We start from the raw sequence: 57,134 nt of genomic DNA on the forward strand, positions 1-57,134 counted from the left end.
TTGCTAAGCGCAGCAAATCAAGCAGCGGGTCAATCAGTCCCTCACTTTCACCTTCACTTGATTCCGAGAAAAAAATGTGACGGTATCAATGCGTGGCCCACATTCAATGGAGCAGCGCTCTCTTTAGAGGAAGCAGCGGCATTTTTGACCTTTGAAACAGATAGTAAGGGAGATTAAACAAAACTCAGTAGACTAAATCTTGCTTAAACGCGCTTCTTAAAATACTTGATAATACTTTACTTGTTCTGCTAGCTGATCAGCTGGTAGAGCACCATCCAGTACATAGTCGGCTGTTTCAGCAATGATCTGTTCGTGTAAAACAAATAGCTCCCTTGCATAGGAAAGATAAGTATCTGCCCAAGTCAAAATCGCTTCTTTTGATTCGTTCGTACAATCCCGTTTAATCTGACGAGCAAAAGCAATATCTAGTGGTGTTTTCAAATAAACCACCGTATTGATCAACTGACGCAAATCTTGGTGCTCATATCCGAAGGGAAAGTCCACAAAAATGATTGGTTGAATGCTCATCGCTCTCTTCAGATCTTTTAGTAGCAGACTGATGTCATATTGATTGATCGCTGCGCGGGCATCTTGTAAAAACAATCAAAAGATGGTGCTGAGGGCAATGCATCAATACTATAATCATCAAAGGAGATCACTATTCCATCTGCCAATCTACTCAATTCACGAACCAATGTCGTTTTGCCGGACGCTGTAACACCACTGACTACAATTACTTTCCCTCTCTTCATGAAGTCCCTCCTCTGTCGTACCTTCAGTATAACACGCTCAACCAATCCTTTTTCTTATCCTCCCCCTGCAAAAATTATGCTATGCTTGACAAGAATAAAGAAAGCAGGTGTCCTATGGAGATAACGGTATATATCGCAAGCGGGTTTAGTAAAAATCAAACAGGTGGCAACAAGGCTGGAGTCGTTTTGCTGGAACAGCCCCTTACACCACAACAAAAGTTAGCCATCGCAAAAGAGTTAGGCTTTTCAGAAACAGCTTTTTTATCGAAATCCCCGGAGGCCGATTTCCGATTTGACTATTTTACACCAAAAGAAGAAGTTGACTTATGCGGACATGCAACAATTGCTTCCTTTGCTCTATTGTCATATTTGAACAAACTTTCCAAGCCACAGTATCGCATCGACACCAACGCCGGACGTTTGTCGATCACCATCAAAGACGGTGTCATTTTCATGGAACAGAACAAACCGCTGTTTTCAGATGTCCTTTCATTAGAACAATTAGCTGACTGTTTCGATACCAATGCTATCAACGATCAAATTCCTATTCAAATCGTTTCTACTGGATTAAAGGATATCCTTGTTCCAATCAAAACAACGGCCCAGTTGCAGCATATTGTACCTGATTTTGAGGAAATAAAAAAAGTAAGTGCGCTGCAACAAGTAGTTGGCATGCACTTATATGCAATGGAAAAAGAACGAATCGTTTGCCGTAACTTTGCCCCATTGTTTGACATCAATGAAGAATCTGCCACAGGTACTTCCAATGCCGCTTTGGCTTGCTTCTTGCATCAAAAATGTTCCCTTGAAAAAGAAGTGTATCGCTTTGAACAAGGCAGCAATTTAGGTGAACCTTCTGAAATCTTTGTCAAACTAGCTACGTCCTCGCGAAAGGAAATCCAACGTGTTTATGTTGGGGGCAGAGGGCATTTTTGCGAGACAGTCACCATCGACACCGATACACTGGCATAATCACAACAATTTAGGCTGATCTTCCATCAGCCTTTTTTCCTCTTCACACAGCGTGTTCTTTTTCCATAGCAGCCCATCAGTATCTCGAATACTAGTTTTCTCATAAAAAAAAGAACCCAACTCGGGTTCTTTCCTTCACCTTGATTTTCTATGAAATACCGACAAGTTCTGCTAACAGCTCACTGACTTTAGGCAGTGGCTCGTTCTGTAAGGCTGCTACGATTTTTGAACCGATCACTACCCCACCGCACACTCGGGCAAAGCGCTGCACGTCTGCGTGGGTCGAGACCCCGAAACCAGCTAGTACAGGAATCGGACTTTTTTCCGAAATGGCTTGCAAATGCTGATCCAGCTGTTCGTTGTATTGGCGATCTTCTCCAGTGACACCGTTCACTGTCACAGCATAAACGAATCCTTCCGCTTCTTCGATCAGCGTCTGAATTCTGTCTGGGGGACTGGTCAAAGAGACCAGTGTGAGCAGCGCGAGATCCGCCGCATCAAACGTAGGCGTTACTAGCGATCGATGTTCAAAAGGCAAATCTGGAATAATCAACCCTTTCACATTTGTCGTTTTTAACTCATTTGCTAACTGTTCAATCCCATAATGAAAGAATGAATTGGCATACCCCATCAATACCAGTGGAACCTCAGAATGGATCGTTTGCAGCGCAGCAATGATCTTTTTTAAAGTGGTGCCATTGGCTAATGCCTGCATTCCAGCTGCTTGGATGACCGCTCCATCTGCGACTGGGTCTGAAAAGGGCACGCCGATTTCAATGGCGGCTGCGCCATGTGTCGTCAACAGTTCGATTTCTGCTGGCAGGCGTTCCAGTCCGTTGGCACCCGCCATGATATAAGGTACAAACAACGGCTTGCCTTGTTTTTGGCACTCCTTTAGTTTCATCGTCAATGTTTTGCTGGTCATTTCGCTTCCCCTTTCCGATCTTTGATTTGTTGAACATCTTTGTCCCCTCGCCCAGACAAACAGATCACTAAGCGTTCTTCTGCTGTCATCGTTGGCGCTAACTTTAAAGCATAGGCAACGGCATGAGCACTTTCCAAAGCGGGAATAATGCCTTCGATTTGAGACAAGAGATAAAAGGCGTCAACAGCTTCTTCATCAGTGACCGCGAAATACTCCGCACGCGCAATTTCCTTCAAATAAGAATGCTCGGGACCGACCCCTGGGTAATCCAAACCAGCTGAAATCGAATAGGGTTCAATCACTTGCCCATCATCGTCTTGCAGCAAATGCATTTTGGTACCATGTAAAATACCGATACTGCCTTTCGTCAAAGTCGCCGCATGCTCGGTAGTATCCACGCCTTTTCCAGCTGCTTCAACGCCAATCAAACGAACGGTTTGATCGTTGATGAAAGGGTAAAACATTCCCATCGCATTGCTGCCGCCGCCAACACAAGCAACGACTGTCGTTGGTAGTTGTCCTTCTTTTTCTAATAGTTGCCGCCGTGTCTCACTGCCAATCACACTTTGAAAATCTCGAACGATCTCTGGAAAAGGATGCGGACCGAGTACCGAACCCATCACGTAATGAGTGTCCTCGACGGTTGCGACCCAGTAGCGCAGCGCTTCATTGACAGCATCTTTCAATGTCTGATTGCCTGATGTGACTGAAACCACTTTTGCTCCCAACAATTCCATTCGAAAGACGTTTAGTGCTTGCCGCTGAACATCTACCGCGCCCATAAAAATCGTGCATTCCATACCGAACAACGCGGCCGCAGTTGCTGTGGCGACGCCATGCTGCCCAGCACCGGTCTCTGCTACCACTTTCTTTTTCCCCATCCGTTTTGCTAATAAGACTTGGCCAAGTGCATTATTGATTTTATGGGCACCCGTATGATTCAAATCTTCTCGCTTCAGATAAATTTTGGCACCGCCTAAGTGTTGTGACAAGCGCTGGGCATGATAAAGGGGGGTCTCTCTTCCTACATACTCTTGTAAATATTCCTGTAATTCAGCTTGAAAACTTGCGTCCGCTTGTGCTTCACGATAGACAGTTTCCAATTGCTTGACTGCATACATCAATGTCTCTGGCACAAACTGTCCGCCAAAAGAACCATAAAATCCTGCTTTTGTGGGATACTGAGTCATCTTTTTTTCTCCTTTACTAAATGAATAAATTGTTCGATTTTCCGACTGTCTTTCTTGCCCTGGGTTTCAACGCCTGAAGAAACATCGACAGCATAAGGCCAAAAAAGTTGGATCGCCTCTTCTACATTTTCCGCGTGCAACCCGCCAGCAATAAAAAATCGCTCAGACAACGGCAACGGTTCTCTCGCCGCTTTTTGCCAATCAAAGGACTGGCCGTTGCCGCCAGCATAAGGGTGATCTCTTACTGGAGCGTCCAATAAACCGAAATCTGCATCGCAGCTCAGGAAATCTTGCTCTAAAGTCTCTGCTTCTCCATCAAAGGCTTGGATCACTGCGATCTTTTGATGAGCAAAAACCCCCTTCTGAATGGCTGTTTGCAAAGATGGCAGAACCTTTCCATGGAGCTGAATCGCTGTCAATTGGGCGGTTTGAATTGCCGCTTGCACTTCTTCAACACTTGGAGAAACGAAAACCCCGACTTTTCCTACATTTTCGGGAACTTGCTCCGTTATCTTGCGGACTTGGGTCGGATCGATTCTCCGACGGCTTTCGGCAAAAACAAAGCCAAGGTAATCTGCTCCTGCATTGATGGCAGTTTCGACATGCAGGCGTTCGGTGAGTCCACAAATTTTCACTTTGGTCATCGACGGCTCACCTGCAAATCTGCCGCTGTTTCAACAATTCGATTGCTCCTCATCATCGTTTCTCCAACGAGGACTCCATGATAAAACGGTGCAAGCTGCAGCACATCTGCGGCCGTTCGAATACCAGATTCACTGATATAAACCGCCTCTGACGGCTGAGGTGCTAAAGCAACACTGACATCCAAGGAAACGTCAAAAGTTTTTAGGTCACGATTGTTGACGCCGATGATTTTGGCACCTAATGCTTGGGCTTGTTGAAATTCAGCCGCATTATGGGTCTCAACGAGTACTTCCAACCCTAGTGCTTCGGCTTCTTGATACAGCGCGACGAAACGGGCTGGCTCTAACGCAGCCACGATCAATAAAACGATACTGGCACCCGCATTCTTGGCGCGAATCAATTGTTTTTTGTCGATAATGAAGTCTTTGCATAGTATAGGCACCGAAACAGCCTTACTGACTGCTTCAAGATCTGCCAGCGAGCCTTTGAAAAATTGCTGGTCGGTCAAAACGGAAATCCCGCTGACACCCGCGGCTTCATAAGCTTGCGCTTGCGTAACTGGGTCGATCGCTTGATTAATGTCTCCTTTTGAAGGTGAAGCCCGCTTGATTTCAGCAATGAGGTGCATCTTTTGTGGTCGGTCCTTGACTTGCTGATAAAATGATGGGCGTTTCGCTACGACCTTTTCGGTTTCTTGTGGCATCGCGGCAACTTCTTCAACTTTTTTCTGGATGATCGTTTCTAAAAAATCCATGATTCTCCTCCTTACAGCTTTCGTAATTATTGACTATTTGACTGGCGGATCAACTCCTGCAGTTTGTCATAGGCGGCGCCCGAAGCGATACACGCCCGTGCCATCGCAAACCCTTCCGCTATCGTGGCGGCTTTGCCGTTAGCGTAAAAACCTAACCCTGCATTTAAGACCACCGTTTCTAGATAAACGGAGGGTTGATTTTTCAACACCGCAGTTAAGATCGCCGCATTTTGAGCGGCATCCCCGCCGACGATCGCCTCGATCGGCGCTGGCGTAAAGCCGTACGCTTGTGGATCCAAAGAAAAATTGGCTACCTCTCCTCCTTGATAAAAGCTGATCGCAGTTTCACCTGCCAAATTGGCTTCATCCATTCCGTTGCATCCATGGATCACCATTGCTCTTTGCCGACCAAGACTGCCTAACGCCTGAGCGGTGTCAGCCAAGCTCTCGCCTGCGTAAGTCCCAATCAGTTGCGTAGTCAACGGAACAGGATTGATCAAGGGGCCTAATAGATTAAAAATCGTTGGCGTTGCTAATTCTTGCCGTATCTTCATCACTGCTTTCATGCCGGGATGCAACGAGGGAGCGAAGAGAAACGCGATGCCGACAGTCGTTAATAGCTCAACGATTTTTTCTGGTGATGCTTGGATCGATACCCCCAAGCAGGCTAAGACATCGGCACTGCCTGAACGACTAGAGATACTGCGATTGCCGTGTTTTGCCATCGTGATTCCCCCAGCTGCTAACACGAAAGCAGACGTAGTGGAGACATTAAAACTATTGGAGTGGTCGCCGCCAGTACCGCAATTGTCCATGGCGTCTCCTCCTTCATAAGGAATGGTCACGGCATGCTCTAACATGATTTCCGCTAAAGCGGTCAATTCGGCGGCTGTGATGCCGTTGATCTTCATCGCAACTAACGCTGCCCCCAATTGACTTTCTGAAAACATCCCGCTTAAAATTCCTTGAGCAAAGTGGCGCATCTCCTGATAACTTAAATGACTGCCATTAAAAAGCTGCTGGGTGATTTGCTGCGGCTGCTGTATTTTGACTGCTTCCATAAATGTTCCTCCTTTTTCATTTGCTGCTTTTTGCTGATTTCTCTGAAATGAGTTCAAGAAACCGTTGGATAAAAAACGCCCCTTCGTTTGTCCCCATTGATTCAGGGTGGAATTGAAGGCCTACGATCGGCTTTTGTCGATGCTGGATCGCCATGATGATCCCTTTTGTTTCAGCCAATACCTCAAATTGTGCAGGAAGGGTCGCTGGCTCAATGACCAGCGAGTGATAGCGCATGACAGTCATGTCTCCTAGGTAGGTTTGGAATACGCCTTTTTTCTGATACGTAAGGCTCGATTGCTTGCCGTGCATAATGGCTGGTGCTTGGACCACTTTGGCACCAAACGCTTCTCCAATGGCTTGATGACCTAAGCAGATCCCTAAAAGCGGCTTGCTATTGTGATATGTTTTGATCAAAGGAATCATGAATCCTGCCTCTGCGGGACGTCCTGGTCCGGGGGAAAAAATGATGCCATCTGCTTCTTCAGCAACAAGGAAAAGGTCTGGATCATCATTTCGCAAGACGACTGTTTCTTCTGGACAGAGCTGGAGAAGATTGTAAGTAAACGAATCATAGTTATCGACGAGTAAGATCATTGGCTGACACCTCCAATAGTGCTTTGGCTTTGTGTAAGGTTTCGTGGTATTCAGATGAGGGATCAGAATCATAAACGACACCCGCCCCTGCCTGGACATAAGCGATCGCGTCTTTCAAAACCATTGTTCGAATCCCGATGGCAAAATCCGCTTGATCGTTTCGAGAAAAATACCCAACGGCTCCCGCATAGACCCCTCTTCGAACAGCTTCCCATTGATAGATGCGAGTCATGGCACGAATCTTTGGTGCCCCGCTGACCGTGCCTGCTGGCAGGGTTGCTTTCAAGGCATCCATTGCCGTCACACCTGTTCTGCGCTTGGCAGCCACCACCGAAACGATATGCATGACATAGCGGTATTTCTCGATCACCATGTATAAAGGAACATGAACCGTGCCATGTTCAGCGATTCGGCCCAAATCATTGCGCCCCAGATCGATCAGCATTTGGTGCTCTGCACGTTCTTTTTCATCTGCTAATAGTTCCGCCGCCAAAGCTTCGTCTTCTGCTTTGGTTGCCCCTCGTTTGCGGGTACCAGCGATTGGATTTGTGGTGATCGTTGTTCCTTGAACCCGAATCAAGCTTTCAGGTGAACTGCCGATCACTTTGAATCCGTGATCGAAATCAAGATAATAGAGGTAGGCAGACGGATTCGTCACTCGCAGTTTTCGGTAATAGTCAAAAGGATCTTGCGTAAATGCTGCTTGCAGACGTTGGGAAGGAACAACTTGAAACATATCCCCTGCCGTAATTCGGGCTTTTGCCTCACGAACGATCGTTTCATAGGCATGTTGAGTAACATTACTTATAAAATGCAGCTTTTCATTCGATAACCCACGGGTCTCAGCTGCGACCGGTGTCCTTAATTGCTGCTGCACCGCTTGGAGTACCTGCTCCATCTCGGCGGTCCCCCTTTGGCTGTAGCAATTTTCAAGGATGATGGTCAAGGTTTCCCTTTGATGGTCCAGAACGAGAAAGGTTTCAAAAAGCCAAAAGGCCATATCAGGCACCTGCAATTCATCTGCGGGCAGTTGTCCAATGTCTTCATAGCAAGCTGCGATATCATAGCCCGCATACCCGATCGCCCCACTTTGCAACGGCAGATTCGGTAAAGCGGTGGTTTCTTTTTTGACTACATACCGTTCCATTTCTTTTAAAGGGTCCTGACAGGGATACTTGTTGACCGTTTTTTCCAAAAGATCCTCCACTTGAAAAACACCATCCTTAAAGGTCAGTTTCTGAACAGGATCAAAGGTGAGGATCGAATAGCGTCCCGTATCTTCTTCTCTGGGAATACTTTCCAGTAAACATTTATGCGCCCCTTGAATCCGTAAAAACACTGAGACAGGTGTCAAACAATCGCTGTTGATTCGTTCCATTCGATACATAAGCTGCTCCTTTCTTTGTAAACAAAAAGCCCTCAAGCAAACATCATAAAAACGTCTGCTTGAGGGCGAATGACCGCGGTACCACCTCAATTGAAAGTTGCCTAAAAAAACAACTTCTTCTCTATCAACCGTCTAACAACGGTCTTCCTCTATAACGGGAGTTCCCGCATTTTCCTACTGCCAAAAAAAGGGTTCAAAAAATGATCGGCTAAGGCCATTTCCTTGATTTCTTGGTATCGGATTCTCATCACCGCCGACTTTCTGTAACCAAAAAAGACTCAAGTACTTCTCTTAGTTTGATTTTACGTTTATTTTTTTATTGGTTGAAGGGCAAGAAAAACAAAAAAGCCCTCATGCAAACAAACTCGTCTGCATGAGGGCGATTACTCACGGTGCCACCTCAATTGGTTCTCTAGATCGTCTATCAACGATCGTTCTCTGTAACGGGAGATCCCGAAAAAAGCCTACTGATTTCAGCCTTTCGACACAAAAGTCCATTTCTGAAGCGTCAATCTGCTGATTTACACCACCATCAGCTCTCTGCAAGACGAACGTCCTCATACTTCTCTTTTGTTTGGTCTTTACTAGTTATTGGTAGCTATATTACGTGGCTTTTGCTGATCTGTCAACAGAAAAAAGCGAATTTTCTATTTTTGTCTCCTTTTGACAATACAAGAAAACAACCTACAATGGGTTGCCTTAACCAAAATAAAAAGACATTCTTTAGGACAAAAATCTCCTTCACTTCTTTCAGCGTACTTAATTATAGCTGCTACTCTATTTAAATAATATTTGTTTTTTTATAACCCTTACGTGAAGATCAAAGAGTGAAAACTTTGCTATAATTTTGCCAAAAAATCGACATTTTCCCAAAATTTTCATAACATCATGAAAAAACAGAATTGTTATTTGAAATATTCTTCTATATGATTGAACCGAATGTAAGAAAGGGTGATTAAATGCACATAGACAAATTATATTTTTCCACCTTTATTTATAAAATGAGCTGCTTAGAATTTACTTACTCTCTCATTCAATCCAATGAGAAAAAAGTCGAATTATCCGAGGAAGAACAAGCCGAAATTGAATGGATCATCAATTCTGCGCTCCATCGAAAACTCTACGCCTCTCGCAAAAAGAGTCTTTTTTCCTCAAAAATAAAATTGTCGAAAGAAAGTTATTCTATGTATTTGCGAATGAAGAAATACGAACACATGATAGACCTCTAACCGTTAAAACACATAAAACAAACGCATTCCTTTAGACAGTTACTCAGAAGGTTGTCGATCCCATCTTTTTTAATAAAAAAAACATCATCCAGTGAATTGGAAATAGCAAAACTTGCCTTTTTCGTATAAAATCAAAAAGAACACGAAAGAGTTGTCTTTCATCAAAACAGTCAATGTGACTCTTTTGACCTTCAAGACTCGGAAAGGAAGTTTTTGTCATGGATGGGATGATGAAAAAAATCATTACGGAGAAGGATTTATTACGTCAGATCCTTCTCTTGGAACAACTGGCGAATCACAAAATGATCACTGCCAAGCAACTAGCAAAATTGATCGATACGACGGAGCGAACCGTTTTTTCCGATCTAACCTATATTCGCCAACAATTGCCTGATGGTTGGCAGATCGAAGCTACCAGTAGTGGCTTTGCTCTGACCCATGATGGGCCATTGTTGATGAGTCAGCTCTGGGAAACGTTTTTCCCTCAATCGATCGGTGTTTCTTTGATGAAAGCATTGCTTTTTTCCAGCGAACTCCGTACGCAAGATATTCTTAGCCAAACAGGGACATCCTATGAGACCTTGCGACGACATGTGACAAAATTAAACAAAAGTCTCACTGATTTTTCGTTGCGGATTCGGATCACCAATCGCATGATCCGCTTTGAAGGAAGTGAGATCAACATCCGTGTTTTTTTTCATCGCCTGTTACTGCCATACACCCATAACAATTACTTTTTTGAGGAATATACGATTCATGAGTCCCACTATTTTCATTTCTTGGATTGCATAGCAAAAGCCAAGCTGCAGATTGAAGTGGAACAAATCTACGGTACCTGCTGGTTTTTTATCAATACGATTCGCATCAAAGCCAATTGCCGTATCGATTCCTTTGAATTTCAGGGGGACGATCCCCTTTATAGCCTTTTCCAACAGCCATTAAGCCAGCTGTATCAAAAAGAAGGCGTTTATTTAGAACGCAGCGAACACTTCTTTAGCTTCTACTGCTTCTTAGAAAGTTGGAACTACAATAACGACTGGTCCGCAACGATCCAAGCAACCCTTGAATCCTACCAAACCATTTATCAGAAAACGACCCATTTTGTTGGAAAACTAGACCGCTTGTTGCAGTTGTCTTTAGCTAGTGATACACAACTGATTGAGAATCTACTGTTGCTTTTGATCAAATCGCAAGAGTCAGCCAAGCTCTCAGAATTGTTCGGGCTCGAATTTCACGAGATCCAACGGTTAAATCAACCCTATTCGCTACCGATCGAAGCGACGATCCATGACTTTTTAGAAGAGCAAACAGCCAGTCAATCGGAAATGAGTTTTCCATTATGGTCAACCACCACCTTACTGATCCAACAAACGATTTTACAAATCAATCCTATTCGCGCAAAAGGGTATTTTGTTTTCCAAGGTGAGCCTGCCTGGAAAGCTTATCTCCTGCAAGAATTGAATGACTTCCTCGGTGCCCGCATCCTTTTATCGGCGATCGAGCCTGGTCAACTAGAAGCGTTGGCGAAAATCGAGGTTGATTTTATTCTCTCAAATTTCCCTTTAGAGGAAGTATCTGTTCCAGTTTTTTACTTATCGATGGTACCAACGAAAAATGAGCTCAATCAAGTGACTGAGCTCATCCAAACCTATTATTTAAGCTATCGCTAGAATCATCAAGCTGCCGCTACTGCTTCACTGGAGCGGCTTTTTGCCGTCCTTGCAACTTATTCGTAATAAATTTCTCACCCTCAACGACTGCGAAAAGGAGTGCGCCGTTAGCAGCGATACTCAACTGCTGCATCAAGGTCAAAGAACCGATCTCTAAAAGCTGGTGTCCTAGAGGGGTTAGGAAAATCGCTGCCTGTAATACGATCAGCAGTGAAAGAGAAACGAATAGCGCTCGGTTGGCAAAAAGTTGGCGATTCAAGGCTGGCTTGACCAGCTCACGACAGTTCAACAAGTAGACCGCTTGGGCAAAGACGATACTTTGCAGTAGCATACTTTGCTGAAGGACCGTTCCCTCAAATTGAACCGCTAAGACGTAAGAAGGAATCATGATCAACAGCGAGACGTAGAAGATGCGGAACAAGCTGTACCAAGACAAGATGCCTTCTTTGATTGGCCGTGGTGGTCGATTCATGACATCCGCACTTGCCTTTTCAAAACCGAGTGCGTAAGAAAGCGTGATCGTTGTCACCATATTTACCCATAAAATTTGGACAGGTGTCAGTGGCAGTGGTCGGTTCAACAAGAGTGCCGCAATAACGATCAATCCTTGGGCAACCGCAGTTGGTAAGAAGAAGTTGATGGTTTTCTTCAAATTATCGTAGATTCGACGACCCACTCGGACGGCATTGGCGATCGTATGAAAATTATCGTCTGCCAAAACCATATCGGCTGCTTGCTTGGTTACTTCACTGCCTTTGATCCCCATAGCGATCCCAATATCGGCTTTTTTCAACGCTGGTGCATCGTTTACGCCATCACCGGTCATTCCGACGATCTCGTCATTCGCTTGCAAAGCACTAACGATCCGTAATTTATGCTCAGGGGTCGTTCGAGCAAAGATGTCTGTCTTTTGGACTGCTTGCTGCAATTCTTCCTCCGACAGCAGATCGATTTCTAACCCTTCCAACACGTGATTCGTGTGCTTCAAGCCAATTTGCTTGCCGATGGCTTGAGCAGTCTTGCCATGGTCTCCTGTGATCATTTTGACTTGGATGCCCGCTTGCAAGCACTCTTTTACCGCTTTGATGGCACTGTCTTTCGGAGGATCAATGATACCAGCGATCCCGACAAAGGTTAAATTGGTTAGCCCTTCGTGGGACAAGGACTCCTGTGCCGACAGCGTCAGATGCGCAAAGCCGATCAGCCGCTGCCCTTTCGCTGCTAATTTTGCACTTTCATCTAACCACCATTGCTTTTGATCTGAAGTCAGTTGGCTTTTCTCAAGCAACACTTCGGGCGCACCTTTGACAAAAACTACCGAGGCATTCGGCTCTTCTTGATTTTGATGGCGTGTTGCCATGTACTTGTAAGAGGAACTAAAAGGAATCTTATCGACTGTTTTACGCAATGTTTGCTGCGCTGATTCTGCGTATTGTAACAAGGCTTTTTCGGTTGGGTTCCCAACGAGATCCGCAGCCTTTTGTCCTTCGTCTTGCTTCAAGTCTTGACAATTTGCCATGATATCAAGCACCGTTGCTTTATCCACGTTTGACTCAACTAAAACATCGACGACCGTCATTTCATTTTTGGTCAAGGTTCCTGTTTTGTCTGAACAAATCACCGTCATGGCACCTAGTGTCTCCACTGATGGCATCGTTTTGATGATTGCTTGCTCCTCGGACATTTCCTTGACACCCATCGATAAAATCATGGTCAGCACGGCTGGCAAACCCTCAGGAATCATCGCTACCACTAAGGCGATACCTGATGAGAACAAGAGATCAAGATCAAAGCCGTAGCGGAAGGTAGTAAAGAAGATCAAGAAAATCACTAATCCGATAATGCCTTTAAAGATTTGGTGATTCAATTGCTTCATTTTTTTGATCAACGGGGTTTCTTGCGCTTTCACAGACTGAATTGCTTGATTGATCTGGCCGATTTGTGTATCGTCGCCTGTTTCAACGACGATCCCGCTGGCAGTTCCGCTTTCTACATGGGTACCAGAAAACGCCATGTTCCGCTGGTCACCAATTGTACTTTCTTGAGTAATAGGCTCGGTCATTTTTTGAACAGGCTCAGATTCGCCAGTTAAAATCGACTCTTCAATCACAAGATCATGGGTTTCGATCAAGCGCATATCTGCTGGTACAACATCTCCTGGTCCTAAAACGACTAAATCTCCATTTACTAAGGAAGAAACAGCGATTTTCTTCTTGCGGCCGTGAACATAAATCGTTGCTTCTTGCCCCATGAACTGCTTCAATCCATCCAGTGATTCTTGGGCTTTGCGCTCTTGCCAGTAGCCGACGAATCCATTGATGACGACGACCGCCATAATAATGCCGCTTTCGATATAATCACCAGAAATCCCTTTTAAGACGGCTGCGACGATCAAGACCAACATCAGTAAGTCGGTAAAGTGCTTGCCGACTTTCTTCCATGTGGGGATCTGCGCTGCCTCAGTAATTTTATTTTCACCTTGCTTTGCTAAACGCTGGTTGCGTTCTTCGGAGGAAAGGCCCTGCCGTGTTGTTTGCAACGTGTGTAATAGTTCTTCTGTTGTGTTTTTGTACCAATTCATATTTTTTTCCTCCTTGTTTATTTATTTGATCTGAACATAGTATAAGACATTGAAACCATAAAATTCTGGCGATAATTTCAGCGGAGCCTGAAAAAAATGAGTGCTTTTCTTAAAGGGGAAGAGCGGCTTGGTCACGTGGCTTCACACAACCAACTGAACACGTCCGTTGATTGTTTTTGCAGGTGGAATCAAGTAAACTAGGACACACCCAATCAATTTCTATCTGTCCCATCATCCAAAGGCAAGATAGACGAAAGGAGCCAAAGAAATGGCAATCTATACCGATACAAAAATCGCTCAAGGACCTTTTCTTTTCATTTCTGGTCAAACGACGTCGCAAGACGGAGCCACACCTGAGGACCCGCAAGAGCAAACAACCATCGTTTTGAAAAAGATCGAACAGCTTCTATCAGCCAATCAACTGTCCTGGTCATCAGTGGTCAAAATGACCGTCTTTTTAACAGATGCTGCCTACTTAGCTGCTGTCCGTACGGCGTTTAAAACTATTTTGGTAGAAAACAAACTAGCCATGAGTCTCGTGATCGTTGCCGGCTTGGTTGCCCCTGACTTTAAAGTAGAGATTGAAGCACAAGCTACCTTGGCTTAAGCACAGAGAAAAACACCAAAAAAACTTCGTACAAAAGGCAGTAGCCAATACGAAGTTTTTTGGTGTTATCTTCTTATTCAGTCCTATCTGAAGTGTCTGATTCAGTCTTTTTTTGCCACTGCTCCACAAAACCAGCGATGGCTTGAGCAGTCTGTTGAGTATTCACTAAGGTTCGCTTTTTCTCCATCGCTTCTGTCAACGAAATCGGACCTTGCTGGATACAAAAGACGGCAGATAGTAGTTGCGGCAGTTTTCCTAGATCGTCGCTTCGGGAGCCGCAGATGGCAACAACCGGTACCTGATGTTTGTGGGCGAGCAACGCGACGCCATAGGGTACTTTTCCCCCAGCGGTTTGCCCATCGATGCGTCCTTCACCCGTGATCAACAAATCTGCTTCTTTGATTTTTTCCTCAAATCCAATCAATGAAGCGATCGTCGCAAATCCTGGAACCAATTGACCACCTGCCAAACGAACAGCACCACCAAGCCCACCTGCCGCACCAGCACCAGGGACTTCCAGATCGATCCCCGCGGTCCGCTTGATGTGCTCAGCCAAACGCTTTGCCTGCTGATCCAACTGCTGGATCGTTTCTTGGGATGCCCCTTTTTGCGGACCAAAAACCTGCGCAAATCCCTGATTGCCAAAATAGGGATTCATTACATCGGCCAATGCAAATAGATCAATTTGTGCAAGCAGAGGGTTCAACTGGCTGAGCGCCAGAGATTCTGCTTGCAGCAAAGGATTGTTTTCCATCCGCTCGTTTCTTTGAATGGTTGCTCCTAGCGCAAGTAAAAAGCCTACGCCCCCATCAGAAGTGCCGCTACCGCCAAGGGTCAGGTAAATTTTTTTCACACCTTGCCTGCAAGCTGCTAAGACCATTTGGCCTAAACCAAAAGAAGAGCTATTGCGGGTGGTCTCGTCACTAGGTTCCACGAGTTGCAACCCAATCACTTCTGCAGATTCAATCAGGGCAATTTTTTCTTCCTTGATTTTGGTGATCAACATACGGGCTTGCAACTTACCGCCTAATGGAGCGGTCACTGAAACCGTTTCGTAATTGCCTCCCAGCGCAGCAATGACTGCTGCCATTGACCCTTCTCCCCCATCAGCGATTGGGATACTGCGTGTTTCCCACTGGTCTGAAAACCCGCTTAAGACCGCTTGATTTAGTTCTGCGGAAGTGGCACTTCCTTTGAAGGAATCGATCGCTGCTACAACTTTCATTTTTCTACCTCTCATTTACGATCATCTCTTTCCCAAAAGTTGGAATACTTCGCCTTATAATCAACTTGTAGTTAATTAAATCAACCAAAAATTAACTAGCAATCCATTGTAAGTCATCTCTTATCCTCTTATGATAGAAGTATACCAAACAAACCTATCGGAGGTGCACTATGGACTTACCAATTGGCGAGGAAATCGCTCGGAGAAGAAAACAACGAGGTATTACCCAGCAAGAATTAGCAGTGTTTATGAATGTGTCCAAAGCATCCGTTTCGAAATGGGAAACGGGCCAGTCTTATCCAGATATCACCTCGCTGCCCTTATTAGCAGCGTATTTTGATTGCAGCGTCGATGAATTATTGATTTTGGACTCGCAGCTATCTCCTAAAGAGATCCAGCGAATCTATCAATTACTAAAAGACGCCTTTCAAACAAAAACACCAAGCGAAGTCCTCGCGCTGGCACAAAGTTTTACCAAACGGTATTACTCTTGTTACCCGTTCTTGTTACAGATGGGCTCCTTTTACTTAAATCATTGGGATCTTTTGCCAGATGTCCCTGTAGCAGATAGCACAGAAGGGCACCCCTCTGAAGAAGCCTTGATGGAAGCGAAGAAAACTACCTATTTGAAAGAAGCAGAAATCCTTTATCAACGGATCATTGCGCATGGTGACAATGCGTTGGCACAACAAGCGCAACAAATCGAAGCCTATTGTCTGCTGATGAGAAACAAGCCCGATGAGGTCTTGGCGATCCTTGGCACGAAAACGCTCTCTTTCTTACCTAGCGAACCGTTGATTGCCGCCGCATTTCAGCAAAAAAATCAGTTGCAGCAAGCTGAGATTGTGACGCAAAGTGCGATTTATCAATACTTGATTCTTTTTATGAGCTTACTGACAAATTATTTGGCAATGCTCACACAAGACGAGGAGCAACTGGAAAAAACCTTTGCACGTGGGCTGGCACTCAGCGAGAGCTTCCAACTGGCCCAGCTGCATCCCCTTTCTTTACTGAACTTTTTATCTGCTGGAATGGTTTCTTTTGCCGCTTTAGGAAAAGAAAGCTTATTGCTACAAGCATTAACGCTGTATGTGAAAACATTAGCAGACACGCCTGAGGAAATCGTTTTGAAAGGAGACGATTATTTCAATAGCATCGATGAGTGGATCAGCGAATTAGAATTAGGTAGTCAGATCCCGCGGAACTCAGACAATGTCAAAAAACAATTTCTCGAAATCGCGCAGTTCACACCATTATTTGAACCTTATCTGAAGCAACCACTATTTGAAGAATTATTTCAGCAGCTGCAAAAACTGTCCGAACAAGAAAATGAGCCACAAAGGAGGGCTTCACATGAATAGTGTTTCACTAAATATATCAGAAAATATGTCTGATTATTTGCCCGTACTGATCCCCTTGATTGTTTTGCAATTGGTCCTGATCATCTTGGCGGTTCGCGATATTTTAAAACAAGAACAGTTTAAATTCGGCTCCCGTATTCTTTGGCTTTTCATCGCCTGTTTTGTTAGCCTGATCGGTCCTATCCTTTATTTTGCTTTCGGAAAAGAGGACCAACAATGAAGATGATCGAGATCAACCATTTATCCAAGCGTTTTGGGCGCAAACAAGTGCTGCAAGACCTAACCTTTTCGGTTCCAAAGGGCAGCGTTGTGGGGTTTTTCGGGGAAAATGGTGCTGGCAAAACAACGACCATGAAGGCGATTTTAGGATTGCTCCCCATTGATGAAGGCGAAATCACCGTTTGCGGCGAAGTGGTGCAATTCGGCTCAGCCAAGACCAATCGCTGGATCGGCTATTTACCAGATGTACCGCAGTTTTACTCGTTTATGACAGCTGTAGAATATTTGACTTTTTGCGGAAAGATCCAGCCCAATCAAGAACCTTTTCAGCCTCAGCGGGTGATGGAAGTTTTAGCGTTGGTAGGCCTGGAAGCTTCGAAACAAAAAATCGCTGGCTTTTCTCGCGGCATGAAGCAGCGTCTTGGATTAGCTCAAGCATTGATCAACCGACCAGCTATCTTGATTTGTGATGAGCCGACCTCTGCACTCGATCCTTTAGGTCGCAAGGCCTTTCTTGATGTATTGGCTAAAATCAAAGAAGAAACGACAGTTCTTTTTTCATCCCATATTCTCGCAGATGTCGAGCAACTGTCAGATTACATTGCGATTTTGCACAAAGGTCAGATCCAGGCGTTTGAAACGATGGATTCCTTAAAAAAACGTTATCGAAAAACCGCCTTTGGGATTGTCTTTACCAACGAAGGTGACCATTCGAAATTTGCCAATCTGTTAGCATCCCACGGCATTGCGGCAGAAAGAAAGAACAATCAATTACTGATCGACGAAACTGCCGACATGAATGTTGGAAAGCAGTTGCTGCGATTGCTCAATGAACAACAGATAGTACCTGAATCCTTTCAACGGATCGAACCGACTTTAGAGGCGATTTATTTGGAGGTGATCAAATGAAGGTGTTTCTTGTTTTCTTAAAGAAAGAATTTCTCGGTGGTCTTCGCAGCAAAAAACTACTGATTTGCTTGATCCTGTTTGCTCTGATTGGTATGCTTTCTCCCTTTACTGCCAAAATTATGCCAGATCTGATGGCCAGTATGATGCCGGAATCGATTGAAATCACGATTGCTGATCCGACATCGATCGATGCGTGCCTTCAGTTTTACAGCAACATCGGCACGATTGGTCTGCTTGTATTTGTGGTTCTTTTTACCGATACGCTCTCTGCCGAAATAGCCCAAGGGACCTTTATTCAGCTGATTACGAAAGGATTACCGAAAACGACGATCGTCTGTGCCAAAGCTGGCTATTTAACGATTCTGTGGTCTTTGAGCTACCTCCTAAGTGCCAGTGTCAGTGCTTTTTATACCTTGATCTATTTCGATGATTCTAGCGCTGCCCAAGTCCCTAGCGCATTGTTCAGCTATTGGCTGTTTGGTTTATTAGCGATCAGCATCCTGCTGCTAGGCTCCAGCTTTGCCAAAAGCATCTATCAAGGGCTGTTGTTTATAGGCGTCTGTTATCTGATCGGACTGTTAGGTAGTTTGTGGAGCCAATTAACAAATTGGAACCCTTATTCCCTTTCCAGCCAATTTCCTAACTACTTAGCCAACCAAATCAAACTAGGAGAACTGCTGCCAGCACTGTTGTTAACTTGCTTTTTGATCATCAGCTGCCTAGCGGGGGCTATTGCTGTTTTGGGAAAAAGAAACTATTAAAAAACCATCGGTGCAAATGTTGTACTGACCTCCTGAAGGCAGACGTTTCGTCTAACTCTTGGGGGTCACTACCTGTTGCACCGATGGTTTGCTTCTGCTAGTTTATTCTAGTTCTGCTGTTTCTTGAACGTTCACTGCTTTTTTTGCCTGTGTTTTTTGCTCGATCCGCATAAAGAAGCGCATGAAAAAGGCAATCAAATAGATAGAGAAAGCGGAAATGAGGGCTTCTTGCCAAGAAAAAATCAGGAGATTCAACAAGATGATGATCAGATTGGTTAAGAAGACACCACTAGATTTTCGAATGCCATAGTATTTTTCCAAAATCAGCGGCGGAATCGTGACCCCACCATTGGAAGCACCGATTTTGTAAAGTGAAAAAATACCGAAGCTAAAGAAGAAACTACCTAAAATCAAGGAAACGGAATAAAAACGCAAGAGCATGATCTCTGGTAAAAGCGCCAGAAGAACGGGAAATGCCAGACTGCCGATAACCGTATTGACAAAGACCTCTCGCTTTAAAAGCAAAAATGCCAACGCCAACATCAATAAATTAATCCCCCAGACAACGATATGACGATTGATCGACCAGCCGGTTTCGATCAGGTAGCCGATCGACCCGACACCAGCAGAAGCAATACTGTGAGGCAAAAGGAAAAAGTTTAATGCGATGCAGATCCACAGCACCCCAAGCAATAAAGCAAGATTTTTTTTGATAAGTGATTCCATCAACGTTCTCCTTTCAATCTGGCAACTAATTTTATGGATAAAAGCTTCTGTCTATTCTATCAAAAAAAGCTCAAAAGAAAGAACCATTTTTTTCATGAAAACATGAAAAAAATGATTCTGAACTTCAAGAAAGCATGTTGGTTTTCATCACAAATGCACAGGCTTTAGGCTGTATAGCAGTGATACATCGCAAGCATTTCTTCTGCGACTGCTTCTTGCCATCCCCCTGGCTGTAACAGGCATTCTTCCATTGATGGCAAATGAACAAAGCGAACAGCCAACTCTGAGCCTACAATCAATTGGTAGGACATCAAGCGATTTTTTTGCTGCAAGAGCAGCTGATGCTTTTCAGGGGCAAGAAAAGGCGCTGTTAAGTCTGCCAATTGCTTCAATGCCTCCGATGTACAAAGTCTTTCTTCGGGTGCGACACTGATCAATTGGTTGACCTCTGCTAATTTCATTGCCTCGATCACCCGCAGCGTTGCTCGAGGATCATGGATATCCGTCAAAAAAACCGACTGGCAGCCTTGCAATGCCCGAACGAGTCGTCCTAAATCGAGAAAGTCACCATCAATGATCGTCTCACGCGCAGCATCGATCTCATGCAAACGCTCCGTTGCACGGCGGGCATAGAGTACGAGTGGTCGATTGGTTCTTTCCAAAAGTTTTTGCCGTGATCGCTGACCGATCGTGCCAGCAGCACCTAAAATCGCAAGTCGTTTCATAAGCTCCCTTTCATTTTTGAAAAATTCAAGCCTCGTTCTTTGATTAGAAAAAATGGCTTGTCATAAAGTCTGGTTGACGAGATTGGCTTTGCGGTGGCGCAGTCGTTCTTCAGTCGGCAGAACATGCTCGTCATAATGTTCCAATTTGCATTCTAAACGTTCAACAGCTTCCGTCATATCTGAGATTTTCTCCCGCAAAACAGCAATTTGTTCGGCTAACAGCTGCTTGCGCTCAGGAACCGTCCCTCGACCTTCTTCAAATAAAGCCAGGTAATGACTCAGCCCATCAATCGATAGTCCAGCGTTGCGCATTTGTCTGGCAAAGATGATCCATTGTAAATCATCTTCATCGAATTCACGAACACCATTTTTGTTGCGTTTGACTGCCGGGATCAGCCCAATTTTTTCATAATAACGGATGGTATCAGCGGAAGCACCGCTCAATTCACTAACTTTTTTGATATTCATGACTTCACTCCCTTTGTTTCGCGTTTTTTCTTCCTCATTCGCGGTGTATTCTCTCTTTAATCAAGGAACCACTTTTGACTGTGTCTGATTATTCCGCTCCTACCACTGCATGAGGCAAGTATGGCTCTTCCAAATACGCTATCTCTTCGGCAGTCAGCTTTAGATCAAGGGCAGGTAATGCATCTAATAAATGGCTTTCTTTTGTTGCGCCGATAATTGGTGCGACCACTTGTTCTTTTTGTAATAACCAAGCCAAGGCGATTTGCGCCCGTTTGCTTTGGTGTTTGTCAGCGATCTGTGCAACCCGCGCCACGATCTCTCGGTCTTGTTCCATCGCTTTGTCGTACTTTTGATTGGCGGTTTTATCCGTTACGTACCGTTTGGTCTTTGCACCCCAATCTCTTGTTAACCGTCCAGCAGCCAATGGGCTATACGGCGTCACGGCAATTTTTTGATCGGCACACAAGGGCATCATTTCTCGCTCTTCTTCTCGATAAAGCAAGTTCAAGTGATTTTGCATCGAAACAAATTTGGTCCAGCCATTTTTTTCAGCGACTGCTTGTGCTTTGGCAAATTGCCAAGCGTACATCGCAGATGCGCCGATATAGCGTACTTTTCCAGAAACTACCAAATCATGTAATGCCTTCATGGTTTCTTCAATTGGCGTGTGGTAATCCCAACGATGGATGATATACAAATCAATGTAGTCCATTTGCAGGCGTTTTAAGCTTTGTTCGACTTGATAAAAAATCGCTTTTCGGGATAAGCCTCCACTGTTAGGTCGCTGTTTCATTTTAGAATATAGTTTTGTGGCAACCACGATCTCATCCCGGGGCGCAAAATCATTCAATGCTCGACCGACGATTTCTTCGCTCGCTCCATAAGAATAGACATTTGCCGTATCAAAAAAGTTGATGCCCAGATCCAAGGCTTTTTTGATGACTTCACGACTGTCGTCTTCTTCTAGCACCCACTCATGAAACCCACTGTTGGGATCGCCAAATCCCATTGTCCCTAAACACAAAGGTGACACATCAAGTCCTGTATTGCCAAATTTTACATAGTCCATTTTTACGTCCTCCTGTTTTTTTAAGTTACACTAAGCATACAGGTTGAAGTGCACTCTAAGTCAAGCGAATCTATAAACTTTTTTTTATTTTACTGTCAATTGACTCACAAGGACATGCTTTTTGTCGTGCGTTTCATTTCAAATCAGCTTTTGGTACACTAAAGATAAGTATTGATACGCTATCTAGCCGAGAAAAAGGAGCGAAAGATTTTGACTTGTATTTTTTGTACTGTCTCAAAACATGCGATCATTGAAAACGAACGCTTTTATGCGATCGCTGATAAGTACCCCGTCACCCCTGGACACTTGCTATTGATCCCCAAAGCGCATCGCAGGGATTATTTTGCTCTCACCCAAGAGGAATTACAAGACTTGCAGGCTTTGTTGCAGGAAGGCAAAGCCTATTTATTGGAAACCTATCGACCAGACGGCTTCAACATCGGCTTCAATTGCGGGGAGGCTGCTGGACAGACGGTCTTTCATTGCCATTGTCATTTGATCCCACGTTACCAAGGCGACGTGGAGCAGCCAAAAGGCGGCGTTCGAGGCGTGATTCCTAACAAGCAAGCCTACTAAACACAAAGAAGCCGTTTCTCCAGCAAAGGGAAACGGCTTCTTTGTGTTTGTTAAAATGAGGACGCTTAGGAATTGATCGCTGAATGATTCATCAATCGATTGATATGAACGCCTAGATAGACGATTTCATTGACAGGGATCTTCGTTTGGTATTCTTTATCGATATAGGCTTTGACTTTTGTCGCGATCTCCATAGCATTCGGATAAAGAGCCCACATTTGACGGTATAGTCCTTCATCATCTTCTTGCAGCAGACCATCCAAAAAGAATCGGTCAACGAAGAAACGCACGTGGGTGATAAAGCGATTGTAATGGATCGAATTGGTGTTGACGTCTTGCTGGATCGAGTAGCGCACCATATTGACGATCAACCCGATCAATTTGGCCTTTTTCAACCCATCTTGATTTTCCTCGGTGTTCGACTGGGCATTGATCAAATGAAACGCGATATTGGAGGCTTCTTCTTCTGGCAGCTCAATTTGATACTGCTCTTTCAACAAACGTAGTGCCTGTTCGGCGGCTCGAAATTCATCTGTATAGTAATTCTTGATTTCCCAATAGAGCCGATTCGTCACACTCAAGCCTTTTTGCTGACGTTCTACAGCAAAGTGCAAGTGATCCGATAAGGTGAGGTAAATCGTTGAATTTAGCGGATATGGCAGCATTTTTTGCGCCAGCTGGACGATTTCTTTGGTCATTTCAAAATAGTACAACGGAATCTCATCCACTAAATCGGCAAACTGACCTGATTTTTTTTCATCGATTGGCAGAAAAACTTGATCGATCTGGGTATCGGCTATGCTGTCGCCGACTTTTTTTCCATAGCCGATGCCTTTCCCAAGTGCAATCATTTCTTGGCCTTCCTTATCAACAAGTACGACACTTGAATTTAAGACTTTCTTGATGTAAATCATGCACTCTCGCTCCTCACTGTTTATTCTGCCAAACTTGCGCCATTGGTGGCGATCACTTGTTTGTACCAGTCGAAGGAATCTTTTTTCAAACGGTCATAACTGCCGTTTCCTTCATCATCGGCATCCACATAAATGAAGCCATAGCGTTTCGTCACTTGTGACGTCCCAGCACTGACCAGATCGATCGGTGCCCAAGAAGTATAACCAATCAAATCGACCCCTTCATCGATGGCTTCCTTCATTTGTTTGAAGTGTGCCTTGAAATAATCGACCCGATACGGATCATGCACTTGGCCGTCTTCAAGGACATCCACGGCGCCCATACCATTTTCAACGATCATTAATGGCACTTGATACCGATCATACAATGAAAGCAAGGAGATTTTCAAGCCTTTAGGATCGATCTGCCAGCCCCATTCAGTTGATGGCAGCTTGGGATTTTTTACCCCTAAAACCGTATTGCCCGGTGTCCGTTCGGCATTTGGATCACCTGATTCAGCCATAGACATATAATAACTAAAGGAAAGAAAATCAACAGTGTGATCTTTTAAGATTTGGCGGTCTTCTGGTGCCATTTCAATCTTGATGCCGCGTTTTTCCAGATCTTTTTCAATCATTCGCGGATAAGCCCCTTTGACTTGAACGTCCGCATAAAAATCATTTTCCAAGTTTTTCTTTAAGGTCAATTCAACATCCAATGGATCACAAGTCAATGGATATGTCATTAGCTTCGTTAACATACAGCCAACTTTATTGTTTGGGTTTTTCTCATGAGCGATTTTGGTCACTAATGAGCTGGCAACAAATTGGTGATGGAGCGCTTGATACACCTCTTGCTCTTCTTTGCCAGCTTCTGATTGTTCTGGAATGATGCCTGCTGTTGTAAAAGGATGACGATGGATACTGTCGATTTCGTTAAAGGTCAGCCAATATTCCACATACTCCCCAAATTCTTCGAAACAGACGGTTGCAAAGCGGACAAAGTCATCGATCACTTTGCGTTCCACCCAGCCATTGTACTTCAAGCTAAGGGCTAGCGGCATTTCATAGTGAGACAACGTTACGATCGGTTTGATCCCCAAGCGCTGCATTTCTTGAAAGACATTGCGGTAAAAAGCGATCCCTTCTTGATTGGGTGTCGTTTCTTCCCCGGTTGGGAACAAACGGGTCCACGCAATCGACAATCGCAACACTTTAAAGCCCATCTCCGCAAACAAAGCCAAATCTTCTGGATAGCGGTGATAGAAATCGATTCCTCGCCGTTTTGGATAGATGGTATCTGTTGGATCTGCCATCGCTTCTTTGACGGCTTCTACGGTCACGCTCATGTGCGCTGCATAATCTTTGTTATCGACATGAGGTTTGTAGGTCGCCACATCTGCCACCGACAAGGCTTTGCCACCAAGATTCCAACCTCCTTCTACTTGATTTGCGGCGATAGCGCCACCCCATAAGAAGTCCTTTGGAAAAGTTGTTTCAGTCATTTTTTCAATCCCCTTTTTACATTGTTTTTGTTGCATTGCTCATTTGTTTAGACGAGCGGTGCGATCGATAGGACACCATGGTCACTTTGCTCATCGGTTGATTCGATCGTTTTGACCGTAAAGTTTTCTTGATTGGTGACCACACAGATCACGATTGGATCAAAACCAGCTGCTTTGATGGCATCTAGATCAAATTGAATCAGCGGTTGCCCTTGTTTCACTTGATCCCCCGCTTTTACGTAAGGGGTAAAGTGTTTGCCTTCTAATTGGACGGTATCCAAGCCGATATGAAAGAGCAGTTCTGCACCATTACGGGTTTTTAACCCGATCGCATGGTTGGTTTCAAACAACATCGTGATCTCGCCATCTTCTGGTGCGATCAATTCGCCAGACGTCGGGATGGTCCCGAACCCTTCTCCGATCATACCGCTTGAAAAGACTTCATCGTTGACTTCAGATAAAGCTACCACTTGCCCATCTACTGGTTTGCTCAATACTTCGGCTTTGGGATCGGCAACAGTCGTCTTATTTTCTACCACTTTGTCTTTAAATAAGAAAAGGACAAGGACAAAAGAAACAGCAAAGGATACTCCTAACGTGACCAATGCCCACACAAGATTCATCGGGTTGGCTTCATCCACGAACATAGTGATACTTGCTAGACCAGGGCCAACTAATGCGAAGGCCTTGATGGCAAACAAACCAGCCACCGCTCCACCAACTAGGCTGGAAGCCATCACGCCGTAAAGCACTCGTTTATGCAGGATCGTCACCCCATACAAAGCAGGCTCGGTGATGCCAAAAAGGGCGGAGATGCCTGCAGAAACAGCGGTTGAACGAAGTTTTTGGTCTTTGGTCCGAACACTCACCGCAAAACAAGCACCAGCTTCTGCAATGTTATGTGCCAATGAGGCAGGCAAGTATAACAGCTCTGCCCCCATCTCACTCATGGACGAAACAGCATAGGGAATCATGGCTTTGTGCATACCAGTAACCACCATCAATGGTAAAACAGCTGCTAAAATCCCTGTTGCCACCCAACCTAAATGGGCATACAGCCAAATGATCGCTGCTGAAAAAATCGTTCCGACTTCAAAGCCTAATGGGCCTAAAATCAATAAAGCAACTGGAACCGTAATAACTAAGCTCATCATCGGAACAAAGAAGATACGGATCGGTTTTGGTGAGATTCGGGTAAATAGCTTTTCAATTTGAGCGTAAAATAAAACCGTTAAAATGGCTGGAAATACTTGTGACGCATAGGCGATATTTTGTAAACCGAAGCCCATGAACGTTGCGCCATCTGTCAATAGTGTCGTTAGTTCAGGCAAAATCAAGGCACCGACAGCGGAAACCGCCACCAATTGGTTGACCTTTAATTTATTTGCCGTGGTGATCGCCACTAAAATCGGTAAGAAATACAATGGTGCACCACCGATCAGATTCAAAATTTGATACGTCTGGCTCGTATTGTCCATCAATCCAGTGACAGAAGCAAGTAACAGTAAGGATTTCAAGACGCCCCCACCAGCGACCGCTGGAATCAACGGTTGAAAAATCGAGATAATAAAATCAAGCAGGACCGCACCCCACGATTGTTTTTGTTTGCCTTCACTTCCTCCATCCGCTGTTAGCTCATGACCTAACACGTTCATAACCTCATCATACACTTCGACGACATCATTGCCGATGATGACTTGGCATTGGACATTTTGTCGCACCCCAATCACGCCATCGACTTTTTCCAAGGCATCTTTTTGTACGAGGCTATTGTCTTTTAAGGTAAAGCGCAAGCGTGTGGAGCAATGTTCCAAATGTGCGATATTTTCTTTTCCGCCAATCAACTCAACGATGGCAGTTGCCGTTTCTTTTACATTCATAATTTTCTTCTCCTTTAATTAGTTTTCCTTTGTTGGCCAAACAAAGAAAAAAGCAGGCAGCACCTACAAAAACATTGAACGGAATCCAACGATCCCTTCCATGTTTTTTATAGGTCCTGCCTGCATTACCAGTCACATGCCTGTTTTATTACTTGCATAATACCATGCTTTATTTGAAAACGCAACCACCGTTTGAAAAATATTTTGCTAAGCCTTTTGCTGAAACGAGAAGTTTGCTACACTTAGTGGATAATCAGTTGTTTCGTCTTCCTTGGCTTGCACCAGAAGCAAGAAGAACATCGCTGGCTAAACGTATCACAAGAAAGGATGAATCGGATGACTTCATTGAATCACTCACTGCATGTTGCCGTCCCAACAGCATTTGATCATACAGAAAGACTTGACACGAAAAGGACGATCGCTCATATCTTGCAATTGCAAAAGCAAGGGATCAAATCGGTTTTGGTGTGCGGCTCCACCGGTGAACAGCACTCATTTACCTTGACAGAAAAAAAACAGCTCCTACATGCCTTAGCGCAAGAAACCAGCTGGGCAGCCGATTTCGAAGTCCTCTTCGGTTTAGCTGGCATCGTATTTCATGAAACGGTCGCGTTGGCAGAAGCAATTAGCAAAAATCCCCGAATCGATGGTGTGGTTTTAGGCTTTCCCCCTTATCTTTGCCTGACCCAAAAGGAAGCTGTGCTCTATGCTCAGGGATTGATCCATACTTGCGAAAAACCAGTTATTTTATACAACAATCCCCGCCGCACGGGCTTTGATTTATCTGCAGAAAGCCTCTTGACCTTGATCGCTGACCCTCGGGTGATCGGCTTAAAAGAAGCTGGCAGGAAGGAGCGAGTGCCTCAACTAAAAACAAAGACGGCTGCCGATTTTCGTTTTTATGCTGGTGGTGAAGCGGACTTGGCGGAAAAGGTCGCACTAGGGTTTAACGGGCTGTCATCAATGGCAGGAAACCTTTGTCCCAAGGAGATCCAGGTGATTTGGCACGGCTTATTGAAAGGTGATGCAACGATTTCTACGTCGAATGAATGGCAGAAAATGGAACAAGCAGCTGCTGGCGATCCAACCAATACCATCAGTTACCTTCCGTGGCTCAAGCAGCAAATCACCATTGATGGACAGCCCTTTGGCTTTTGTCGTCAGCCGCTAGGTCTAGCAACAATTGATCGGTTTGGCACTGGCTCAATTCCCCCTCATCTAGCACATGAAAGGCAGGAGAACCAGACAAATGAAGATTGATCCACCGATTGATCCACAACTAAAGCACTATATTGAAAGCTCCATCATCCCGCAATACAACCAATTGGATAGCAGTCACTCCCCGGCGCACGTCCACCAAGTGATCCAAAATAGTTTTGAAATTGCTGAAACATTGCCTGTTGACCTGAATGTCGTCTATACGGTAGCTGCCTACCATGATATCGGCTTGCTCTATGGCCGCAAAAACCACGAAAGCAATTCCCGCCAGATCGTTGAACAAGATGCTGTGTTGCCACGCTTTTTCTCTCCTCCAGTCATTTCAATGATCGGCGAAGCTGTAGAAGATCATCGCGCCTCGCTGCCCTATGAGCCTCGCTCGCTTTATGGCAAAATTATTTCCGAAGCCGATCGCGACTTAGATTTTGAGCGAATCCTCAAGCGTACCTTGCTTTTTGCTTATGAGAAAAAGCAGCTGACAGATTTAGAACAATTGCATCATGAAGCGTATCAGTACATTTCAAAGAAATACGGTCCTCAAAGTGAGCTGAAGGTTTGGTTGGATTATCGCAAAAACCAAGACGGTTTGGCGATCATCTATCAAAAATTAGCACAACCTGAAAGCTTCCGTCACTCCTTTGAAAAAATCGTGCCATTAGTTATCGCTACAAGCAAAGAAACTGACGATTGACACTTTGATCCAGCACCAGACTTCAAATAGGAACCCTCTGAATCAGCGTTGCAGTTGTGTCTGCACTGAATCAGAGGGCTTTTACTGTTATTCTAAACGTTCTTTCTCCACTAAAATCCCCCGCCCCTTCGCTGCTCCTACGCTCCTATTCAAATCAAAGGGCAGCAAGTGGTTTTCTTCAATCAACAGACGCCCCTTCTAAATAACCTTCCTTTTTTCACCGAATTTACTCTTTGTAAGCAAGATAGTTTGCTGAAAATAAAAAAAGTGGTATTTTTATTTTATCAAGTGATAAAATATTAGGAGGAATCGTTATGTTTTTGGCAATCAATGAAATACGCCATTCCAAATTGCGTTACGCCCTAGTTACAGGGGTCATGTTTTTAATCGCCTATTTGGTCTTTTTTTTAACTGGGTTAGCTTATGGGTTGGCTCAAGATAATCGGATGGCAGTCGACAAATGGGAGGCAGATCAAATTTTGTTGACCGAAGAAGCAAATGATAATTTAAACATGTCGATGCTTCCTCGCAGTCTTTATGATGAAGTCGATGCACCAGAAAAAGCAGTTTTGGCGCAAACCGCTGGAGTTCTGACCAAAGAAGACAACGGTGAAAAAGTCGATGTCACCTTTTTCGGCATTGATCCAGATCAATTTTTAGCACCCAATATTACCGATGGCGAGATGTTTGCTTCAGATGATGAAGCGGTCGCCGACAGCAGTATTGAGGAAGAATACGGGATTTCCATTGGTGACACCATCAAATTAGCAGGCAGTGACAAAAAATTAAAAATCGTCGGTTTTACAGATAACGCCCGCTTCAGTGTCGCTCCGGTCCTCTACACGTCGATCGGTGCCTATCAAGAAATTCGTTTTGAAAAAGAAGATGATTCTGAAAATGCCCGTATCAACGCGATCGTGACTCGTGGCAAAATCAAAGAAGTGCCAGATGATCTGGTCGCTACGGATATCAGCAAATTTATTAATGAATTGCCTGGTTACAACGCGCAAGTGCTGACTTTTGGCTTTATGATCGGGTTCTTGATCGTGATCGCTGCCATCGTTATCGGAATTTTCATCTATGTGCTAACGATGCAAAAATCAGAAATTTTTGGTGTCATGAAAGCTCAAGGGATTTCTAGCCGCTACATTGCTTTTTCGGTGATCGCCCAAACGTTCTTATTGGCAACCTCGGGTGTTTTGATCGGTGGTTTGGCAACGATCGGTACCGCTCTCGTGTTACCTGCGGCAGTGCCATTCCAAATCAATCTATTATTCTTTGCTAGTATTAGTGTCATGATGATTCTGATTGCGATGCTAGGTGCTTTCTTCTCGGTGCGAACGATTGTAAAAATCGACCCATTGAAAGCAATCGGATAGGAGGAAAAAACATGAGTGCCATTGAATTCAAACAAGTCAAAAAATCATTTAAAGATGGGGACGCGACAATTGAAGCCTTGAAAGAAACCAACTTTTCGGTAGAAAAAGGCGAATTTGTCGCCATCATCGGTCCTTCTGGCTCTGGGAAAAGTACCTTTCTAACGATCGCCGGTGGTCTGCAAGCCCCCTCTGAAGGCGAAGTGTTTATCAATGACGAACCCTTCAGTAAACAAAAAGAAAAGCAACGGGCAAAAACTCGTTTCAAAAAGATCGGCTTTATTTTACAAGCTTCCAACCTTGTCCCTTTTTTGACGGTCAAAAAGCAACTCCAATTAGTGGATAAGGTCAGCAAAGAAACCCAAGAGCAATCAGCAACTGAATTGTTTGAACAACTTGGGATCGAAAAGCTGCAGAACAAATACCCCGATGAGCTTTCTGGTGGTGAAAGACAGCGTGTGGCTATTGCCCGAGCGCTCTATCATGATCCCACCATCATATTGGCAGATGAACCAACGGCGAGTCTTGATTCAAAAAAAGCCGTCGAAGTCGTCAAAATCTTAGCAAAAGAAACCAAAGAAAAACAAAAAGCCACCATTATGGTGACCCATGATACCCGTTTAACAGATTATTGTGATCGGGTTCTCGTCATGAAAGATGGCGTTTTAGAAGAAAAAGAACACACGAAAAAAGAAGCCGAATCAGATGATTCGCAGAAGGAGCAAGCATGAAAAAAATTATTGTTGTCGGTGCGGGCGTGTCAGGATTAGCTGCTGCTGTCCGTTTGCAAAAACTTGGCTATGACGTCACCCTCTACGAAAAAGAAGGTCAACCTGGGGGCAAAATGAATCAGATCAAGGAAAACGGCTTTACCTTTGATGTGGGCCCCACCATCGTTATGATGCCTGAAATTTATCGTGAAGTGTTTGAATTTGCTGGCGTTGATCCGAATGACTATATTCCTATGGAGAAAGTCGATCCGATGCTGCAGCTGTATTTTGCCCAAGACGAACCGCTGACCTTCTCAAATGACTTAGTAGAATTGACCAAAACGCTAGAAGCGATCTCAGAAGAAGATGCTCAAGGCTATTTTGCCTTTTTAGCAGATATTTACAAACGCTATGTGATCGCCAAAGAGTCCTTCATCACCAAGTCGTTTCGGACATGGCGAGATTTTTACAATCCCAAATCATTATGGGCAGGGTTAAAGCTGCGAACGTTTAGTGACGCCTACTCTTCCATTTCTAAATTTGTCAAAGATGATCGCCTGCGCAAATCATTGGCGTTTCAAACCTTGTATATCGGTGTCTCCCCTTACCAAGGGCCGTCCCTTTATACGATCATCCCTATGATCGAGTTGATGTATGGGGTCTATTTCATCAAAGGCGGCATGTATACGTTAGCCACTGGGATGGCACGTTTGTTGCAAGAATTAGGCGGTACGATCCATTACAATACGCCGATCGATGAATTATTGATCGAAAACAAGCAAACCAAAGGCGTTCGTGTCAATGGAGAAACGATCACCGCAGATGCCGTGATTTGTGCGGCTGATTTTCCTTATGCCATGGAAAGCTTGATTCCTGATGAATCAAAACGCGGCAAATACACCAATCAAAAAATCGCTTCGATGGATTACTCTTGTTCTTGTTTCTTGCTTTATTTAGGTCTGGACAAAAAATATGAGGATAGCGCACTCCACAGCATTTATTTTGCCAATGATTTCAAACGCAATGTAGACGATCTTTTCGAGGCTGGCAAGCTGCCAGAAGATCCTTCCTTCTACTTGTATCGTCCAACCCTGAAAGATGCTTCCTTAGCACCTGATGGTCAAGAAGGTCTTTATGTTTTAGTCCCAGTACCTGAATTATCTAAATTTGATCAATGGACGGATGAAACGATCCAAAGCTACCGCCAGCAGATCATTGGATTATTAAAAGAAAAAACGATCTTTACGGATATTGATGAACACATCGTGTATGAAAAAATGTATACGCCAGATACGTTCAATGATCGGTTCAATGCCTACAACGGTGCGACATTTGGCTTGAAACCGACCTTAGCCCAAAGCAATTACTATCGTCCCCATAATAAATTTGATTATGCAGAAGGCCTATACTTCTGCGGCAGCAGTACGCATCCAGGAGCGGGTGTGCCAATCGTGATGCAAAGTGCCAAGTTAGCTGTGGAGGAGTTGTTAAAAGATGACCGTTAAATCATTAAGCGTCTTTGATGAATACGACAACGATTTTTTATACTGTGAGGCCATCATAAAAAAGCATTCGAAAAATTTTCATACCGCCTTTTCTCAATTGCCAAAAGACAAAGCCCGCGCCGTCTATGCCGTCTACGCCTTTTGCCGACGTGCCGACGATGCCGTCGATGAAAAGCAAGACCCATTGTTGATCGAAGCCATGAAAAAACGCTTGGAAGAAATGCAAAAACAAGTATCAGACGATACGATCGACTTGCCGCAAGCCGTCAAGGAAGAAGATCCTGATGAAGCCATTTGGCGGGCATTGACCCTTTCTTTCCAACAGTTTGATCTGCAATTTCAACCCTTTTTCGACCTATTGGTGGGGCAAAAACAAGACCTTGACTTCCAGCAGCCCACCTCTGAAAAAGAGCTTTCTGACTATAGTTACTACGTAGCTGGCAGTGTAGGTCTGATGCTCTTGCCGATTCTCTCGCAAGCAGCCGCTGCGATTCAAGAGCCCGCCATCAAATTGGGTGAAGCGATGCAGCGCACCAATATTTTACGTGATATTGGCGAGGATCTGCGGATAGGCCGCATCTATTTGCCGCAAACGGTCTTGGCACAATACAACCTTTCGCGAGAGGCTTTAGCAGCTGGTAATCAAAACCCACAGTTTATCGAGATGTGGGAACACGAGGCGCAACTGGCAGAGACGCTTTATCAAGAATCTTTTGTCATGATGCCGCAAATCGATGAGGATTGCCGTGAAGCTCTATTAGCAGCTGCTTTGATCTATCGGGAAATCTTGACTGTGATTCGCAAAAACAACTATCAAGTCTTTGCTGAAAAAACAGCGGTACCGAAACAACGGAAAATCCAACTTTTGTTTACCGCGAAAAAAATGCTTCGTCAGGAACGTTGGGAGGGCTGACTTTGAACTTGCGAGAAAAAATATTACGAGTGGCAGAGAACCTGTTTATGCAGCAGGGGTATCAAGCAACTTCTACAAGACAGATCGCAGAAGCCGTCGGCATCACCCAACCCAATCTTTATTATCACTTCAAAGGCAAAGAAGCCATCTATTATGAAGTGATGGTTTCTTTGGCACAAGAGGTTTCTGGAAAGCTAAATCAGACCGTTGAAGATACTTCCTTGACGATCTCTGAAAAAATCTTGAACATGTTTCTTTTTTTAAGAAGTCGGCATCGGATCAATTTTTATATGATGATGCACGACATTCAGCATACCGTTTCTGAGGACACTTCTAAAAAACTGTACTTGCTTTGGCGGAAAAATTACAAAGAACCGTTTCTTGACTTGTTTCGTCGCAGTGATTCCAATCTCCGTTCGGATGTCGACCCAGAATTTGTCACCAGTCAATTGTTAGTACTGATGGCGGCTCATTTGGACTCACCAGAAAAAGAAGACAAGATGCCAGAAGCGATCGATTTGTTTTTATTCGGTGCACTAGGCAATGGGCCAATTGCGAAATAGCTGGAACGTTGGCTTTTGTCCCGAGAATAATCATTCGACGAATTTCTGACAATCGCGTACACTGATCCAGTAAACAGAAACTTAAAAGGATGGATGTACATGTCAAAAAATCGAATCGAAGCCTTTACGGATGCGGTCATTGCGATCGTAATGACCTTATTAGTATTGGAATTGCACCAGCCCGAAGGCGATACCTTTGCTTCTTTTTTAGGAGTGGAACAGCAATTTATTATTTATTTGATCAGCTTTGTGATGTTAGCGATCTACTGGAACAATCACCATCATCTATTTCAAGTAGTGTCTAAAATCGACGGTTGGACCTTGTGGGCGAATCATTTGTTGATTCTGGCACTGACCCTCTTTCCTTTTGTAACGTCATGGGTCAGTCGTTATCCAGTCGCTTTTGCCCCACAGCTGCTATACGGGGCTGTCATTTTATTGACGGATTTCAGCTATTTCCTAGTTGGAAAATCCTTGGTTCGTGCCAATCCTGACAATCAAGCCATCGTGGAACTGTTTCGCGGATACAAGAAACTCTACTTTACGTTGTTTATCAACGTGCTGGCATTGCTCCTGGGCGGGCTGATCCATCCCCTGTTTATCATCACACTGGATAGTCTCGTGCTATTGTTGTGGGTGATCCCTGAGAAAAAAGTAGAAACCTTTTTAAAACAATAAAAACACTTGCGTCCTTCTCCTAAAAGCGGTGAATGATTGCGCACAAGCAGCCGATTGGTCTACTTTTGCACAGTCATCCATCAAGAGAAGGACGCAAGTGTTTTTTCTAGCGAATCAAGTCTTTCCCAGGTGCCTGCAAGACTTGTTCAACTTGTTCTTTGGTGGTTAAGGGGACATCTCCCAGCATCGTATGAGCCAAAACTGCATTCGTGATAGCAAAATCAGCGGTGCGTTGGAGCGACCATTTTTCGGCATAGCCTAATAATACGCCAGCAGCATAGGCATCCCCTGCCCCGATCCGATCCAACACTTGCAGCAGCTGCGGTGCCGTTTCATAGGTATCTTGTGCCGTAATGATCCTTCCGCTGATAAACTGCTTGTCTTCCACGGCTAGACGCCGTGTCCCGCAGAACCATTCTAGTTGATACTGGTCAATAAAGGATTGGATCAACGCAAGCTCTGCGCCTTCTGTTTCCTCTAAGGGATAAGCCAAGAGCTCCTCCAAGTCACGGACAGAGCCGAAAACTAGATCACAATAGGGTAGGATCGTTTCATACCGTTGTTTCAGTACCTCCCGATTTAATTCTTCATTCAAGCTTGGACGGAAGTTGAAATCAAAGCAGACGCGAATCTGCTTGGCATGGGCCTGTTTCGCCAAAGCCAAAGCTGTTTGCCAAGTTTTCTCAGTCAAACTAAGAGAGATCCCGCAAATATGAATGAGATCGACCGTTTCTAAAAACCCATCGATAGCATATTCTTCTGGACCTGAAACGCCAAAGGAACTATGATGGCGATTTTGATACGTCACATAGGTCGGACGAGCGCCGTAGCCGATCTCGGCGAAATAACTGCCGATATGACTATATTTTTTGCCAACAAATGCCGTCTGGATTCCATAGGAACGCAAGCTGGCTTTTGCCGTATCTCCTAATCGGTTGGCTGGCACCTGCGTCAGCATCGACGTCGTCAAGCCGAAATGCGCCAAATTGCCTAACAGATTGACCCCTGTTCCCGTAAAATCCATTCGCAAAGAGTGGGTCTGTTCCAACGTTCGATATTCTGGTGGCGTCAACCGCATCATTACCTCACCGTAAGCACCGATCCGCATCATTGATCCCCCCCTATTTGGCTGCTGCGAACACCTTTTTCGTCATTTCTGCTAATGTCTGTACATCTCCAGGGCGTGTGTCCCCTGTTTCTCCATCGATGATCGAGCTGTAAATATGCGGAATGATTTTTTTCACGCCTGCATCAACAGCAATCTGCAAGATTTCTTCAAAGTTTTCTAAATCGATACCGCCGGTCGGTTCCAAATAAAAATCATTCGCGGCACAAGCCTCGGCTACCGCTTGATATTCTGCTTTATGAGCCAACCCTTTCATTGGAAAATACTTGATAGAACTAGCGCCCATGTCTTTTAATAAAGCGATCGCTGTTTCAACTGGGACTTCTGCAGCTGGAGTTTGTGAACTCAATGGACCAGTCGCAATATTGACATAGCCGACTTTTCCCGTTGGTGAAACCAGGGCATTGACGATCGTTTCAGATTGTCCTAGCAAAGCTCGTGAGGTCCCCGCTCCCGTGAACACTTGGTTAACATGCTGTGGTTGAAGAACAGCGGAAATTCGGGAGACCATTTCACTTTGATTGGGGTCGCCAGCACCAAGCCCTACAGAAAGGGCATTATTTGTTGCCACTTGATAGTTCTTCATGTCAGCGATAGCCGCCTCGTCACTATCATAGTTTTTTGATAAAACACCTAGGACGATGTTGCCCTCTGCTGCTTCGTAACAAGCTTTCGCATTGTCGATGGAGTTTGCTAACACATTTAGACAGACACGGTCAGCGAAATAATTGGGTGAAGTTTTCATTTTTGGGTTGCTCCTAACATAATTTCTTGTAAGCGATCAGTGATCACTGCCATTTCTTGTTCATTGACTGCTCGGATATCAAATTCAATAATGCCGTTATTGGCTTGGTACTCACGGGTATAAATCGCTGGTTCTCCTGCTTTTAGCGCGTCGATCACTGCTTTGGCACTTGGTTCTTTCACTTTAACACTCGCCCGATAAATGTCTCTGCCCGCGCTGTCTTGAACGATTTTTGCTTCGAAACCAGTGATTTCATTGATTGCCGCAATAAATGGTTGCAGACGCTCTTGCATCGAAGCGCCAGATTCTGTTCCCTCCGCTAGATAATCCGTCACGGCTTGGGTAAATCCGAGAATATTGTCTTTACCGATTTTCATTGCTCGACCTATCCCTTTGGATTGCAGGCGCACCCAAGAGACATAGGGCTGCTTGCCGATCACTAAGCCAGCACTCGGTCCTGACAGTGCTTTGGCACCTGAATAGATCACTAAATCAGCACCAGCTTGGGTATAGGCAAACAAATCTTCCTCAGCAGCCGCATCAACGATCAATGGAAGATCGTGTGCCTTGGCAACTTGGGCCGTTTCTGCTACCGTCAGCATACTTTTTTGAACGGTGTGATGACTCTTTATGTAGAGAATCGCCGCTGTTTCGGGCGTGATCATCTGTTCAATGTGCTCGGGTGTACACATATTGGCATAGCCTGCTTCCACGACCTTCCCACCGCCTTGTGCTACCATCACTTCCACTGGTGTGCCATAATCTACGTTGTGGCCTTTGGGCAAAATGATCTCCCGCTTACTGATTTTCTCACTATATGGATGATACAAATGATAGCTGTCGCCTTGACCGATGAGTGCCGCCACCGATTGGGCGATCCCCGCTGAAGCGGAAGAAACGATCTGTGCATCTTCCGTTTTCAACAATTTTGCTAAATAGGCCCCAGTTTTTTCTGCTAGATCTGCCATTTCAAAGAAATGCTCCCCGCCATAGCGCTGGGCTGCAAGCACACTTTCGCTGACTTTCGAGACACCTAGAATCGTCATTTTGCCAGAAGCATTGATGACTTCTTTCAAGTCTAATTCTTCAATATTCAGTGTCAAAAAGTTCCCCTCCTATCACCGCTTTTTGCGGCACGATCTGTTGTGTCGTGATTCGGCGATTGCCGTTAGAATCCGTCAATTCCTTTTCGCCCGCTTCAAAGCGGAAAATCGTAAAATCAGCATCATATCCCAATGCGATCTCGCCTTTGTTTTGTAAATGAAATTGCTTCGCAGGGGCACTGGTCACCTTCTCGATGATCTCACGCCAATCATACCCTACGACCGCTAATTTTTCCATAGTCGTCGCTAAATCAAAGACTGGTCCATTGGTACGATTGCGGATATAGATATCCGTACTAATGGAAGAAGCCTTCAGCTGATTGGCAAAGGCTGTCTCCGCCACGTCAAAATTGAAACTGTCTGTCCCATGACCAATATCGAAGACCAAGCCTTTTTCATAGGCAGCAAATACGAAAGGCTTGATGGTTTGGTTCGTTTGATCCAAAATCCCATTGGCTTTGCCGTTAAAGCAATGGGTCACCACATCGCCTGTTTCCAATTCAGCGAGAATCTCTGCTAAATTCGGTGGTGCTGAGCCGATGTGGACCATCAAAGGCAGCGGTTGATTTTCAGCTTGGATCGTTTTCGCTAATTTCAACGGCGTGATGCCATTTTCGCCGATCACCGTTTTGCTCATTCGGGCTTTGATCCCGACGATAAAGTCAGGAAACTTCTGCAGTGCTTCTTTGACCAATTCTTTTTTGACTTTTGACAGATCCGCAAGTTCATCCTGCTCTACGATCCCCCATTTGGAAATGTTGACTAAAGCAAAGACATTGGTTTTGGCTTCTTTGGCTAAATCATAAAACCGATGGATATTTTCAGCGCCCGTCGTCCCCGCATCGATAACGGTCGTGACGCCTTGTTTGACACCGATCTCGTCTGGATAATCATAATAGAGCGTCATTTCCTCGAAACAATGGACATGGTCATCGATCCAACCAGCTGACAAGAACTCCCCTTCTGCTAAGGTCAGCTCTTGTTTCGCCTGCTCCTGCAACGTGGGTGCCAGAGCAGTGATTTTGCCGTCTTGAATCCCAATATCAAATACTTCTTCATCGATCGTGTGGGCTTGACGAATAATCAAATCAAACATTTCGTTACACCTTCCTCTCTGTGAAAGTGAATTTCGACCAAGGATGGATAAAGGGCAGCAGAACTAACTCTTGTTCGACGATCGAACCGATTTTATTTTTTCGTGGATCTGAGTGAGGCTCTAGCACGACTTGCAGCTCGTTTTTGTACTTGCCAAAACGATCATTGCCAATCACAACGTCCCCTCGTTGAAAGACGCCTTCGTGGTCATGGACAGGATTGTCATGGTTCTTATACTTTTTACGAACTTCTGTAGAACGGATCATCCGATCGGTGATGTCGCCTCGACGGTAATGCTGCTCGTCCAGGGCGATTTGGCGTTCAACTTCATTGATTTCAGGCACAAATTCAATAGCAAATGCAGTCTGGTAGCGATCAATCGCTCCTAACGCTGCCAATTCTGCTTCAGAAGCATAAGCATTTCCGATAATGACATCGTCGATCAAGCCTGTGGCAAACAAATGCTTTGCAGCTGTTTCTACAGGCATTTTCCGGTGCATTTCTAAGGTCGGTAAGCCATCATTGATATCCCAAGGTCCGATCGTTCCCGTTTGAGAAGAGATAAATGCGGCGGTTCGAATGCCTTTTTCCTTGAAACGACGACTGCATTTTTCAAAGAAATCATAGGGCAAGGCAGTCCCTTCTTGCGGATAGAAATTGTGGCAGCCGTATAAGTAAGGAATGTTGGCTTGATAGGTCAAAATATTGTCTAAATACGCCACATCATTGCTCATATTCAATTCAACAGCTAAGCCAAAGGGATTGTAGGTCAACATCGCTTCTTTATTGCCGTCAAAGCCTAAATCTAAACGAATCCCATCGGCACCTATTTCATGGAAAAAGGTCAAGTCATCATAGGAGATGCCTAGTTCCGAAAAGATGGCTGGTGCCACGTCTAAAATCGTTTCATAGCCTAATCCTTTGGCAAAATCAATCAACGCTTTAAACTTTTTCTGCACGTTTTCTTTGCCGTCACTCACTTCCAGCATACTCATAAAAATGCGGCTAAAGCCATAATCATGGGCTAATTGCAGATAGGCTTTGTCTGTTTCAAAATCACTGTGATCGGGATACACCGATACTCCTAGTTGTCTTTTCAACTTATCTCATCCTCATTTCTTCATAAAAAGCAGTAAAACGTGTCAGTAAAAGCGAACTGCAAACAATCGTCGCCGTTATCGTCAAAAATGGTCCCCACGGAAACTGACGGCTCAGTAGGATCGCTGCAGCAACGCCAAGAAGCCCGAACAAAAGCATCCGCCAAAACGGCACTTCTTGAATTTTTTTCCCTTGTGCTGATTTTGTTAACCAAATTTGACAACCAAAAAATAAACAAATGGCATAAATCCCCATGTTTGCACCTCACTCTTTTTTGTCTTGCTTAAGCGGCAGTTTCTTCTTCTTGTTCGCGGGCAATCTGCTGTTTCTCAAAGACTTTAAAGAATGGGTAATAGATTGCGAGTGTAATAAAGAAGTTGATGATCACTAAAATCGCTGCTGCGATACTCCAGTCCGTACTCATCCAGGCGGCGATTGGTGCTGGAATGGCAAACCCAAGTCTGGCAGCCATCATCGGTACGACACCCGTAATGGTCGCGAAGTAAGAAATCGTTGTCGTAATCAACGGTGCCACCAAGAACGGAATGCCTAAGATTGGGTTCATTACGATCGGTGCACCGAAAATCACTGGTTCATTGATATTGAATAAGCCTGGCAGGATGGACAAACGGCCCAATTGTTTCAAGTATTTTGATTTGGAGAAGAAGAACAAAACGACCAACGCCAAGGTCGTACCGGCTCCACCGATCCAGACGAACCATTGTAAAAATTGTTCCGTAAAAATATTAGGCAATTCATGCGCATTACCAGATGCTTGGAACGCTTCCATATTTTCAGCAATGGAAATATCCCAGAATGGACGAATGACAGGACCTATGATGGCTGGTCCATGAATCCCCAGTACCCAGAAGAAACAGATCAAGAAGACAGTCAATAAACCACCAAACAAGCTGTTACCAGCTAGCACGTCTTTTAACGGCATCAACAAGTTACTTAAAAAGCCATTGATATCAAAGCCTAACATATGACGGATCACCCAGAACAATATCAGGATCGCTCCTCCAGGAATCAACGCCATGAATGAATTCGTCACTTCTGGTGGCACGCCATCTGGCATTTTGATGGTAATGTTTTTTACGATAAAGAAACGATAGATTTCAACGGACAAGATCGCCGTGACGATCGCGCCAAACAAAGAGCCTGACCCTAAATTTGCCACATTGATATAACGTCCCGCATCAATGATGCCTTCCACAGAATCAAAGACTCGCAACGGTGGTGCAGCGGTTACAAGAAAGGACATCGTTGCTAAGATACCCGCAGTCAATGAATCCAGCTTGTAGCTTTTGGCTAGCGATGAAGCAATCCCATACGTTGCATACAATGCCAATAATCCGACTGTATAACGAAAGGGAATATCCAAAACTTCCCGATACGGTTCGATCACCGCAGCGACTGATTCGATGGGAAAATTCAGTAAGATCGTGAAGAAAGACCCAACGATCGTTAATGGTAACGTAGCGATGATCCCCTTACGAATCGCTACCATGTGCCGTTGCGTCCCCACTTTATTTGCAATCGGCATCAACTTCTGTTCTATAAATTCTACAAACCCTTTCATAATTGCCTCCTTAGTTTATAACATTATAATGTTTATACAAGGATAATAGCACAGAGGATCTGGGTTCGTAAATAGTTTTTTAAACAGTAGATAGAATAATCTTTTCGCAATAACATTTCCTACAGTAAACATCAAGCGTCCTATCGTTGTCTTTTCGGTCGATACTGATACATAAAACGATTTTGGATGACGGTACAATTGATAATAAGTAACAAAATGAAAACTGGTGCCAAAGGAGTGCGGATCAACAAGAAAAACAAACTGAGTAAGAAAAGTAAGGAAACAAGTAACAGTTTCCAAAAAGCCAGCGTGATTTTGGCATTATTTTTTTCTAAAAGAAGATGGGTCAGAAAAATCAAGAGCAAACAACTCACTACTAGAACCATTCTACTCACCTTCTTTAGCTGTTTCTAGCTCTTGCGCCACTTGAAGTTTCTCAAATGCTTTAAAGAATGGATAGTAAATCGCTAATGAAACGAAGAAACAGACGAAGACCATCAAACAAGCAACCCAATTCCAATTTGAGGTAATCAATGCGCCAAGAGGTGCGGGAATCGAAAATGGTGGTTTGACCATCATCTTAGGCATCCAATCTAAAGCGGTAACGATATAGACTAAGATAGTATTAGCGATTGGCACAAGAATAAACGGAATTGCCAACAGTGGATTCATCACAATTGGCGTCCCAAAGATCATCGGTTCATTAATATTAAAAATCCCTGGTAAAATGGAAAGACGACCCAATTGTTTTAAATAGTTTGAACGAGAGAACATAAACAAAACAACCAATGCAAGCGTTGATCCAGTACCACCCATTTGCGCATACCATTGATAAAATTGTTCGGTAAAAAGATTTGGTAGATCAAAGGCAGACATACCGTTTTGGAATAATTCCGCATTTTCTAAAATTGCTTGATCCCAAAATGGACGAATGATGGGTCCTAAAACGGCATGGCCATGAATACCCAATACCCAGAAAACGCAGATAACAAATGGTGTGATGATTCCGCCTATCAAATTATTACCTGTTAAGAAACCTTTTAAAGGAGAGATGGCGATCGTCAGCAATCCATTTAAATCAAAGCCGAAAAAGTGGCGCGGAATCCAAAAGACTAAGATAACCAGCAAGGTTGGTAGGAGTGCCGCAAAGGATTCGCCTACAACAGGCGGTACGCCTTCTGGCATCTTGATTTCCAAGTTTTTTGCTTTTGTAAAATGATAAATCTCTACTGAAACTAGTGCCGCAATGATCGCACCGAATAATCCTTGGGATCCAAGGGAAGCGATGGGTAAATACCTTCCTGCAAGTACGGCATCTCCTGTCGTGCTGATGCCTTCCGCCAAATTGATCGGAACGACCATTAAAATCGTCGCTAACATGGATAAAAACCCACTTGTTATCCGATCGAGTTTGTAACTAGCACCTAAGTTGGAGCCAATCGTAAATGAGGCATAGAGAGACATTAACCCCACCGTAAATCGAAAAGGAATGTCAAGTGCCGGTAAATAAGGAGCGACCCATTCGGTATAACCAGGAATCGGCAAATTTAAAATAATAGTGAAAAAAGAGCCAACGATCGTGAGCGGTAAAATAGAAATCAACCCATTTCGAATAGCCTGCAAGTGCCGCTGCTGTCCAATAGCATTGGCAATCGGTAATAACTTCATTGCAACCGAGTCTAAAACTTTCATTATAAAACCCTCCTAAAATTCGTTTGAAAAACCATTTTTTTGAATCGCTTCTTTAAACCATAGGCCAGACTTTTTCATCGTTTTTTCTCCCGTTTCTAAATCCAGACGATAAAAGCCATAGCGATTTTTGAACGCATTCTGCCAACTCCAACAGTCCACAAATGTCCACATGTGATACCCCAGACAGTTACTCCCCTCCATCATTGCTTGATGAAGCTCAATTAAATGCTCTTTTAAAAAAGCAATTCGGTAGTTGTCTTGCACTTGCCCCCCTTCGATAAATGTTTCTTCTCCCTGAATCCCGATGCCATTTTCTGAAACAAACCAATCAATATTCCCATATTCTAACTGGATTTTTTTAGCGATATCATACAAGCCATGAGGATAAATCTCAATCCCCCTTGAAGTATTCATTCTTCTGCCAGGCATCTCGTAATCATCGTAAAACCATTCTGGTGAGAAAACTCCCTCGGGATTAGGCAAAGATTCTTTGGCTTTCACTCGCCGTGGACGGTAATAATTGATCCCTAACAGATCAATCGTTGTTTCAGCAATCAAAGCAAGATCTTGTTCTTCCACTCGTGGCATTTGGTCGTAGCGCGTTAAAATAGCCCTTAACTCCTGTGGGTAACGACCTTTTAAAATCGCTTCATTAAGGGAGCGAGTATAGAAGAGGTCTGCCATTTCCGCTGCTTTTAAGTCGGCAGGATGCTGGCTTCTTGGGTAAACTGGGATCACATCCATGATGATACCGATTTTTCCTTGATAAGTTCCTTGTCGAAAGACCTTAACTGCCTCACAGTGAGCAAGGATGATATGGTGAAGTACTTGTGCCGCCCGTTTAAAATCTACTACATAAGGGTAGTGTCGGTCATGCAAATAGCCGGCTTCTGCTGGAATCATCGGCTCATTAAAGGTAAACCAGTACGCAACTTTCTCATGAAATAGATCAAAACAAATTTTCGCATACGCCCGATACGCTTCGATGACCTCACGATTTTCAAATCCGCCGATTTCTTGTAATTTCATTGGCATGTCAAAGTGATAAAGATTGATAAACGGTTTGATGCCTCTTTGATTTAACCCATCAAGCATTCTGGTATAAAAGTCAACAGCTTCAGGATTAACTTCCCCTGTACCTTCGGGAATAAGACGTGACCAAGAGATCGAAGTCCGAAAAGAATTAAAAGAAAGTGCCGCCATTCGATCCAAATCCGCTTCCATTTCCTGATAAAACCTTGATGTATGTTCTGTTGTAACTCCTTCAAAAAACCGATGGTTATAGTTTTTTGAGGCATAATCCCAAATGTTTTCTCCTTTATTGTCTCCAGCTATCGTTCCTTCTGATTGTGTCGCACTCGTTGCTGCACCCCAGAAAAAGTCCTTCGAAAAATTATACTCCATGTCGCCCTCCTACAATTCCTTTATTACTAAGCGAAGCATCCGCTTACATTATTGAACAACGAAAGTATAGCATGAAGTAAAATCAATATAATGTTATAATCCTAAATAGAGAACGTTTTCATCCCTTGTCACTTGTTCCACAAAAAAAACACTTTGTTACGGAGGTGCATCATGCTTTTTCTTGACTACAATCCTGAACTTACTGCACTAGAATACGAGGTTTACCGATTTGTATCAAAAAACTTGGCTTCAGTGTCTAAAATGAAGATGAAAGAACTTGCCAAAGAGACCCATACCAGTACTGCTAGTATTAGCCGTTTTTGCAAGAAATTTGAATGTGATACGTTTACCGAATTTAAGATCAATTTGCGCTTTTACTTAGATTCTCTCGTAAAATCTAAAATATCCGATAGTGATGAGTCCCAAACAATTGATTTCTTGAAGCGAGTAAACCAGCCCTTTTTATCTGAAAGAATCGATCGAGCAACAGAGATTCTTAAGAACAAAAGCTTCGTGCTATTTATTGGATCAGGCTTATCTGAAACGATTGCGGAATATGGCGCACTCTATTTTACTGACTTGGGAAAAACGGCATTAAAAGTTGACGATCCCTCAAATTATCCTATCGACTGGTTTCCTGAAGACATATTGTGCAAAACCGGTATCATTGTTTTGTCGATTTCTGGGGAAACACAAGAAATGATTCGATACTTACAAAAGTTAAATCAAAAAGATTGTCAGATTATTGCCATCACGAATACCGAAGATTCAACTATCAGCCAGTTATCCGACTTAACGGTGCCCTATTACATCGAAAGAGAGACCATTTTTAAAGCCAGTCAAAAAAAAGAGAAAACCATTGAACTGACTTCTCAACTACCAGCAATTTATTTAATTGAAAAAATTGCCAAAAGAATACGCCTATCAGAAGAACTTCTCTGATAGGCGCAGGTAGTTTCATTTATTCAGCGATCTTCACAATCTGTAACTAAATCAAATAAAAGTTCCACCAAATAAATGGCTGGAATTTGTGAGGACAATGAATCAGCTGCTTGATTATCGGAAAAATAGTAAGCAAAGTTTCGCTCAGAAAGTCTGGCAATTGACGTTGTCGAACGATTTGTTAGTGAAATGGTCGAAATTCCAGCGGTGGTACATTCAGTAATCAAGGATTCAAGGAATGGATCGGCGCCTTTATTAGAAAAAACCAGCAACGTGGCTTCGCTACTTAAGGTTCGCCAAACGGATTTAATCGATGTTGTTTCTTCCTCTACGCACACGATCTTATCTAAACGTGCAAACTTTTGTTGGGCATAGGTCAAAGCAAGTGTCGATTCCCTGTCACTGGCTAAGATTAAAAGTTTTGTTTTGCTTATTCGTTTAGCAATCGTTAATAATGTTTCTCGATAGAAGGATTCATCCATACGTTCAAAAAAATAGTGCAGGGCTTTTTTATCTTGTTTGAATAATCGATCAGTCTTTCCTTGTTTCTGTAACGTCCTTTTCAATTTGATTTTAAATTCTGAAAAACCTCCGCAATCAAATTTTCGACAAAACCGCAGAACAGTCGTTGAGCTAGTTTTTGTTGCATCCGCCAACTCACGAATAGACATCGAACAGACTTCTGCTTGCTGATTTAATACGTACTGAAATAGTTGCCATTCTTTCTTACTAAATGACTTATTCTCGGCAGTGAGTTCCATCAGTTTTCTCCTTGCTGCGCACCTTCGCCTTCAAACCATCTTCTTCTCATAAATAAAATCATCCATCACAAACCCCGAACCAATCGCAACGGTGCGTTCAGAAACGCGCGTAAAGCCGCGATGCTCATAAACAGCGATCGCCTGCTGGTTTTGTTTGTTGACGTTTAAATGCAGTGTTTTGCCTGAGGTGATCTCCTCGTACCAATCAAAGACTTGGCTGGCATAGCCTTTGCCTCTAGTGGATTGATGGAGATACAATTTACTTAAATAAATCTGCTGCTGCGTTTCTTCATACGCTGTATATCCTACTGCTCGGTCTCCTTCTAATAACAAAAGATAGACTGCTCCTTGCTGGACTTCGTTTTGAATCGCTGCTGGTGATTGGTAATGAGCCAGCATATACGCGACTTGATCGGACCCAATGATAGGTGTAAACACTTCTGGCCAGATTTCTTTGATCAAACGATCCAACGTTTGGAAATCTTCAGGTGATTGAATGATTTTTTTTGTGATTGCCATAAGAACCCCTTCTTTCTGCTGCACGAAACAAAAAATCGTTTATAAATATCTCTATTATAAGGGATAAGGAAAAAAAAGAAAGGGCACGTGGAACAAAGACCCCAAAATGTCTCAAAAGATGGTAAACTAGAAGTGAAAAAATGGTGACGAAAAGGAGGTAGCAACACGATGCAACTCTTGCAACTACTTTTACTGGCAATCATTTTTGTTTCGTTCTTCATGGCGTTGATTGGTTGGGTTTTATCGATAACCAATGGCTTGATCTTCTCTCGTTCTCCTCAGCAATTTAAAGCGCATGCCCATGATCCTAACTATGAAAAAGAACGACAAGCAGGCTAGCGCTTGAAAGAGATTATATTCCGACGCATTGTTCCTCTAGGAATAGCCTCTTTGATCGTCTATGAGTTAATCGCACTATTAAACGTCCTTTAAAAGTTTTTAAAAAGACTCAAACAAATTAAAAAACAACCGGCATCTTTTCCTGTTGATCAATGCGCCTTTCGCTTTCGCTGAGGGGAACATCAATGCATAAGATGCCGGTTTGTTTTTTATTTGCTTACTGCTGCTTTAGAGGCTTGAACTTTTTTCAGTAAAGCGAAGAGGACTTGACTGTCATCAATAGCCGCAATATATTGTTGGCAAAGTGCCATCATTTCTGTTTCATCCATTTTATCTAAAGAAATAACAAACTCATTTTCTACTACCTGCTTATTATTCATAGGGCTCCCTACTTTCTTCCTTTGTTACCTCTAGTTTGCCATGAATGAGCAGGTTCCGTAAGAACTTTTCAGTTTACAAACAGGAAACGGGTGGTTTACATCCTTGTCCTATCAAGGTTTTGCCAGAAAATTTATTCGGTAGCAGGCTCGATGTGGATGTCAGTATCAAACACCTGAAAACGATCAGCTAAGAGATCTTCAATAGCATCTGCCACGTTATGACTCTTTTCAACCGTCAAAGATTTGTCCATCGTCACGACGACATCGAGAAAAACATTGGCGCCATACATCCTTCCTCGAATCGATTTGACAGATTTCACTTCAGAAAAACCAGCGATTGCCGCTTCATACTCCACGACTAACGATTCATCAAACCCATCAGAAAGTGAAAAGGCACTCTCACGAAAAATATCGACGGCGGTTTTGATAATCAAAAGAGCTACCACGATCGCAGTCAAACTGTCTATCCAACCGATACCAAATGAAGCGGCAAAAATAGCGATCGCCGTTCCAATACTCGTCCACGCATCGCTGCGGTTGTCTTTAGCAGCTGCTAGCAGAGCGGAGCTTTTTACGCGAGCGGATAATCGCTTATTATAGTAATACATGCCATACATCAAAATAGCTGAAATGATACCGACGACTGCCGCGATCAAATCGGGACTTTGCGTTTCTCCGAGTAGAATCGTTTGAATGGAAGACCATAAGACCTGCAGACCGACCGCCAGCATAATCAAGGACGTTACGAGACTCGCCACATTTTCTGCTTTCCAATGACCATATTTATGGTCTTCATCTGCTGGCTTTTGAGCCAGACGCAAACCAATCAAGACAGCGATCGACGCTACGATATCCGTCGCATTGTTCAACCCATCTGCCCATAGTCCTTCAGAGTTTGCCAAACGACCGATGGCAAGTTTGGCGATGGAAACCAAAATGTAAGCAACGATACTTAAGATGGCGCCTCTTTCTGCTTGTTTTAATTCTGCGTATCTTGTTTGATTCATGTCATCCCCTCCAAATAGTCAACTTGAAAATAATAGCTGAAATTTTCACAATTTGCATCATTTATTTGAGAGATTTTATTTTTTAGGAGCGGCAAACATTCACTTCTAGTGAAACGAATTTCTGTTCTGAGGACACCAAAAAAGCAGGACCCATAAGGGACTCCTGCTTTTTCTACTTTTTCTTTCACAAAGAAGCATGGCTACTCATTCACCAACAACTGGCGATTTCTTTTACTGAATTTCTCATTGTGGGATGAAACCATCGCCTGTGGGACACTGGTCGGCTCTAAATAGTGTTTGATTTGGTTGACTGCTTGCGCAGCATCTTGAAAGGCTCCCGCCAAAAGATTCACTTTGCCTTTGAAATAATGAATGTCGCCAGCTGCAAAAACACCGGGATGGCTAGTTTTTGTAGGAATCTCGCAATTGAGGTAAAAGTCTTCATGGCGTGCAAGATCAAAGGAGACTTTATCTAACAAGCCACTGTCACGGTCATACCCGTGTTGGATCAGTAGATGATCGCATAAAAAATCGATCGTTTCATGGTTGGCACTGTTTTTTAGTCGTAGAACCATATTGAATGTTTCGGCTTGATTCACCCCATCGATGGTGTGATTCATCAGCACTTGAATCCCTTCTGCTTTCATCTTCTTTACTTGTGCTTCATGAGCTTTCAATTTTTCTCCTCGGTAACACAGGGTGACTTTGGCACCATAAGACACTGCTTCGATCGCATAATCCACTGCCGCATCACCGCCGCCAGAGATCACTAGATGCTTGCCTTGGATCGCTTGCTGGTCAGGAAACTGATAGTGGATATAGTTGTCGACATTATTATGGATGAAACATGGCAATTTTTGCGGAGAAACGACACCGCCGCCGATGCAGACTAAAACGGTGCGTCCAACATGGGTTCTCCCTTGGTCATCCACTGCATAAAAAAGGTCGTCTTCCTTGGTCAATGAAATGATTTTCGTTTTCAGATAGATCGTTGGATCAAACAACTTGGCCTGTTCAATCAAGTGTTCTTTGACTTTCTTCCCCTTGGTTGGCGGTAATGCACCCACATCCCAGACCATTTTTTCAGGATAGAAATTGATCTTCCCGCCTAATTCGGCTTGTGCTTCAAACAATACGACCGATAGATCACGTAATCCAGCATAAAAACTCGCATAGAGTCCAGTGGGTCCTCCGCCGATAATCAGAACATCTGCTATAGTGGTCATTGGCTAGCCTCTCTTTCGTAAATGAAAATCATTCTCAATTAGTTAGTTCGATTATAGACAACGATCCTCCATTTGTAAAGAATTTTCTGAAAACAAATTAATTATGTTTACCAATTATTTTTCTTTACATTGTAAAGAAAAAAGCCTTTTCCTGAACTTCTGGTAAAAAAAAGATGAGCAGATTGTTATTTTTTCTCATTTTATCTAGTGATATATTTGTGATCGTCCCTGACTTCAAGGTATACTCTTAGAAAGTAGGTGAAAAAATGGAAGTTGAAAAATGTTACGCGCCCTTACCGGACGGGTCTATCCTCTATTACGAGAAAACCGGTTCAGGACGCCCTCTTTTTTTACTGCACGGAAATGGCGGCAGCAGTGCCTATTTCTCAAAGCAGGTCGATGCCTTGCGTCAAAAACATCAACTGTATTTAATCGATAGTCGAGGACATGGCAAATCCACCAATACGCAAAAGAAAATCGATTTTTTTAAAATGGCAACAGATCTCTTAGCAATTATTCAGCAAGAAAAGCTAACGAAAATCGCCTTACTAGGATTTAGCGATGGTGCCAATCTGGCGATGGTCTTTTGCCATCTCTACCCAGAGCATGTCAGCTGCATGATTTTAAACTCTGGCAACACGGAACCGCGAGGTGTGAGGCTCTTTTCTCGAATCGGCAGTGTCTTGCAATATCTGATCGTTTGGCTTTGTTCCCCATTCTCCAAAGGCATGCGGGGCTTTCTGCCTATTTTGGGATTGTTATTTCGTCCAATCGGTTTATCTACAGCCGATTTGAATCACCTCAGCGTGCCGACATTGATTTTGGTCGGCAAACGTGATTCGATCAAGCTTTCCCATTCTTTTTATATTGCAAACAGTATTCCTCAGTCCAATTTTATCGTTGTCAAAGGACAAGGACATAGTTTTGCACGAAAAAATCCAGAAGTATTTAATACGAAAGTTTTATCTTTTTTAGAAAAGGTCGGTGAATAACTATGAGAATCTTTACTTGGCTCCGCGACCACCGCTCACTGTTTAAAACCCTCTTCTTAATTGCAGTCGCCGTGATCGTGTTCGGCGAGCTGCTTTCGTTAAGCAAGACGATCTCGATTGATCAACTAAAACAATTGTTTGCGCAGCTATCCCTTTGGCGAGTGGCTTTAATGGCTGTCATTGGCTTACTGTGTGTCTTTCCCATGGTCTTATATGATATCGTCTTGAATCGCTTGCTAGGGGACAAACCTGATCGCCGTTATTTACTAGAAACCAGCTGGATCATCAATACCATGAACAATTTGATCGGCTTTGGCGGTTTCATCAGTATCGGGTTACGGTCGGAATTTTATGGCAAAGGAAAAAAAGGCAGAGACGTTGCCCAAGCAATATCGAAGATTTTTATCTATTTGATGTCTGGTCTTTCGATTTTATCGCTTGCTGCGCTGGCATTCGTCCTCTTCGGTCCCACGACCGATTATCTCCAACAGTATTGGATCTGGCTTTTAGGCGGCAGTCTTTATTTTCCAATCGTCTATGCGCTTAGTTTTTCCAAAAAAAATGCCTACTTAGGTGGGCTGCAACGACGCGATCGTCTGCAGCTGATCGCCGCTTCCTTATTGGAATGGCTAGGTGTTTTTGCCGCCTTCTTTACGACGGGTCTGTTGATGGGTCTCTCGGTCGATGTGTTTCAACTGTTGCCGCTTTTCATCGCTGCTTCCGTGATTGGGATCGTCTCGATGATTCCCGGGGAACTGGGAACCTTTGATGTCATGATGATCATGGGAATGGGTTCACTGCAGATTCCCCGTGAAAGTGTCATTGCCTGGCTCTTGCTGTTCCGTCTGTTTTATTACATCATTCCCTTTTTGATCGGTTTGCTTTTTTTCTCAAAAAATGTCGGTGTCTCCCTCAACCAGCGCTTTTCTGGTATTCCAAAAAGCTTGTTGTTGGAAGTGTTCCACAAGATCGAAGTGTTGCTGCTTTATCTGACTGGAACGATGTTGGTGCTTTCCGCCACGATCCCAGAAGCCTTTGATCAAATCAAATGGTTAGCCCACCTCAATCCGATTCGCTTGAATTTTGTGATGCAGTACCCGAGTATCTTTCTCGGCTATCTCTTTTTGATTGCCGGTCGCGGCATCTCTGCTCGTGTCAGTCGCGCGTACGTGCCGACGCTTTTGTTGATTGCAGCAACGATCGGCTATGCTATTTTTGCGGGTTTCCGCTTTTCGACCATGCTGTTTCTTCTATTATTACTGGCGATCATGATTTTTTCAAAAAGCGAGTTATTCCGAAAGCAACTGGTTTTCGCTTGGGAATGGCTGACGATCGATGGTTTGTTGATTGGTTCGTTGACGATCCTCTATGTCATTATCGGGGTCTACAATATGCCCCATATCAATCGGCATCCGACGCAACACCATTCGATGGATTTTTTGCTCTTCCCTTCTGAAAAATTATGGCTCCAAGGTTTCGTTGCGATTTTATTCGTCGCAGTTGCGATGCTGCTGTTTGCACGCTACTTGATGGGACCAAAGCACCAACTCGGCGTCAGTGCCGCCACCGATAAAGTGAAGCATGTTTTGAACACTTATGGCGGCAATAGCGATAGCCATCTTGTCTATTTAAAAGACAAGCAAGTGTACGTTTATCCAGAAATCGGCGAGCCGACGGTCTTTTTTCAATTTACGACCTTTAATAATAAATGCTTAGTCATGGGGGATCCTTCTGGGAAGCAAGTAGACTTTCCCCAGGCACTGGAAACCTTTCTAACAGAGATGGATCAGTGGAATTACTTGCCAGTCTTTTATGAAAGTAGTGAAGAAATGGTGATGCTGCTGCATGAATTTGGCTATGACTTTATCAAATTCGGTGAGAAAGCCTATGTGGATCTACCTAGCTTCACTCTCTCAGGAAAGAAAATGAAGGGACAGCGGGCATTGAACAACAAGATCACCAAAGAAGGCTTTACCTTTGATGTGCTCACTCCACCCTTTTCAGCCGAAACCTTTGCCACCCTTAAAGAAATTTCTGACAACTGGCTAGATGGACGGAAAGAAAAAGGGTTCTCCCTTGGATTCTTTTCAGAATCCTATCTGAGTACCGCACCAATTGCCGTCGTCCGTAATCAGCAACAAGAGATCGTCGCGTTTGCTTCCTTTATGCCAACCTATCAGACAGGCTTAGCTTCCATTGATCTGATGCGTCACGATCCTGAAAAAGCCCCGAACGGAACGATGGATTTCTTGTTTATTCAGCTGTTTGATTATTTTAAAGAACAAGGCTACCAACAATTCGATTTAGGTATGGCACCATTAGCCAATGTTGGTACTTTCCGCAGTAGTTTCTTACAAGAGCGGATCGCCTATCTCGTTTACACCTTCGGGTCTCGCTTCTATTCTTTTGAAGGATTGCGGGAGTACAAACAGAAATATGCCGCTTCTTGGTCCCCTCGCTACATTTTGTATTCTCGAGACAGTTGGATCGGTTATGTCATGATTGCCCTGTTGATCGTCGATAATCAAGCGGCGGACAAAACGAAATAAAAAAGCTCAAATGCGCCGGTTTATTCTCGGAGCATTTGAGCTTTTTTAATTGTTGCGCTTAGAAGTTATTCTGCTGATTTAGATGGTGCGTTTTCCCAAAGTTGTTTGACGACTGGAATATTTCCTAGTTCCGTCATATTGGATGGCAGAATGACCGTGTTGGTATTGCTGTTGACCACGTCTTTAAAGGCTTCGATACCTAGATAAGATAAGGAGCGCTCGTCTAGCTGGCTTTCTTTGATTGCTTCATTGATAGCTAAAATCCGTTTGCGTTCAGCTTCAGTGATTTTCGCGATTCGTTCCGCTTCTGCCTCAGCATCGATCCGTACACGTTTTGCCCGCGCCTCTGCATCGATTTGGGTTTGTTCTGCCCGAGCTTGCGCGTCGATCGTCATTTGCGAAGCTTTGGCTTCGGCACTTAAGACTGAAGAAGATTTCTCCCCTTGGGCTCTTGTGATCATGGATTCTTTGTCTCTTGAAGCTGTGATCAATTTATTCATTGATTCAATGATTTCTTGGGAAACTTTGATTTCCCCGATATTGATCCGGTCGATCGCTAACCCATAGCCAGCAGTGATGTCTTTGATTGAAGTAAATAGAGCCACGTTGATTTCTTCAGTTCCATTTAGAACCTCGTTCAGATCCATTTTCCCGATGATCCCCCGTAAGTTTGATTGGGCATCTTGAATCATTGAGATAACGGAGTTTTCATTTTCGTAAACAAAGGCACGAACATCTGTGACGTGGTATTTGATTGCTTCATCGATCTGCACGATTACGTTGTCTTTCGTAATTGCACTTTGCGGTTCGATCTCCAGAGGAATCTGTTTCAAGGACACTCTTTCTCTTACGGTATATAAAATCGGAACAAGAAAATGAAGACCTGGTTCCAACGTTCGAACATATTTCCCAAAACTTTCCACAACTTTGACTTCCCCTTGACGAACGATCACAGCAGTGCTTGCGATCAGCCAAATCAGAATCACTAATACGAAGATAACTAAAATAATTTGGATAATGATCATTGTAAAAACCCTCTTCCATTTTCAAATAATGTATTGTTAACACGGGTCAATAAGACACCGTTTTCAACCCCGATAATCTCTAACATGACATTTTCAGCAGGAATCCCTGCAATCACCCGATATTCTGTGTAGGTGCCATAAAGACGGATATAGCCGGAATAATGATCCGTCAGCGATCGAAAATAACGTCCAACCGCTCGTTGTTCCATGTAGTCTACGATGATTTTCCACCCTCTTTGCCTTCGTGCAGGTTATTTTTCGTTTCAATTGATTCGTTCATTCTATGACAAGTGTTACTAACTATAATAGCACGTTTCACCCAAGAGGACAGTAAACTTTTCCTGGATCTCCCCTTTTTAAGAAAAAAACCACAAAAGGAAAACCAATTCCTTGCATTTATCAATTAAATTTCATACAATCTAATTGTACAAAATATAAAAATCAGGAGTGAAGAAATGATGAAAAAAATGTATTCGACAAAAATGATCAACACTGGCGGCCGTTCAGGAGAAGTTCATAGTCCCGATCATTCGTTTGAACTAAATATTACTGCACCTGGCAAACGTGTTGAAAATGCCACCAATCCAGAACAACTTTTTGCGGCTGGGTTTAGTGCTTGTTTCAATAGTGCCCTTGAATTAGTGAAAAGCAACAAAGGAATCGACGGTGCTTCGACTGTCAGTGCACAAGTGACCCTATATGCAGAAAGTGAATCAAGCTTTGTTTTAGGCGTTGAGATCGAAGGTCAAATCGAAGGTTTATCAACAGAGGAAACACAAGAATTGCTTGAAATCGCTCATACCGTATGTCCTTACTCAAAAGCTACAGCTGGCAACATTGAAGTGTCTGTCAAAGCCGTTAGCGAGTAGACTTTCGTTGAAAAAACAGCTATGATAAGAGGCGGATGTTAGAAAAAGGGGTGAAAACATGAATGTCTTAGCGTTAGAAAACCAATTGTGTTTTCCTCTATACGCCGCTTCAAAAGAAATTATCAAACAGTACAAAGACTTACTGGACCCGTTGAATTTGACCTATACCCAATATTTAGTGATGTTGGTGTTATGGGAAGATGAAGCGATCAGTGTCAAAGAATTGGGGAAGCAATTATGTCTAGATTCTGGCACACTGACACCGGTTTTAAAAAAGCTTGAAGCAAAAGGATACCTAGTAAGAAATCGAAATCAAGACGATGAACGTTCCTTGAGGGTCACATTGACTGATTCAGGCAAAAGACTCCATGAACAAGCACTAGAGATCCCCTACAAAGTAACTGAATTCTTGCCTCTTGAACCGGAAGAACTGTCAGTCCTCCACGAATTGACGACCAAAATGGTCCAAAAATTTCAAGAACAAGAAAAATGATCCGCTGTTTTCACAGTGGATCATTTTTTTATCTTTTAAACCTTCACTAACAAACAGCGAAGAAAACCAGATGACCTACGAAGCTTTGGTTTTCAATTCGCCAATAACATTTCGCAACTGAGTTAATTGTTCTGGGTCTTCAATTTTTTTGATCGCAATTTTTACCAGTTCAAAAATTTGTTCCTCCGTCAAACCACTTTGCAAAATCTCCAATTCGGTGACGGCTGGTTGGAAACGACGAGCCAAAACTGACCCACTCATCTTGATACTTGCGATCTCAAGTATCCCTTTATTGACTAACTTACGAATCACTGACAATGACGTGTTGCGATTCAAGCCGAAGCGTTCACTAAATTCGGTACAGCATAGTGGCTCATCCACAGCCCAAAAACAAACTAAGACTTCCCACTCTTTTTTTGAAAAACTCAAGTAATCCATAACTGCTCCTTTCCATGCCAATCAGGCTGGTTCTTATTTTCTAATCAAAACAATCGCAGCTATTGACATAAGCTATCTATCCTCTTCATTTTACGATTGTTTTTTCTTTCACTAAAAGGATTATATACCAATAATAATCTATTTTATTCATAATTTCAAAATATTTTTTATTTTAATGATAAATAACACGTTTAATTCTCCTTCTTCTCCATAAAAAAAAACGACTAGATGCGCTAGTCGTTTTTTTCTATCAAGTGATCCTAAGAAGAACTGCTTATTGGATGTTGAAAATCAGGCTTTCGTGCTCTTTTTCTTTTAAGGAATAGCCACAAAACTCTTTATTCAAATTCGGATAATCGCGTTCGATCATCTGAATAACCTCGATTTCCGTCAAAAATTTGTCTTCTGACAATTGCAACGAGTTCAACAAGACAAAGCGTGAATCATAGCCTAAAATCTCTGGCATCAATTGCCAAAAATTTGAGTGATCAATTTGTTGGATCTTTTCTTCAAAGTTAGCAATCAATTGTTGTACATGATCATAGACTTTGGGATAATCAGATTTTAACAAATCCAACAGTGCTTGATCGACCACCTTATCCAAATAAGCCTTTGTGTCCGTATAGATTATTGAAGAAATCACTTATTTCATCAATCCTTTCATTCAAATGCCATATTCGACATCGTCAAGGATGGCTCCCTGTTCCTATATATAGCATACTATCGGTGATTTTCGTTCTCAGATTAAGGATAGAATCAAGAAAAAAAGGAGAAGTCTTTTTTTGATTCCTCAATCTTACTACACAATAGCAAAATTTTGCTGAACTGATAAGCAAAGCGAATCAGCAATATCTGAAAATGAGAAATTTGTCAGATTTCCCTCCTTTTTTAGAGAGATTGCCTCTCTTCTATAAGAAAAATCAGCCGCCAAAGCTCTCATCTTTTAGCGCGATCGATTTGAACCAAACAACCAGCAGCCCTTATTGCCCTTCACAAAAAACGGAGACAGCATAATCTCAGACAGAACCTTCAGCTACATGTATAATTAAAGTAGAGAAAGTCATCAAAATAAACGAGACGAGGAGTGGAGCAAAGATGAAGAACCATTGTAAATGCGGCAAGAAGTTAACTGGCAATGAAAAAAGCTGTCCGGACTGCAAACGCAAAAAACAGCAAACTTTAGATTCCTTGGAAAAATTCGTTAAATACGGCAGTTTTGCTTTAGCAGGCCTATCATTAGTTTTAAAAATTGCGAAAAGTCGACAAAGTTAGCAATGATCGACTGAGAACTTTAATAAAAAAAAACGCCTTATTGGCGTTTTTTTTTATTCGTCTACAATCGTACTCTCCAACTGCCAATTGACCGTACCAGTATACGTCCCCGGTTAAATCAAATCAAAATCAGGAACA

Annotated in this window: 59 protein-coding genes, 1 pseudogene and 2 other annotated features (2 of these 62 cut by a window edge); of the genes and pseudogenes, 23 read left to right on the top strand and 37 right to left on the bottom strand. The window is 43.5% G+C overall.

Features of this window, described 5'->3' with window-relative positions; all coding sequences use genetic code 11:
• Positions 1–177, top strand: the 3' end of a protein-coding gene (locus ECA1_RS10670) for an HIT family protein (RefSeq protein WP_060792445.1). Its footprint begins 246 nt before the window's first position; only the last 177 of its 423 coding nucleotides appear in the window; its start codon lies beyond the left edge, outside the window; its stop codon occupies positions 175–177.
• Between the two features lie 39 nt (positions 178–216).
• Here the strand turns inward: ECA1_RS10670 and ECA1_RS18080 are convergent.
• Positions 217–752, bottom strand: a pseudogene (locus ECA1_RS18080) (nucleoside/nucleotide kinase family protein).
• A 114-nt stretch (positions 753–866) separates the two neighbouring features.
• Here ECA1_RS18080 and ECA1_RS10680 point away from each other — a divergent pair.
• Positions 867–1,724 (top strand): PhzF family phenazine biosynthesis protein, encoded by an 858-nt coding sequence (locus ECA1_RS10680; RefSeq protein ID WP_060792446.1) that lies wholly within the window; start codon positions 867–869, stop codon positions 1,722–1,724.
• Between the two features lie 148 nt (positions 1,725–1,872).
• Here ECA1_RS10680 and trpA read toward each other — a convergent pair whose 3' ends face one another.
• Genes trpA through trpE form a run of 7 tightly spaced genes read right to left on the bottom strand, consistent with a single transcriptional unit; the run spans position 1,873 to position 8,281 of the window.
• A complete protein-coding gene (trpA, locus tag ECA1_RS10685; RefSeq protein ID WP_060792447.1) occupies positions 1,873–2,649 on the bottom strand; it encodes a tryptophan synthase subunit alpha in 777 nt (258 codons plus the stop codon).
• Entirely contained in the window at positions 2,646–3,839 is a 1,194-nt protein-coding gene (gene trpB / locus ECA1_RS10690) for a tryptophan synthase subunit beta (RefSeq protein WP_060792448.1), read from the bottom strand. The genes trpA and trpB overlap by 4 nt, the downstream gene beginning before the upstream one ends.
• On the bottom strand, positions 3,836–4,483 hold the full coding sequence (locus tag ECA1_RS10695; RefSeq protein ID WP_060792449.1) for a phosphoribosylanthranilate isomerase: 648 nt from the start codon (positions 4,481–4,483) through the stop codon (positions 3,836–3,838). Before ECA1_RS10695 ends, trpB begins: the two co-directional genes overlap by 4 nt.
• Positions 4,480–5,238, bottom strand: a complete 759-nt coding sequence (gene trpC / locus ECA1_RS10700) for an indole-3-glycerol phosphate synthase TrpC (protein ID WP_060792450.1) — start codon at positions 5,236–5,238, stop codon at positions 4,480–4,482. Before trpC ends, ECA1_RS10695 begins: the two co-directional genes overlap by 4 nt.
• Before the next feature lie 26 nt (positions 5,239–5,264).
• Positions 5,265–6,299: an anthranilate phosphoribosyltransferase gene (trpD, locus tag ECA1_RS10705; protein WP_060792451.1), complete on the bottom strand. Its 1,035-nt coding sequence runs from the start codon at positions 6,297–6,299 to the stop codon at positions 5,265–5,267.
• A gap of 16 nt (positions 6,300–6,315) precedes the next feature.
• Complete coding sequence (locus tag ECA1_RS10710; RefSeq protein ID WP_060792452.1) at positions 6,316–6,894, bottom strand: anthranilate synthase component II; 579 nt, start codon at positions 6,892–6,894, stop codon at positions 6,316–6,318.
• Complete coding sequence (gene trpE / locus ECA1_RS10715; protein WP_060792453.1) at positions 6,875–8,281, bottom strand: anthranilate synthase component I; 1,407 nt, start codon at positions 8,279–8,281, stop codon at positions 6,875–6,877. Before trpE ends, ECA1_RS10710 begins: the two co-directional genes overlap by 20 nt.
• 58 nt (positions 8,282–8,339) lie before the next feature.
• Positions 8,340–8,587 (bottom strand) — a binding site (T-box leader).
• Positions 8,588–8,653: 66 nt separating this feature from the next.
• Positions 8,654–8,866 (bottom strand) — a binding site (T-box leader).
• A gap of 862 nt (positions 8,867–9,728) precedes the next feature.
• On the opposite strand from trpE, the gene mafR reads away from it, so the two are divergent.
• Positions 9,729–11,180: a global transcriptional activator MafR gene (gene mafR, locus ECA1_RS10725; RefSeq protein ID WP_060792454.1), complete on the top strand. Its 1,452-nt coding sequence runs from the start codon at positions 9,729–9,731 to the stop codon at positions 11,178–11,180.
• Between the two features lie 16 nt (positions 11,181–11,196).
• On the opposite strand, the gene ECA1_RS10730 is transcribed toward mafR, so the two are convergent.
• Positions 11,197–13,761 (bottom strand): HAD-IC family P-type ATPase, encoded by a 2,565-nt coding sequence (locus ECA1_RS10730; protein ID WP_060792455.1) that lies wholly within the window; start codon positions 13,759–13,761, stop codon positions 11,197–11,199.
• Between the two features lie 268 nt (positions 13,762–14,029).
• Here ECA1_RS10730 and ECA1_RS10735 point away from each other — a divergent pair, with 268 nt between their 5' ends.
• The gene (locus ECA1_RS10735; protein ID WP_060792456.1) at positions 14,030–14,368 is read left to right on the top strand and encodes a Rid family hydrolase; all 339 of its coding nucleotides are present in this window, start codon (positions 14,030–14,032) and stop codon (positions 14,366–14,368) included.
• A gap of 73 nt (positions 14,369–14,441) precedes the next feature.
• On the opposite strand, the gene ECA1_RS10740 is transcribed toward ECA1_RS10735, so the two are convergent.
• On the bottom strand, positions 14,442–15,593 hold the full coding sequence (locus tag ECA1_RS10740; protein ID WP_060792457.1) for a glycerate kinase family protein: 1,152 nt from the start codon (positions 15,591–15,593) through the stop codon (positions 14,442–14,444).
• A gap of 170 nt (positions 15,594–15,763) precedes the next feature.
• Between ECA1_RS10740 and ECA1_RS10745 the strand changes: the two genes are divergently transcribed.
• Genes ECA1_RS10745 through ECA1_RS10760 form a run of 4 tightly spaced genes read left to right on the top strand, consistent with a single transcriptional unit; the run spans position 15,764 to position 18,843 of the window.
• On the top strand, positions 15,764–16,954 hold the full coding sequence (locus ECA1_RS10745; RefSeq protein WP_016610333.1) for a helix-turn-helix domain-containing protein: 1,191 nt from the start codon (positions 15,764–15,766) through the stop codon (positions 16,952–16,954).
• Entirely contained in the window at positions 16,947–17,174 is a 228-nt protein-coding gene (locus ECA1_RS10750) for a PLD nuclease N-terminal domain-containing protein (protein WP_060792458.1), read from the top strand. Before ECA1_RS10745 ends, ECA1_RS10750 begins: the two co-directional genes overlap by 8 nt.
• A complete protein-coding gene (locus tag ECA1_RS10755) occupies positions 17,171–18,082 on the top strand; it encodes an ABC transporter ATP-binding protein (protein WP_060792459.1) in 912 nt (303 codons plus the stop codon). The genes ECA1_RS10750 and ECA1_RS10755 overlap by 4 nt, the downstream gene beginning before the upstream one ends.
• Positions 18,079–18,843 carry an ABC transporter permease subunit gene (locus ECA1_RS10760; RefSeq protein ID WP_060792460.1) on the top strand — a complete coding sequence of 255 codons (765 nt, stop codon included), beginning with the start codon at positions 18,079–18,081 and terminating at the stop codon, positions 18,841–18,843. The genes ECA1_RS10755 and ECA1_RS10760 overlap by 4 nt, the downstream gene beginning before the upstream one ends.
• A gap of 102 nt (positions 18,844–18,945) precedes the next feature.
• On the opposite strand, the gene ECA1_RS10765 is transcribed toward ECA1_RS10760, so the two are convergent.
• The 4 genes from ECA1_RS10765 to ECA1_RS10780 all read right to left on the bottom strand — a co-directional run bounded on the left by ECA1_RS10765 (position 18,946) and on the right by ECA1_RS10780 (position 21,831).
• Positions 18,946–19,569: a YitT family protein gene (locus ECA1_RS10765; protein WP_016610336.1), complete on the bottom strand. Its 624-nt coding sequence runs from the start codon at positions 19,567–19,569 to the stop codon at positions 18,946–18,948.
• Positions 19,570–19,733: 164 nt separating this feature from the next.
• Positions 19,734–20,294, bottom strand: coding sequence for an NAD(P)H-binding protein (locus ECA1_RS10770; RefSeq protein ID WP_060792461.1), 561 nt, complete (start codon positions 20,292–20,294; stop codon positions 19,734–19,736).
• A 60-nt stretch (positions 20,295–20,354) separates the two neighbouring features.
• Positions 20,355–20,762, bottom strand: coding sequence for a MerR family transcriptional regulator (locus ECA1_RS10775; RefSeq protein WP_060792462.1), 408 nt, complete (start codon positions 20,760–20,762; stop codon positions 20,355–20,357).
• A gap of 88 nt (positions 20,763–20,850) precedes the next feature.
• Positions 20,851–21,831, bottom strand: coding sequence for an aldo/keto reductase (locus ECA1_RS10780; RefSeq protein WP_060792463.1), 981 nt, complete (start codon positions 21,829–21,831; stop codon positions 20,851–20,853).
• 210 nt (positions 21,832–22,041) lie between these two features.
• On the opposite strand from ECA1_RS10780, the gene ECA1_RS10785 reads away from it, so the two are divergent.
• Positions 22,042–22,407 carry an HIT family protein gene (locus tag ECA1_RS10785; RefSeq protein ID WP_060792464.1) on the top strand — a complete coding sequence of 122 codons (366 nt, stop codon included), beginning with the start codon at positions 22,042–22,044 and terminating at the stop codon, positions 22,405–22,407.
• 65 nt (positions 22,408–22,472) lie between these two features.
• On the opposite strand, the gene ECA1_RS10790 is transcribed toward ECA1_RS10785, so the two are convergent.
• From ECA1_RS10790 to ECA1_RS10800, 3 genes are read right to left on the bottom strand one after another with little or no spacing between them, the layout of a single operon-like run.
• Positions 22,473–23,321, bottom strand: a complete 849-nt coding sequence (locus tag ECA1_RS10790; RefSeq protein ID WP_060792465.1) for a PRD domain-containing protein — start codon at positions 23,319–23,321, stop codon at positions 22,473–22,475.
• A gap of 20 nt (positions 23,322–23,341) precedes the next feature.
• Complete coding sequence (locus ECA1_RS10795; protein WP_060792466.1) at positions 23,342–24,805, bottom strand: glycoside hydrolase family 1 protein; 1,464 nt, start codon at positions 24,803–24,805, stop codon at positions 23,342–23,344.
• 47 nt (positions 24,806–24,852) lie between these two features.
• Entirely contained in the window at positions 24,853–26,685 is a 1,833-nt protein-coding gene (locus ECA1_RS10800; RefSeq protein ID WP_060792467.1) for a beta-glucoside-specific PTS transporter subunit IIABC, read from the bottom strand.
• 336 nt (positions 26,686–27,021) lie between these two features.
• Between ECA1_RS10800 and ECA1_RS10805 the strand changes: the two genes are divergently transcribed.
• The 8 genes from ECA1_RS10805 (at position 27,022) to ECA1_RS10840 (ending at position 34,339) form a co-directional block, all read left to right on the top strand.
• Complete coding sequence (locus ECA1_RS10805; RefSeq protein WP_060792468.1) at positions 27,022–27,945, top strand: dihydrodipicolinate synthase family protein; 924 nt, start codon at positions 27,022–27,024, stop codon at positions 27,943–27,945.
• Positions 27,935–28,594, top strand: a complete 660-nt coding sequence (locus tag ECA1_RS10810) for an HD domain-containing protein (RefSeq protein WP_060792469.1) — start codon at positions 27,935–27,937, stop codon at positions 28,592–28,594. The genes ECA1_RS10805 and ECA1_RS10810 overlap by 11 nt, the downstream gene beginning before the upstream one ends.
• Before the next feature lie 314 nt (positions 28,595–28,908).
• Complete coding sequence (locus ECA1_RS10815; protein WP_060792470.1) at positions 28,909–29,973, top strand: ABC transporter permease; 1,065 nt, start codon at positions 28,909–28,911, stop codon at positions 29,971–29,973.
• Between the two features lie 11 nt (positions 29,974–29,984).
• Positions 29,985–30,701 (top strand): ABC transporter ATP-binding protein, encoded by a 717-nt coding sequence (locus ECA1_RS10820; protein WP_005225713.1) that lies wholly within the window; start codon positions 29,985–29,987, stop codon positions 30,699–30,701.
• Positions 30,698–32,185 (top strand): phytoene desaturase family protein, encoded by a 1,488-nt coding sequence (locus tag ECA1_RS10825; RefSeq protein ID WP_060792471.1) that lies wholly within the window; start codon positions 30,698–30,700, stop codon positions 32,183–32,185. Before ECA1_RS10820 ends, ECA1_RS10825 begins: the two co-directional genes overlap by 4 nt.
• A complete protein-coding gene (locus ECA1_RS10830; protein WP_060792472.1) occupies positions 32,175–33,098 on the top strand; it encodes a phytoene/squalene synthase family protein in 924 nt (307 codons plus the stop codon). The genes ECA1_RS10825 and ECA1_RS10830 overlap by 11 nt, the downstream gene beginning before the upstream one ends.
• A 2-nt stretch (positions 33,099–33,100) precedes the next feature.
• On the top strand, positions 33,101–33,661 hold the full coding sequence (locus tag ECA1_RS10835; protein WP_010747950.1) for a TetR/AcrR family transcriptional regulator: 561 nt from the start codon (positions 33,101–33,103) through the stop codon (positions 33,659–33,661).
• A gap of 99 nt (positions 33,662–33,760) precedes the next feature.
• Positions 33,761–34,339, top strand: a complete 579-nt coding sequence (locus ECA1_RS10840; RefSeq protein WP_060792473.1) for a TMEM175 family protein — start codon at positions 33,761–33,763, stop codon at positions 34,337–34,339.
• Between the two features lie 106 nt (positions 34,340–34,445).
• Here ECA1_RS10840 and ECA1_RS10845 read toward each other — a convergent pair whose 3' ends face one another.
• The 10 genes from ECA1_RS10845 to ECA1_RS10890 form a co-directional block, all read right to left on the bottom strand.
• On the bottom strand, positions 34,446–35,450 hold the full coding sequence (locus ECA1_RS10845) for a sugar kinase (RefSeq protein ID WP_015509465.1): 1,005 nt from the start codon (positions 35,448–35,450) through the stop codon (positions 34,446–34,448).
• Positions 35,451–35,460: 10 nt separating this feature from the next.
• Positions 35,461–36,210: a 2-dehydro-3-deoxy-phosphogluconate aldolase gene (gene dagF / locus ECA1_RS10850; protein WP_060792474.1), complete on the bottom strand. Its 750-nt coding sequence runs from the start codon at positions 36,208–36,210 to the stop codon at positions 35,461–35,463.
• Positions 36,207–37,313, bottom strand: coding sequence for a DgaE family pyridoxal phosphate-dependent ammonia lyase (locus ECA1_RS10855; protein WP_060792475.1), 1,107 nt, complete (start codon positions 37,311–37,313; stop codon positions 36,207–36,209). Before ECA1_RS10855 ends, dagF begins: the two co-directional genes overlap by 4 nt.
• Complete coding sequence (locus ECA1_RS10860; RefSeq protein ID WP_060792476.1) at positions 37,297–38,409, bottom strand: amidohydrolase/deacetylase family metallohydrolase; 1,113 nt, start codon at positions 38,407–38,409, stop codon at positions 37,297–37,299. The genes ECA1_RS10855 and ECA1_RS10860 overlap by 17 nt, the downstream gene beginning before the upstream one ends.
• Positions 38,410–38,413: 4 nt before the next feature.
• A complete protein-coding gene (locus tag ECA1_RS10865; RefSeq protein WP_060792477.1) occupies positions 38,414–39,508 on the bottom strand; it encodes a DUF871 domain-containing protein in 1,095 nt (364 codons plus the stop codon).
• 1 nt (position 39,509) lies between these two features.
• Positions 39,510–39,761: a hypothetical protein gene (locus ECA1_RS10870; protein ID WP_060792478.1), complete on the bottom strand. Its 252-nt coding sequence runs from the start codon at positions 39,759–39,761 to the stop codon at positions 39,510–39,512.
• A gap of 28 nt (positions 39,762–39,789) precedes the next feature.
• The gene (locus ECA1_RS10875; RefSeq protein WP_060792479.1) at positions 39,790–41,088 is read right to left on the bottom strand and encodes a PTS sugar transporter subunit IIC; all 1,299 of its coding nucleotides are present in this window, start codon (positions 41,086–41,088) and stop codon (positions 39,790–39,792) included.
• A gap of 140 nt (positions 41,089–41,228) precedes the next feature.
• Positions 41,229–41,474 carry a hypothetical protein gene (locus ECA1_RS10880; RefSeq protein ID WP_060792480.1) on the bottom strand — a complete coding sequence of 82 codons (246 nt, stop codon included), beginning with the start codon at positions 41,472–41,474 and terminating at the stop codon, positions 41,229–41,231.
• Position 41,475: 1 nt separating this feature from the next.
• On the bottom strand, positions 41,476–42,780 hold the full coding sequence (locus ECA1_RS10885) for a PTS sugar transporter subunit IIC (protein WP_060792481.1): 1,305 nt from the start codon (positions 42,778–42,780) through the stop codon (positions 41,476–41,478).
• 12 nt (positions 42,781–42,792) lie between these two features.
• Complete coding sequence (locus ECA1_RS10890; protein WP_060792482.1) at positions 42,793–44,184, bottom strand: glycoside hydrolase family 1 protein; 1,392 nt, start codon at positions 44,182–44,184, stop codon at positions 42,793–42,795.
• 171 nt (positions 44,185–44,355) lie between these two features.
• Between ECA1_RS10890 and ECA1_RS10895 the strand changes: the two genes are divergently transcribed.
• Positions 44,356–45,126: a MurR/RpiR family transcriptional regulator gene (locus ECA1_RS10895; RefSeq protein ID WP_015509458.1), complete on the top strand. Its 771-nt coding sequence runs from the start codon at positions 44,356–44,358 to the stop codon at positions 45,124–45,126.
• 23 nt (positions 45,127–45,149) lie between these two features.
• Here the strand turns inward: ECA1_RS10895 and ECA1_RS10900 are convergent, their stop codons facing one another.
• Positions 45,150–45,887, bottom strand: a complete 738-nt coding sequence (locus ECA1_RS10900) for a MurR/RpiR family transcriptional regulator (RefSeq protein WP_060792483.1) — start codon at positions 45,885–45,887, stop codon at positions 45,150–45,152.
• A 30-nt stretch (positions 45,888–45,917) separates the two neighbouring features.
• On the bottom strand, positions 45,918–46,406 hold the full coding sequence (locus ECA1_RS10905; protein ID WP_060792484.1) for a GNAT family N-acetyltransferase: 489 nt from the start codon (positions 46,404–46,406) through the stop codon (positions 45,918–45,920).
• A gap of 168 nt (positions 46,407–46,574) precedes the next feature.
• On the opposite strand from ECA1_RS10905, the gene ECA1_RS17855 reads away from it, so the two are divergent.
• Positions 46,575–46,745 carry a hypothetical protein gene (locus tag ECA1_RS17855; protein ID WP_236596060.1) on the top strand — a complete coding sequence of 57 codons (171 nt, stop codon included), beginning with the start codon at positions 46,575–46,577 and terminating at the stop codon, positions 46,743–46,745.
• A 209-nt stretch (positions 46,746–46,954) separates the two neighbouring features.
• Here the strand turns inward: ECA1_RS17855 and ECA1_RS17630 are convergent, their stop codons facing one another.
• The 3 genes from ECA1_RS17630 to ECA1_RS10920 all read right to left on the bottom strand — a co-directional run bounded on the left by ECA1_RS17630 (position 46,955) and on the right by ECA1_RS10920 (position 49,358).
• Positions 46,955–47,125, bottom strand: coding sequence for a hypothetical protein (locus tag ECA1_RS17630; protein ID WP_169793692.1), 171 nt, complete (start codon positions 47,123–47,125; stop codon positions 46,955–46,957).
• Between the two features lie 131 nt (positions 47,126–47,256).
• Positions 47,257–48,132, bottom strand: coding sequence for a cation diffusion facilitator family transporter (locus ECA1_RS10915; RefSeq protein WP_060792485.1), 876 nt, complete (start codon positions 48,130–48,132; stop codon positions 47,257–47,259).
• A 200-nt stretch (positions 48,133–48,332) separates the two neighbouring features.
• Positions 48,333–49,358, bottom strand: a complete 1,026-nt coding sequence (locus ECA1_RS10920; RefSeq protein ID WP_060792486.1) for an NAD(P)/FAD-dependent oxidoreductase — start codon at positions 49,356–49,358, stop codon at positions 48,333–48,335.
• 266 nt (positions 49,359–49,624) lie between these two features.
• On the opposite strand from ECA1_RS10920, the gene ECA1_RS10925 reads away from it, so the two are divergent.
• Positions 49,625–50,350 (top strand): alpha/beta fold hydrolase, encoded by a 726-nt coding sequence (locus ECA1_RS10925; RefSeq protein ID WP_060792487.1) that lies wholly within the window; start codon positions 49,625–49,627, stop codon positions 50,348–50,350.
• 2 nt (positions 50,351–50,352) lie between these two features.
• On the top strand, positions 50,353–52,899 hold the full coding sequence (mprF, locus tag ECA1_RS10930) for a bifunctional lysylphosphatidylglycerol flippase/synthetase MprF (protein ID WP_060792488.1): 2,547 nt from the start codon (positions 50,353–50,355) through the stop codon (positions 52,897–52,899).
• A gap of 65 nt (positions 52,900–52,964) precedes the next feature.
• Here the strand turns inward: mprF and ECA1_RS10935 are convergent, their stop codons facing one another.
• Together ECA1_RS10935 and ECA1_RS10940 are read right to left on the bottom strand one after the other, a co-directional pair.
• Positions 52,965–53,924 carry an SPFH domain-containing protein gene (locus ECA1_RS10935; RefSeq protein WP_010747934.1) on the bottom strand — a complete coding sequence of 320 codons (960 nt, stop codon included), beginning with the start codon at positions 53,922–53,924 and terminating at the stop codon, positions 52,965–52,967.
• Positions 53,921–54,133, bottom strand: a complete 213-nt coding sequence (locus ECA1_RS10940) for a hypothetical protein (RefSeq protein ID WP_005225691.1) — start codon at positions 54,131–54,133, stop codon at positions 53,921–53,923. Before ECA1_RS10940 ends, ECA1_RS10935 begins: the two co-directional genes overlap by 4 nt.
• Positions 54,134–54,382: 249 nt before the next feature.
• On the opposite strand from ECA1_RS10940, the gene ECA1_RS10945 reads away from it, so the two are divergent.
• Together ECA1_RS10945 and ECA1_RS10950 are read left to right on the top strand one after the other, a co-directional pair.
• Positions 54,383–54,793 (top strand): Ohr family peroxiredoxin, encoded by a 411-nt coding sequence (locus ECA1_RS10945; RefSeq protein ID WP_060792506.1) that lies wholly within the window; start codon positions 54,383–54,385, stop codon positions 54,791–54,793.
• A gap of 58 nt (positions 54,794–54,851) precedes the next feature.
• Positions 54,852–55,286: a MarR family winged helix-turn-helix transcriptional regulator gene (locus tag ECA1_RS10950; RefSeq protein WP_015509453.1), complete on the top strand. Its 435-nt coding sequence runs from the start codon at positions 54,852–54,854 to the stop codon at positions 55,284–55,286.
• A gap of 75 nt (positions 55,287–55,361) precedes the next feature.
• On the opposite strand, the gene ECA1_RS10955 is transcribed toward ECA1_RS10950, so the two are convergent.
• The 3 genes from ECA1_RS10955 to ECA1_RS17860 form a co-directional block, all read right to left on the bottom strand.
• The gene (locus tag ECA1_RS10955; protein ID WP_005225688.1) at positions 55,362–55,724 is read right to left on the bottom strand and encodes a hypothetical protein; all 363 of its coding nucleotides are present in this window, start codon (positions 55,722–55,724) and stop codon (positions 55,362–55,364) included.
• Between the two features lie 274 nt (positions 55,725–55,998).
• Positions 55,999–56,367: a DUF7006 family protein gene (locus ECA1_RS10960; protein ID WP_060792489.1), complete on the bottom strand. Its 369-nt coding sequence runs from the start codon at positions 56,365–56,367 to the stop codon at positions 55,999–56,001.
• Between the two features lie 742 nt (positions 56,368–57,109).
• On the bottom strand, positions 57,110–57,134 hold the 3' portion of the coding sequence (locus ECA1_RS17860; RefSeq protein WP_236596061.1) for a hypothetical protein. Its footprint extends 155 nt past the window's final position; the window shows 25 of its 180 coding nt (coding positions 156–180); its start codon lies off the right edge, out of view; its stop codon occupies positions 57,110–57,112.

Origin of the sequence: Enterococcus casseliflavus NBRC 100478, assembly GCF_001544095.1 — a bacterium.
GTDB classification, from domain to species: domain Bacteria; phylum Bacillota; class Bacilli; order Lactobacillales; family Enterococcaceae; genus Enterococcus_D; species Enterococcus_D casseliflavus.

Coding starts and splice junctions, on each gene's coding strand:
- ECA1_RS10765 (WP_016610336.1), bottom strand. CDS start 19,569: ATGGAATCACTTATCAAAAAAAATCTTGCTTTATTGCTTGGGGTGCTG.
- ECA1_RS10845 (WP_015509465.1), bottom strand. CDS start 35,450: ATGATGCGGATCGGTGCTTACGGTGAGGTAATGATGCGGTTGACGCCA.
- ECA1_RS10905 (WP_060792484.1), bottom strand. CDS start 46,406: ATGGCAATCACAAAAAAAATCATTCAATCACCTGAAGATTTCCAAACG.
- mprF (WP_060792488.1), top strand. CDS start 50,353: ATGAGAATCTTTACTTGGCTCCGCGACCACCGCTCACTGTTTAAAACC.
- ECA1_RS10925 (WP_060792487.1), top strand. CDS start 49,625: ATGGAAGTTGAAAAATGTTACGCGCCCTTACCGGACGGGTCTATCCTC.
- ECA1_RS10755 (WP_060792459.1), top strand. CDS start 17,171: ATGAAGATGATCGAGATCAACCATTTATCCAAGCGTTTTGGGCGCAAA.
- ECA1_RS10950 (WP_015509453.1), top strand. CDS start 54,852: ATGAATGTCTTAGCGTTAGAAAACCAATTGTGTTTTCCTCTATACGCC.
- ECA1_RS10945 (WP_060792506.1), top strand. CDS start 54,383: ATGAAAAAAATGTATTCGACAAAAATGATCAACACTGGCGGCCGTTCA.
- ECA1_RS10820 (WP_005225713.1), top strand. CDS start 29,985: ATGAGTGCCATTGAATTCAAACAAGTCAAAAAATCATTTAAAGATGGG.
- trpA (WP_060792447.1), bottom strand. CDS start 2,649: ATGACCAGCAAAACATTGACGATGAAACTAAAGGAGTGCCAAAAACAA.
- trpD (WP_060792451.1), bottom strand. CDS start 6,299: ATGGAAGCAGTCAAAATACAGCAGCCGCAGCAAATCACCCAGCAGCTT.
- ECA1_RS10935 (WP_010747934.1), bottom strand. CDS start 53,924: ATGATCATTATCCAAATTATTTTAGTTATCTTCGTATTAGTGATTCTG.
- ECA1_RS10780 (WP_060792463.1), bottom strand. CDS start 21,831: ATGGACTATGTAAAATTTGGCAATACAGGACTTGATGTGTCACCTTTG.
- ECA1_RS10735 (WP_060792456.1), top strand. CDS start 14,030: ATGGCAATCTATACCGATACAAAAATCGCTCAAGGACCTTTTCTTTTC.
- ECA1_RS10860 (WP_060792476.1), bottom strand. CDS start 38,409: ATGTTTGATTTGATTATTCGTCAAGCCCACACGATCGATGAAGAAGTA.
- ECA1_RS10830 (WP_060792472.1), top strand. CDS start 32,175: ATGACCGTTAAATCATTAAGCGTCTTTGATGAATACGACAACGATTTT.
- ECA1_RS10775 (WP_060792462.1), bottom strand. CDS start 20,762: ATGAATATCAAAAAAGTTAGTGAATTGAGCGGTGCTTCCGCTGATACC.
- ECA1_RS10745 (WP_016610333.1), top strand. CDS start 15,764: ATGGACTTACCAATTGGCGAGGAAATCGCTCGGAGAAGAAAACAACGA.
- ECA1_RS17630 (WP_169793692.1), bottom strand. CDS start 47,125: ATGAATAATAAGCAGGTAGTAGAAAATGAGTTTGTTATTTCTTTAGAT.
- ECA1_RS10940 (WP_005225691.1), bottom strand. CDS start 54,133: ATGGAACAACGAGCGGTTGGACGTTATTTTCGATCGCTGACGGATCAT.
- ECA1_RS10920 (WP_060792486.1), bottom strand. CDS start 49,358: ATGACCACTATAGCAGATGTTCTGATTATCGGCGGAGGACCCACTGGA.
- ECA1_RS10790 (WP_060792465.1), bottom strand. CDS start 23,321: ATGATTTACATCAAGAAAGTCTTAAATTCAAGTGTCGTACTTGTTGAT.
- ECA1_RS10875 (WP_060792479.1), bottom strand. CDS start 41,088: ATGAAAGGGTTTGTAGAATTTATAGAACAGAAGTTGATGCCGATTGCA.
- ECA1_RS10740 (WP_060792457.1), bottom strand. CDS start 15,593: ATGAAAGTTGTAGCAGCGATCGATTCCTTCAAAGGAAGTGCCACTTCC.
- ECA1_RS10730 (WP_060792455.1), bottom strand. CDS start 13,761: ATGAATTGGTACAAAAACACAACAGAAGAACTATTACACACGTTGCAA.
- ECA1_RS10840 (WP_060792473.1), top strand. CDS start 33,761: ATGTCAAAAAATCGAATCGAAGCCTTTACGGATGCGGTCATTGCGATC.
- ECA1_RS10900 (WP_060792483.1), bottom strand. CDS start 45,887: ATGGAACTCACTGCCGAGAATAAGTCATTTAGTAAGAAAGAATGGCAA.
- ECA1_RS10955 (WP_005225688.1), bottom strand. CDS start 55,724: ATGGATTACTTGAGTTTTTCAAAAAAAGAGTGGGAAGTCTTAGTTTGT.
- ECA1_RS10695 (WP_060792449.1), bottom strand. CDS start 4,483: ATGACCAAAGTGAAAATTTGTGGACTCACCGAACGCCTGCATGTCGAA.
- ECA1_RS10870 (WP_060792478.1), bottom strand. CDS start 39,761: ATGGGGATTTATGCCATTTGTTTATTTTTTGGTTGTCAAATTTGGTTA.
- ECA1_RS10710 (WP_060792452.1), bottom strand. CDS start 6,894: ATGATCTTACTCGTCGATAACTATGATTCGTTTACTTACAATCTTCTC.
- ECA1_RS10890 (WP_060792482.1), bottom strand. CDS start 44,184: ATGGAGTATAATTTTTCGAAGGACTTTTTCTGGGGTGCAGCAACGAGT.
- ECA1_RS10760 (WP_060792460.1), top strand. CDS start 18,079: ATGAAGGTGTTTCTTGTTTTCTTAAAGAAAGAATTTCTCGGTGGTCTT.
- trpC (WP_060792450.1), bottom strand. CDS start 5,238: ATGGATTTTTTAGAAACGATCATCCAGAAAAAAGTTGAAGAAGTTGCC.
- ECA1_RS10915 (WP_060792485.1), bottom strand. CDS start 48,132: ATGAATCAAACAAGATACGCAGAATTAAAACAAGCAGAAAGAGGCGCC.
- ECA1_RS10815 (WP_060792470.1), top strand. CDS start 28,909: ATGTTTTTGGCAATCAATGAAATACGCCATTCCAAATTGCGTTACGCC.
- ECA1_RS10680 (WP_060792446.1), top strand. CDS start 867: ATGGAGATAACGGTATATATCGCAAGCGGGTTTAGTAAAAATCAAACA.
- ECA1_RS10750 (WP_060792458.1), top strand. CDS start 16,947: ATGAATAGTGTTTCACTAAATATATCAGAAAATATGTCTGATTATTTG.
- trpE (WP_060792453.1), bottom strand. CDS start 8,281: ATGTATCGAATGGAACGAATCAACAGCGATTGTTTGACACCTGTCTCA.
- ECA1_RS10825 (WP_060792471.1), top strand. CDS start 30,698: ATGAAAAAAATTATTGTTGTCGGTGCGGGCGTGTCAGGATTAGCTGCT.
- ECA1_RS10770 (WP_060792461.1), bottom strand. CDS start 20,294: ATGAAACGACTTGCGATTTTAGGTGCTGCTGGCACGATCGGTCAGCGA.
- ECA1_RS10805 (WP_060792468.1), top strand. CDS start 27,022: ATGACTTCATTGAATCACTCACTGCATGTTGCCGTCCCAACAGCATTT.
- ECA1_RS10880 (WP_060792480.1), bottom strand. CDS start 41,474: ATGGTTCTAGTAGTGAGTTGTTTGCTCTTGATTTTTCTGACCCATCTT.
- ECA1_RS10895 (WP_015509458.1), top strand. CDS start 44,356: ATGCTTTTTCTTGACTACAATCCTGAACTTACTGCACTAGAATACGAG.
- mafR (WP_060792454.1), top strand. CDS start 9,729: ATGGATGGGATGATGAAAAAAATCATTACGGAGAAGGATTTATTACGT.
- ECA1_RS10795 (WP_060792466.1), bottom strand. CDS start 24,805: ATGACTGAAACAACTTTTCCAAAGGACTTCTTATGGGGTGGCGCTATC.
- ECA1_RS10800 (WP_060792467.1), bottom strand. CDS start 26,685: ATGAATGTAAAAGAAACGGCAACTGCCATCGTTGAGTTGATTGGCGGA.
- ECA1_RS10885 (WP_060792481.1), bottom strand. CDS start 42,780: ATGAAAGTTTTAGACTCGGTTGCAATGAAGTTATTACCGATTGCCAAT.
- ECA1_RS10810 (WP_060792469.1), top strand. CDS start 27,935: ATGAAGATTGATCCACCGATTGATCCACAACTAAAGCACTATATTGAA.
- ECA1_RS17855 (WP_236596060.1), top strand. CDS start 46,575: ATGCAACTCTTGCAACTACTTTTACTGGCAATCATTTTTGTTTCGTTC.
- dagF (WP_060792474.1), bottom strand. CDS start 36,210: ATGAAAACTTCACCCAATTATTTCGCTGACCGTGTCTGTCTAAATGTG.
- trpB (WP_060792448.1), bottom strand. CDS start 3,839: ATGACTCAGTATCCCACAAAAGCAGGATTTTATGGTTCTTTTGGCGGA.